Consider the following 57,544-nt stretch of genomic DNA (forward strand, 5'->3'; position numbering starts at 1 on the left):
TGGGTCATCTCCTGGGTCATCTCCCGGGTCGTCTCCTGGGTCATCTCCTGGGTCATCTCCTGGGTCATCTCCCGGGTCGTCTCCTGGGTCATCTCCTGGGTCATCTCCTGGGTCATCTCCCGGGTCGTCTCCTGGGTCATCGTTTCCAGAACCGCCAGCAGCTGCGATATTAAACCGGAAGGAAGTGCTCAATGCTTGATAGGAATTGTCCACCTCAGCAGGTAGTTCTAAGGTAAAATCAAACGTCTTATTTCCTCCAGGTCTAATCGCCCCAAGATCAAAGTTCTTTAAATTACCGAGGCTCCCACTGTAAACAGTTGTTCCTTGATCTATAATATTTAACTTTAAAATTTGATAAAGTTCATCGTCCCCGCTGCTTAACTCAGAGGAAATTACACATTGTAAATCTGATGTTCCCGTGTTTTTGATTTTGAGTGGTCTCCTTGATTCCGCTGGGGGTTGCCCGGGATACAGATTTCCTATATTAAAAAGCTCAGCTTGATCAATCGTTATTCCCGATTGAGTTGTACTGAGTTCAATTGCATAAGTAAGCCCTGTATAGGCGTTAAAAACAAAATAGAGAGTTAGGATAAACAATGCTAATCCAACCGTTCTTTGTAAAAGCTTCTTCTTTCTTTCACTTCTCATTATTACCACACTCCCGAATTAACTTTAAAACTTTACCTACCTATCCCCTTCTATTATATTTTTAGAATACTGACCTTAAATCCATAAAAGGTATTATCTTTTAGTACCCTAAAGTCTATTAGGTTCTGGTACCTGGATTAATATGGAAATATAAAGGGAAGAACCAAATCATTTCTTGATTGGTTCTTCCCTTTATTACTGCACCTAATCTGCTCTAAGACCCCCGCATTAAAAGGCGGCGGGTGTGGGCGCTTTATTACCATCTCCAACTTTATCTCTAGAGGCTGACACCCTCACCTTTTCCTTTAAGGAAAGGCCTGACTCGATAACCTCTTTCACATCATATACATAATATCGTTGATCATCGATAACCCAAAATCGCGAACTCTCTTTGGGATTATCACTGTACTTATAGATAATCGGTTTGCCTAACTCATCGCTAATCCTCACCAAATCCTCTATGGAACGGACTCGATTCTGCTGACCGCTTGTGGCAGTGACTTCTGATTCCAAAGCAACCAAGCGAGTTCCATGCTTCTTAAAGATCTTCTTAATTTCTTTTGCATAAGGATCGCTTTCCGCTTTCTTAGTTCCAAAAAGAAGAACTAACAAAGCTATCAGTAATAATCCGATCCCGATACCATAGCCGATCAGAAGATTTTGGTTTAGGGGCAATTGAACAGATTCAATCCCTTCGATAGCTTCTGGTTTACTTTCACTTTGGACCTTGGTTATTTTAAAGTATCCTGTATTGAGAGGGGCCTCTAGTGATGGACTAGCTTTTTTTTCGATAATCCCTTTATCTGTCTTAGCGGTTAATTCAACATTCATGATGGCCGTTACTTTGGCCTGAGCATTAACTTTAGATTCTTCACTGATCTTCTCAGCGAACGCATTGTAATCACCGATTTTGAGCGGAATATTCCTTGATAGGGAGAAACTCTTATCCTTTGCCTCGAAACTAGTCTTAGGGACAAGGGGGAACTCCTTCTTCCAAAGACTTATGAACGTCTCTCCTTCGCCGGTATATCCTTCGACTATTGCGACTATTTCATAATTTCCATTAATCTCAGCTTCTCGCTCGCCGACGAACTCATAAGTAAAAACTGTAGCAACATAATTAGCGAAGTTCGTCAAGTAAGTTTGTCCCTCACTCAAACTTTTCGTATCATATAACGAGTTGGGTTTAAGGACAACCTCATAATTGATCTCTTCTTTAGCCGTATAGCCATAAAGAGGTACCTTCGTTTCTTCAACGCCAGGGTACTTATACTCGTAGAAACAAAGTGCTCCAAGGATGACTACGAGCACAATGCATATTAACCCAATAGCTAATCTGAGATTCTTTTGAATTTGGATTTTCTTCAATTAGCAGCACTCCCAAAATTTTCTTTATATGGTTAATTCTATACATACCCATTTAATTCCTTTTGACATATATAATTTTCTCCATAAATAAAGAGCACCCAATTAGGTGCTCTTTGACAATATTCTTCTGTGAAATACCCAATTATCTTATGATCGGATCATAGGTTAGACGTACTTCGTACTGATCATCATTAAGTGGCAACTCTTTGAAGCTTCCTCCAACAAAAGGTAAAAACAGTTGTTTGACATCTGCCGACATGTCATTGTAAAATACCTGCCCATAAAAAGTTTTGGGGGTTTCAGGAGTAATTACAAGAGCTGGGATTTTGACTAACATCGGTAGAATTGTAGCAGATCCACCATTTTTCACACTTACCACGCCAGGAACAGTGAAGGCAACAGGATTATCAAATCCCGGGTGCTTGCGGGTTACTTTTAAGATATAGTCACCAGGCAGAGAGGTCACTGTGGCACTCCCATTCCCCCAAGCAGACGCTGCGACAACTGCATTGGACTCAGGATTAAGTAGTTCTGCTTTAATTTGGAACAAACCTGGGGCTTTTACAGTATAAACTGCATTGCCAGGAGTATTAGTTCCCTCCGTGAATACGATGTTTGCATTTGAATTCTCTGCTCTGTACTTGAGCTGTACTTGATACTTTCCACTATTGAGCGGAAGCACTTTTATTGCTCCTCCGGTAGTGGTACTAACGGTTATCGGCGCATTTATAACTTGATTATTAAACATTACTTCTGCAGCGACTTCGGCTGGGATTCCAGGTGCATTTTTGAAAGGAGGCACAACGATATTTACCGGGTTAATTGTATACTCCCCACCATTTGTCACATTTACAGGTACAGGTGTGGTATAGGAGATCGGAACATTAAAAGCAGGATTATTGTGAGTTACTCTAATCTTAAACAAACCGGTAACATCTTTAATCATAACACTCTCGCTTCCCCAATCAGAAGACGCGACAACCGCATTGGTTTGTGGATTAAGCAACTCTGCACGAATCCCAGCTAAGCCAGGAACATTAATTTTAAATCCAGTTTGTGCCCCGGCATTAATATTAAAGGAAACACTCTCGGTAACGGAGTTACCGGCATAATCAACTGCGGAGAAATTCACCACATATGCGCCAACCGCAGCGAAGTCTACAGTAGCCGCGCCTCCATCAGCCTTGACTTCTGGAGCGCCGTTGATAGAATAAGCAAGACTTCTCAATCCTGAAGTAGCATCCGTAGCACTAACTTGCAAACTTACCGGATCCACATAGGTTTGACCCCCTGCGATACCCGAGTAGGAAATACTCGGAGCAATTAGATCATTGGGGGTAAGGCCAATATTTAAGTCGGTTACCTCTGGTGGAACATCGACTGGATTACTGGTCATGCTATCAAAACCAACGCGGTTGACAACCACTCGATATTGTCCAGCCGCTACATCCCACGCATACCTACCATCCTCACCTGTTAACTGTGGATTATTGATCGGAGACATTCTTCCGCTATAAGCATCTTCACTCATATTAACCCAAGCTTGAAGTGCTGGGTCAAAATACTGAAGACGAACTGTAGCATCGGGTAATCTCCACCCTTCACCTTGTGTAGCATTAAATACATAACCGCTTGGATCGATTAGGATTACATTAAACGTTAGTGGTGCCCCGTTACCTCCAGCATAAAGGGGAATCATTTGGATACTCATTGGCGACTCCCATAGTCCTACACTGCTTGGGGTAAACTTATGGGTCCAATGAATTCCATCAGCAGAAGTCATTTGTTGTTCATAGCGATCTCCATTAGCATCAGTCGCGATTAGAGTAACCCCCAGTGCCGGAGGATTAGCAAATTCAGCGTTAATGGTGAGGGGGCTCATTCTTCCCGCTATCGGGGTACCATCAGGGGCAATCCCACTATTTCCCACTAGGGAAACATTCGGAGGAACAACCGGTTCAAGAGCTTCAATTCCATACTGAGCTGTGGCAAAAGGTATAGGATTTCCTTCCTGATAAGCATTAACTGTCAGATTGTGTATCCCCGCTTGATTCGGCTGTATACTCCAAGTTGTCTGGGTCGTATCCCCAATCATGACTTGACCAATTGCATGGGAAGCATCGTGATTAACCAGATTGATCCCAGGCCCTGGAATGATTTCCAACCGTGCACCATTTAACATAGACCCCGTATTGTTATGAAGGTAAGCAATAATATTAAAGGGGGTCGTTGACCACTCTTCATAAGGGATACGTTGTCTACCACTTAAAACCAGAGTATCATTACCGCCTACTCCTGGGCGTCCGTAATATGTAATAATTGTTTTAGTTTCTCCCGGGGCTATCGTCACTGGATTCCACCACATACCAACTGCACTGTCTCCAGTGTATGAACCTGGATTGATGTTGTAATCCCACATAGTATTATCAATATTTCCCCAACGGGCAATACTAAAGCGATCTGGTGGGGTGGCATTACGTCCACGCATGGTATATTGGGCACTGATGTCAGGATTATCAAAGGTCTGGAAGACCTGCCAAAAGGCCGGGACTTGATCCCCTAAGTAATCCTTTTCGTAGTTTATAGATTCCATACCTGTTTCGCTAGGCACTCGGAAAGGTGCACTATCATTGCCATTAACCATTGTATCAAACATTATCCGGAGTCCAACCTCATGATTGTTTGCTCCCGTATTCGTCAAGACATATTTGATTTGAATAGCATCGTCAATACCCGTTGCCGGATTTAATCCTGCTTGGACAACCTGCTTTACAGAAACATCCCCCGTTTTCCATATCGCTTCATTGGTAAAGTCATTCATGTTGCGAGGAATCTGAACGAATTGACCATCATTCGTATTGCCAAACACTTTATCTATTCCGTCAACCTTTAAGGAAGTGAAAGAGCTCCAGGGATCAGATGGCCAGGCATAGATCATATTGAACCAATTATCTCGCCCTAACTCCTTAAGCCCTGCATTAAATCTCCCATCGCTGCCGATCTTTGCCTGCACATTATCATTACCGATGGTTCCATTTTGAAGCGCAAGCAAGGAACGAGTAGCCGGTGCTGGTGAAGGGAAAGGTTTTTCTCCTTTGACTTCTTCTGAAGCACTATCGGCAGCAAATACAGCACCTTGCCCGAATGAAAATAGCATCATAATCGTGAGGGCTAAAACTACCATAAGCTTATTCTTTTTAAAACGATTCAATAACATAACGATCCTCCTTCGCATTAAGACTGTTGCTTTTCAGTCTCAAAAGAGGCTGTCCAATTATGGAACCAGCCTCCCTATTTTTTTACTGTGCGTTATGCTGTTTCCAATTGATAGTGATAGCGAATTCTGCTGTCTTGTCTTCAGCATTGTCATCATTTTCAACCGTGGTTGGCATTATGAAGTGTAAGGAATGTCCTTCTTTCGGTTCCCATCCGGGCGCAAACTCCTTAATCTTTGCGTAGCCTTCTTCGGGAACGTCAAGCATAATATAATCACCCGGTTCTAGCCTTAAACCTGAAAACAGAGTGGTTAGTTGAGCCTGTAGTTCGTCAAGACTTTGCGCCACGGCCAAATTTGCTCCTTTAATCTGATCATCTTTGTCGTATAACTCGTACCCCGCTACAGTCCAGATATCATCCTTTAATTCTTGATCAGTATTTGCTCCGAAGCTGACCACTGCATTATCGAAGACAGCTGGGATCGTGCCTTTGTTCTCTATGACAGCAAAGTAACTCCCCACAACTCCCGGATACATATTTGATAAGGTAATCGTCGTCGTTTTCGCATCGGTTTGATCTATTTCCGACGCCACATAGGCAAATTCACCTGCGTTGTCATAAGCGATTCCAAAGGGGAAACCCGTTTGCCCCTTATCAATAAACTCCACCTTCATTTCACCTGTGGAAACGGTATTATTGATTGCCAAGGAATCTGTCCAATAGGCGTATCCGGCACCAGTCAGCATGACCGAGGCAGCAAGAGTTAACGCCAATATCCCTTTTTTCATGAGCTAATATCCTCCTTATTGCCGATTCTTCTATAATAGCTGAAATAACTCTTTCTTTATTTTTAGGGTTTATTGAGCATTATGTTGCTTCCAATTGATAGTCATACTGATGCCTAATTCTTGATTTTCAATATCATTATCTGCAGCAGTATTCAAAGTGTAAGTAATGCAATGCATTTCATCATTATATGGGTAACCAATGGATTCCATAGCCGCTTTAGCATCTTCTACAGTCGGAAAATCTAAGGATAACTTTTGACCTGGCTCCATCCTAACATTAGCTAGTAAAATATTTAACTTAGATTCTAAATCAGCGATATTCCCCGAGGCATAATATCTCCCATCACCGGAATTGGGATTCGGTAAAATCTTATTTCCTTGGGCATCGGTAATCACATACCCGAAGGCAAATTTGAGATTGTCTTTTAGTTCTTGTTCAGCAGGGGTTAGAGTAGTGGCTCCATCTTTGCCCGTAAAGCTTACAGTAGCACTTGCAAAGACTGCAGGGATAGTTCCGTCATTGGCGATAGTTCCGTAGTACTGAGCATAAGCTCCTGGGTACATATTGGTGACCTTTGTTGTAACCGTTTTCTTATCTGGCGATACTACGGTTGCAGGCCCATTTAAACGACCCTCATGTTTAACGTAAGCACCCCAATAAGGATTAGCGCCATTATCGCCGCCACGTGTTGTATTCTGATCTACGAAGCTAACATTGAATTCACCAGTCGATACAGCATTATTTATTGTTACTTGATCCGTCCAGTACGCATATCCAGCGCCAGTCAGCATTACTGAGGCAGCAAGAGTAAGGGCAATTAGCTTTTTCTTCATTTTTTTACACTCTCCTTATTATTAAATTATCAAGTGATTCTTAGTTTCAGGTGAAGTTTGCCTAAGATGAATACTTACTCCATCTGAAGCTTAGAAGAACTTATCCAGGGACGTAGCAGCCGTTATCTCCCACTTATAGAAGATGGGAGGCTTACGGCTGGTAGTCATCGGATAAAAACCCTTATTATTGAGCATTATGTTGTTTCCAATTGATTGTCATATTAATGTAAGCTTCGGCCTTTTCAAATTGATCAGGATTCGCTGCATTTCCTACCGTACCCGGTAATTTAATTTCCACACATTGGCCTTCAGCTCCATCTGGATTCTGAGCTAAGTATTCTTCCATATACTCATCGGGGACATCAAAGGTAACAAACTCGCCTGGCTCAAGTCGAAGTCCAGCCATTATGGTATTTAAGTTAGTCTGTAAAGCAGATGCTGGTTTCCATCCCAAAGACGCTCCAGCCCAGTAGCCATTCTCCCCTTGAACGTATGCTGTACCGTCTGCATGATACTTCTTAACAAAAACCTGTGTTAAAAGTGCATCGGTAAAACCTTGTTGGTTCTCCGTCACAGTTACCACCGCATTATCAAAAAGTGCTGGTATCGATCCGTCGTTTCTGATTTTAAGTTCATAGCGAACTGTTGACCCTGGATACAAATTACTAATCGCTACTGTGCTGGTATTTTCGTCATTCTGAACAACGCTCTTTGTAATATAGGCCTCACCCGTAGCTCCAAAGATCTTCGGATAGAATTGATCATCCACGAAATTTACATCAAATTCGCCTGTGCTTACAGAATTATTGATCGTTACCTGATCCGTCCAATATGCATATCCAGCGCCAGTCAGCATGACCGAGGCAGCAAGAGTAAGGGCAATTAACTTTTTTTTCATGATTTATTCGCTCCTCTATTAAATTCTTTACTAAGCCAGATAAACTGCCGGCTGATTTGTTTATCTGGCTTATATTGTCATTATAAGAGGTTGTGACTTTGACCAATTCACTCATCAGTATGCATTTTAACTAGACGAATAAGTAGTATTTTGTGGATATTTTGGCTATTTCGCTTGCTACTTTGGTACCATATGTACTGCTCATCGCTCAACAAGTTCACGCCGACCCAGATCGTAGGGGCAGAGCTCTGCTCTGCCCGCTTAAGGATACATTTTCCGTGCGGATGGGGCAGGGGCCCCACCCCGACCAGCAGAGGAAACACTCCCCCAAAAAACAAAGCAGAGCAAGTTCTAAGACCTACTCTGCTCCGATTATTAGTTATCTAACTTTATTAGCATCTGGTGTAAGTGGTGCGTTATGTTGTTTCCAGTTAATTTTCATAGTGAAATCGACTGATTTGCCTTCTACATTGTCGTCATTATCTACAGTAGTTGGTAAACGGAACGTAAAGGTGTTTCCTAATTGGTCGCCTTCATCGCCAATTGTAAGTGTTTGATCTGGCTCAAGTGTAATTCCGGCAAGTAGAGCATTCAAATTAGCCTCATAAGTATTTAGATCTGTATAGTATTCACGTTTCTCTAAATCTGCTGTACTTGGATCTTGATCAGTGATTTTATAATACAACCAGTAAACCATTTTACTCTTAAGGTTATCATCACCTGCAATGTCAACAGTTGCGTAATCAAACACCGCTGGAATCGTCCCATCGTTTACGACTTGAACGGAAAGATTCGCCGAGGAACCTGGGAATAGATTCCCAAGTTTTGCCGTTACTGTCTTATCCGTAAAGGTAGATTTAATAAGGTCTTTTTCAGCATCGGATAGATTAGGGTGGTTACCGACATAAGCATCAGAATATACATATTTCCCCCATTCTGTACCATTGATACCAGTATAAGCATCAGTGCGGCCACCAGTGGAAGCAGAAATAACCTTAACATCAAATTCTCCAGTTGAAACCGTATTATCAATAGTTACCTTATCCGTCCAATACGCATATCCGGCGCCAGTCAGCATAACCGAAGCAGCAAGAGTAAGGGCAATTATCTTTTTCTTCATTATAAATCCGCTCCTTTATTACCTTTTTTGTTAAACCAGATAAATTTGCCGGCCACTATGTTTTATCTGGCTTACATTTTCATTATAAGAGGTTGTGCCTTTTATGAATTCACTCATCAGTAGGCATTTTAACTAGACGAACAAGTAGTATTTTATGGGTATTTCGGCTATTTCGCTTACTCCATTAGTACCATTTCTGTTCAGCAGATGAAGCACTCTACCTCAAATAACAGAGCAGAGCAAGTTCTATGACCTGCTCTGCTCTAATTAATAGGCATCAAATTTTCTCATTGTCTGTTCATTTCCCACTAAAACACTATATCATCCATAGGAATATCTTTGTCACTCTTAATCAATAATGTAGGCCATCCTATATTTGGAACCACCTTAATTATTGAACCTTTAATATTCTCTGGTTTAACTAACTCTCGATCTGGGCCGCTATTATTATCCCCCTGAGTCTTATAACTTTTTATTCCATCCTTTTCAATCACCTCAATAATTCGGTGGGATATCAGAATATCATCCCTCCGAAATTGGATCACATCTCCCGTAGCTAATCTCATTACATCAATCTTTTTATCCACTAGAATAACATCACCAGGCTGAATCATCGGAATCATGCTTCCAGTTGCAATAACTGAAGGATATATTGGGAATACCCCTACAGAAAACCAAACGATTCCTATCGAAATGAGTGTAGTAATAATCCAGCTCAAAGGATTTTCCTCTTGCTCCTTATCCCGTCGACGTTTTCGCGTCTCATCCTCATAAATAATCTGCACGTAACTTAATAAAAATACTGGGGTGAGAATGCCGACCAGGGCAGCAGTAATCCACTTTAAATCTGGAAGAATCGGTGAAAGCCAATGAAAGGCCTCAAGCGTTCCGATAAAGATAATAGATGCCAGTGGTCCACCATAAAACACCAGTACTGTAGCTAATAAATTCTTCGTAAATTCCGGCACTAAAAATTGAGCAAGAAATTTTGCAATTTCTTCATAACTTATTAAGCCACTATATTTTGTAATCGGAAAACTAATTATCGTCATCAGAATTGTTACAGCTAAGAAAACTCGATAATTCTCCTCACGAGTTATGCTATTCACTAAATAATGCCTAGCTAATTCACGTCCAACCAATACCGATCCGACGATTAATACATTACTAATTAACCCGAAGGCTGAATGATCATAGGGGCTTTTTCCTAATCCGTCAACTAGTCCCGCCAGCACTTGGACAACAATCATAATAAATGCAAAGCAAAAGGACCAGAAATGCAAGGATCCCCGCGTTTTAAGCTTACCCGTTGGTCGTACTGCCGGAAAAAACCATACTAATGCTCCAATGCTAAGCCACAGTAATGGTTGTTGGACAGTATTAACAAAGAACATATTTCCAATCATCCTTTTAATAATGGGGCTGTCCATGCAATATCCAAAAAGAATAAGCCCTACTAAGAGGGCATATCTGGATTTTGAAAATCTAGTGGGTTGCATTATTCTCATCCCTCACGTTCTCTTGAGGTTGATTAGTGGGACTCGGTTCGTTTATTTGCTCGATTGTATCTACCGGTTGGCTCAGCTGAGTCTGGTTAGGCTGGGTTTGTGCTTGTTGTGGCTGTTCAATTTGCACTGGTTCTTCGACATGTGCTATTGGATTTTCTTCACCTTTTTGACGATCTTGCTGATCCTGCTGCCCTGGATTCTGTGTATCTGCCCCGCTATATACCGGCACATTAGGCAGTTGTTCTTCCACAATCGGTGGGATATTTGAATCTACAGGTGGATGTTCTCCCACAATTGGTTGGCTATTAGGAGCTAATGGCAGTTGTTCTCCCACAAAGGGCGGACTATTTGGTACTAATGGCGGTTGTTCTCCCACAAATAGCGGACTATTTGGAGCTAATGGCGGCTGTTCTCCCACAAATAGCGGACTATTTGGAGCTAATGGCGGCTGTTCTCCCACAAATAGCGGACTATTTGGAGCTAATGGCAGTTGCTGCCCTAACAACGGCATCACCATGACTGGTACCGGCCTAACTAACGTGATATCCCCTTTGATCTTTATTTCTTTCTGCCAGTAGCTATAGCCTCCTGAGACAAATACTGTGGCTGTCGCTAAACTGATTAAGATGATTACCACATTACTCTTAATCTTCATCCCCATACCCCCCTGAGGACTGATCCTCGGTCCATTGTTTAAAGGGCAAGCCGATTTCAAAGGAGTACGTTCCTAGTTCAACATGAGTTTGCCCAGTCTCTGCAAGTTGTTCACTCTTCTTAGCATTCCCTTTGCTCTCCAGCTGATTGGGTATCTGGATTTCTAATTTGTGATTGACATTACCATTATTTGTGAGCGACTTTTCCTGGGGTTCCAGAACCTTAGCTTGTTGTTGAACTTTAACCTTAAAGTTATCACCCATCATGAGTTTTTTAACTTGATCGTCACTTCCCTTATCTATGGCATATTTTATCGGAATTGTGCCGTCGTTGACCACAGCATAATGAATAAATGCTTTATACCCATCTTCCAGTGTCCCAGTGATGTTCATGGTTTGTCTCTTTTCATCAAAACTGATGTCTAAATTGCTTAGCGCACTTTCATTAATCCCCTTTTCACTGTCATCCCAACTGGGCTGATTCCCCTGCTCACTCCCGTTCCTGACAATATTGATCCAGTAGTTTTCCCCGCAAAAAGCTGGATCCATATTCCCTGTCTGTAAGCTTGTTTGGATTTTTAACTGATTATCCCAATGCGCATATGTCATTCCCATTGTGTTCAAGGCAATAATAGCAGCGACAATGATAACGTATTTCCCATTATGCCTCTTTCTTTTGTTTTTTGACATTCTATTCTATCTCCCTTCGCTGGGAATATTACTCACGCACCATGAGCTCTATACTTGTATATTGAGAATTTCCACAAGCTAGAACAGTTCCCATAACACTGTGATTAAATCTTTCCTATGCTGTAATCTTTCTTATGCTGTTATCTTCTTCTCCCGCGCATAGAGTGCAGCCTGTGTACGATCTGCTAATTCTAACTTTGCCAGAACCTGACTGACATGTTTCTTTACAGTGTATTCCGTGATAAATAACTTTTTCCCAATATCCTTATTGCATAACCCTTCACCTAAAGCTACCAACACTTCCATTTCGCGAGGTGTTAACTGTTCCACATGTCCTTCACTTTCATCTTTACTCATCATGCAATCGATCATAGCAGGATCATAGTATTTTCGGCCCCTATAAACCAAACGAATGGCCGTTACAACTTCCTCTGGAAAAGCCTCTTTAAGTACATAACCATCTACACCAAGCTCACGAGCCCTTTGGAAATCCTCTCTAGCTACAGAGGAGGTTAGGATGATGTATTTACACACAGGAGCATTTTCCTTGCACTTCTCAATAATTTCGAGTCCGGAGATTTCTGACAGTCTGAGATCGATTAGGGCAACATCTGGATTAACCTTGGCAACAAGGCGGACTGCTTCTTCTCCTGTGGACGCTTCTCCGACTAAATTCATATCTCCTTCGACAGTAATTACAGCTGTCAATCCCTGACGAACTAACGGATGATCATCGACAATGACAATATTCATGCTGCACCTCCACGCCGCTTTATCGAATACTCAGTTTCACAGCCTAAGGGAAACTTTATTTGAAGTGTTGTTCCAACTCCCTCGCTGCTTGATAGTTCAAATAGCCCGCTAAAGGTTTGAGTAAGGACCTGCATATTCTTGAGGCCCAACCCTCGGCCTTCTTCATCCTGAAGAATCAGGGCTGTGTTAAACCCACTCCCGTTATCCGTGACTGTAAGTTCTAAAGATGCCTCATTAATCCATAGTCGGATATCTAGCTTGCTGCAGTGTCCATGTCTTACTGCATTCCCCGCCGCCTCTCGAATAATTCGGTATAGTGCTTGTTTTAATGATGAAGAGATGCGTTCTTCGGCAACCCTATAATCAAAATTAACTTCAATGGTGTTTAAACTAGCAAAATCATTTAGATAAATCTCTAAATTATCCTTAAATGGCTTTACTCCATTTTTAGTCGTGCTAAGCTGATAAATCGAGGATCTCAGTTCTTTGCTGGTTTCTTTTGTGGACTGCTCGATTAGGTCCAACTGTTGATTAATGGTTACTTCGTCTAAACTATCCCAAGAAACATGCAAGGTGTGGACACCACAGAGTATACTAAATAAACGCTGTGAAACACTGTCGTGTATCTCATTACCTATGCGGTTCTGTTCTTCGAGGATGAGAAGCTTGGAGGATAATTTCTCAAGTTCATGTCTCTCGAGAATTATGGCCACCAAATCCCCAAGAAAATTAAGTAGTTTAAGCTCATTATTCCATTGACTTTCTTTTCGGCTTGTTTTGAACTGAACCGATACACCCTCTATTCCAATATATCCATAAAAGCGCGCGGAGGACTTTATCGGTACAATTCGATAGCTTGAGTCCTTAAAATGGATAGCACTCCGTTTTTTGCGTTTTTCTTCCTCTTCTTTTGTTAACTTATCTAGATAGTTACTTAGTGTATCCATTTGCCAGGAGGTGAGTCCTTGACCTAATATACTCATCGGTTTAGCCTGATGGGAACTAATCCAGATAAAGGAGGCCCTACTCTCCAATATTTGGGCTGTAGAGTGAACCATTTGTTCGAGGATGGAATGTGTCTCCTCTCTTGAAGAGAAGGTTTCAAGGATATGGTAGAGAGACATGATATGACCCAAGGAACGATTAGCAAGGGAATTTGCTTCGTGGAGTTCTTCGTTTATACTGCAAAGAGCTTGCTTTTGCCTTTGTAACTCTGCGGCTTGCTGATCCAGTTGCTTCACTAGAGAAGCCAATAATCTCATTGCCACAGTCACGAGGATATAGACCAAGATGATATAAGACTTTTCTCTGATGAGCTCAAGAACGGTCATCCCTTCACTACTAAAAAGCTCTAAGCTTATAACGACTGAAGCAATAAGGTAGAAAGCCAGATTGATTATGCAGTATACTCCTCTGAGATAGAATAAGGCAATTAACACGGGGTTTAGAGCGTACCATATGAAGGGACTATCAAGCCCACCTGTAGGGACCAAAAGTAGCGTTAAGCCCAGTGTCTCAATGGCAGCTACAAAACGTATTGAACTAATCTCTTTGCTACTGATGTAATAGTCTAAGATTATTGTGCTAAAAACAAATAGAGCAATAACAACGACTAATTTATACATATAGCTGTTACGGGGAGGACCCATCATATAAAATAGGGAGGTAATGAACCAGGAAATATAACGATAGGCCGTTAGCACTTTTTGTTTCGCATCCAAATCCCTCGGCGGATTTAGAAAGAATACGCCCTGCCTTATTAAATAACGCAGACTCGCAGACATTCATATACACCTCTTCTTTAGCCGTTATATCCCACTTATCGAGGATGGAAGCTTTACGACTTGTAGTCACCAGATACATTTGCATACAAAAAAACACACCTAAGTTCAGGGTGTGCCGGTTTCACCACTAGCTGCCGCAACTGCTGGTGACCAAGATCAAGTTGCGGGTCATCGCATCACACGTTCATGCATATTATACTTTCGAACCACATCAATGTTCAACCATATATTTCCATCTAAATTCGCCAGTCTTCTTAGTTATTTACACTTTAGACACTCTTTGGAGGACTTTTTTTTACATTCTCCCCATCCATGATGAGTTCAATGGACAAGATTTGACCTTTACAATTGCATATTCACTTTAATTCACGTGTGAGTATATGCTTCATGAACTCGATTTATGCTCATACTTCATAAAATAAAAAAAGCCAGGCTGTCTTTGACAACCTGGCCTCACTTCTTAGTATAGACCAAGAATGCGTTACGAACGTGTGTAATTAAACGAGTTCAATAAGAACCATTTCTGCTGCGTCTCCGCGGCGATACCCGACCTTCATGATCCGGGTATATCCACCTTGGCGATCAGCATACTTTGGAGCGATGGTTTCAAATAATTTGGTGACCACATCTTCTTCCATCAGATAACTCATAGCGTGACGACGTGCTGCGAGATCGCCTTGTTTGCCGAGAGTAATCATCTTCTCAGCAATAGCATTTACCTCTTTAGCACGGGCTTCTGTGGTTTCAATGCGCTCGTGTTTTAAAAGGGAGGTTGCTAGGTTGCGAAGCATTGCGCCTCTATGACCCATGTTTCTTCCCAATTTACGGTAAGCCAATGTTGTTCCCCTCCTTTTGCACCGAATTAGTCCTCAGCTTTGCGGAACCCCAAGCCGAGGTCTTTCAACTTAGACTCCACTTCTTCCAAGGACTTGCGACCGAGGTTACGCACCTTGATCATGTCCTCTTCCGTCTTTTGGGTCAGTTCCTCTACGGAGTTAATACCGGCCCGTTTCAGACAATTGTAAGAGCGGACTGATAGGTCAAGATCTTCAATCGTCATCTCCAGGATTTTGTCCTTCGCTTCTTCTTCTTTCTCGACCATGATCTCAACATGGTTGAGCTTATCGGTGAGTCCGATGAAGAGGCGTAGATGCTCGCTAAGAATCTTCGCAGCCAAACTGGTCGCTTCTTCCGGTGTGATACTGCCGTTGGACCAGACTTCAAGGGTTAGCTTGTCATAGTCTGTGACCATACCGACGCGAGTATCTTCAACCGTGTAATTGACCTTATAGATGGGTGCAAAGATGGAGTCAATGGGAATGATTCCGATGGCTTGGTCTGGCTTCTTGTTTTTATCAGCCGGAACATAGCCCCGTCCTCTTTCGGCAGTCATCTCCATGAAGAGGCGACCGTCCTTATCCAAAGTTGCAATCTTCAAGTCCGGATTGAGAATTTCAATGTCAGCGTCGGTGATGATATCACCGGCCTTGATGACTCCTTCTCCTTCGGCTTCAAGACGGAGAACTTTGATTTCATCCGTATGCCCTTTTAAAGCAAGGCTCTTGAGATTCAGAATAATGTCTGTGACATCCTCTAAAACCCCCGGTACAGTAGAAAACTCGTGGAGTACCCCTTCGATCTTTACAGATGTGACTGCAGTCCCCGGAAGAGAGGATAGGAGAATTCTTCTCAAGGAGTTGCCTAGAGTAATCCCATACCCTCTTTCGAGAGGCTCAACGACAAATTTAGCATATGAATTATCGTCAGTTCGTTCGACACATTCAATCTTGGGCTTCTCGATTTCTAACATCGGAATGCACCTTCTTTCTCGGGAACTTGATATCAACAAGCCATCCTAAGCTCATGATTAGCGGGAGTATTTCTCAACAATAAGATGTTCTTGGATGGGCATTTGAATATCGTCTCGAGCAGGTAGTTCAATGATTGTTCCTGTAGCAGCTGTAGCATCCAAGCTCATCCATTTCGGTGGAGTCCGGTCCAAATTGGACAGGATTTCCTTCAAACGCGGTGAAGATTTGCTGGCCTCTTTGACGCCAACTACATCCCCTACACGAACAAGGAAGGAAGGAATATCAACACGGCTGCCATTCACCGTAAAGTGACCATGGCGAACCAGTTGGCGAGCTTCCGGACGAGACGTTGCAAAGCCAAGTTGGAATACAACGTTGTCAAGACGACGCTCTAAGAGACGAAGGAGGTTTTCCCCGACGATCCCTTTTTGGCGATTAGCCTTATCATAGTAGCTGCGGAATTGTTTTTCCATAACGCCATAAATACGACGTACTTTTTGTTTTTCACGCAACTGAATGCCGTATTCAGTTGGCTTTTTGCCACGGCTTTGACCGTGTTGGCCAGGAGCATAAGCACGACGATCAATCGCGCATTTGCCTGTATAACAACGATCTCCTTTAAGGAAGAGCTTCATACCCTCCCGACGACATAAACGACAAACAGGGCCTGTATATCTTGCCATGATGACACCTCCTTATACTCTTCTACGTTTCGGAGGCCGACAACCGTTATGCGGAATCGGCGTCACGTCTTTAATCATATTAACCTCTAAACCAGCGGCTTGGAGGGCACGGATAGCAGCCTCACGGCCAGCTCCCGGTCCTTTGACGAAGCACTCTACTTCTTTCAAGCCATGTTCCATAGCAGCTTTAGCAGCGGTCTCAGCAGCCATTTGGGCAGCATAAGGAGTGCTCTTACGAGATCCTTTGAAGCCAAGTGCGCCTGCACTGGACCAGGAGATCACATTACCATTTGTATCGGCAATCGTGACCATGCTATTGTTAAACGTTGACTTAATATGGGCAACGCCTGTAGCAATGTTTTTGCGCTCACGGCGTTTTGTGCGTACAACTTTACGCGCCATCTCGTTAATCCCCCCTTACTACTTTTTGCGTTTTGCTCCAACAGTTTTGATCGGACCTTTACGGGTACGAGCATTCGTCTTCGTACGTTGTCCACGTACAGGAAGCCCACGACGATGACGTAATCCACGATAGCAACCGATTTCCATCAGACGCTTAATATTAAGGGATACTTCCCGACGCAAGTCACCTTCAACTTTAATTTCTTTATCGATAACTTCCCGGAGGCTATTCACTTCCTCTTCGGACAAGTCACGAATACGAGTATCCGGGTTGACGCCGGTTTGGGCAAGGATTTTGTGTGCGGTGGGAAGACCTATGCCATAGATATAGGTGAGACCCACTTCAACACGTTTTTCCCGCGGTAAATCTACTCCAGCGATACGTGCCATCTAAACTTTACACCCCCATAAGCTGTTACACCGATAGGGCTCATGCCCCACGGTTGACAATATTACTAAACAAACCATCCGCAACAAACTCTAGTTAAGCAAGTAGACAGCTCCCGCTACATTGGATCTAGCTCTAGTTCCAACCAGCCGCGCAACGGTGAGTCTCCTTTGTCTTATCCTTGCCTTTGTTTGTGTTTCGGGTTTTCACAAATCACCATGACTTTGCCATGGCGCTTAATGACCTTGCATTTTTCACAGATCTTTTTCACAGAAGGCCTTACTTTCACCGTAATCCCCTCCCTTTGGTCGTTACTTAAACCGATATACGATCCGCCCGCGAGACAAGTCATAGGGAGATAGCTCCACAGTAACTCGGTCTCCCGGCAGAATACGTATAAAATTCATCCGGATCTTCCCAGATACATGCGCCAAAACCTGGTGTCCATTAGCTAATTCCACTAAAAACATGGCATTCGGCAGCGGTTCCAGGACCTTTCCTTCAACTTCAATAACGTCTTCTTTTGACATGTTCAGCCCTCCTCCGGCACTCCATCGGGTGTATTTAACTCCGAGTTAATATCTCAGGGCCATTTTCTGTAATGGCTACTGTGTGTTCGAAATGGGCAGATGCTTTACCGTCCTTCGTCACGACAGTCCAATGGTCACTTAAGACTTTCACTTCGTAAGCTCCCAAGTTAACCATAGGTTCGATAGCCAAAACCATCCCGATTTCGAGTCGTGGCCCTCGGCCTGGCTTACCGTAGTTGGGAATTTGCGGATCCTCATGCATCGCCCGGCCAATTCCATGGCCGACATAGTCTCGTACAACGGATAAGCCATGGGCTTCCACATGGGTTTGAATGGCATGCGATATATCTTGGAGGCGGTTGCCTTTGATTGCTTGGGGTATCCCCAGCATCAAGGATTCTTCAGTAACTCGCAATAGCATCTGCAGTTCTTCAGAAATTTCACCAACCGGCAAGGTAATCGCTGCATCTCCCACATATCCATCAAAAACCGCACCACAGTCAATACTGATAATATCTCCAGATTCCAAGGTCCTTAAACCGGGGAACCCGTGAACCACTTGCTCATTGACAGAAGTACATAAAGAGGATGGGAATCCATTATACCCTTTGAAGGCAGGAACCGCACCGCATTTTCGGATATACTCCTCGGCGATTCGATCCAACTCCCCTGTGGTGACTCCTGGTCGCACACTTTCGCGCATCAACTGAAGGGTGTCAGCCACAATCTTTCCTGCTTTTTTCATCCGTACAATTTGAGAAGGATTTTTCAACTCAATCATGAGCATGCTCCAAGGCTTTTACAATGTCTTGCAAAACCTTTGCAATATCTTGGTCCCCGTTTATCTCCTTCAGCAATCCTTTTTCTCGATAATAATCGATGAGGGGCTGAGTTTGATCATTATAGACCTGTAATCGGTTCTTGGCGGTTTCCAAAGTATCATCGTTTCTTTGATAAAGTTCTCCACCGCATTTGTCACAAGCTTCAGAAGCTGGTGGATTGAATACCATATGATAGGTTGCTCCACATTGCCGGCAAATCCGGCGTCCCGTCAGACGCTCAAGGAGCTTAGTTTCGGGAACTTCGATATTGATAACGCCATCGAGGTTCATCTTCAGATCACTGATGATCTTATCTAAGGCATCCGCTTGAGCGACTGTCCGTGGAAAACCATCTAACAAAAAACCTTTGCTACAATCGGGCTCGGCTAATCGCTCAGCGACGATCCCGATGGTTACCTCGTCAGGCACGAGGGAACCGGCATCCATATACTCTTTTGCTTTGATGCCTAGGGCAGTCCCTGCTTTAATTGCAGCTCGGAACATATCCCCGGTAGAAATATGAGGAATTTGATACCTCGTAATTAAATCGGCAGCTTGTGTTCCTTTTCCGGCCCCAGGTGGTCCCATGAGGATTGCTCTCATAGTTTACCTCCTTATTTCATGAAACCTTGGTAGTGCCGCTGCATAAGCATGGACTCCAATTGTTTCATGGTCTCAAGTGCTACGCTCACGACAATCAAGAGTGAGGTACCACCTAATGAAATGTTTTGAATTCCAGTCAGTCCGATAATTAAACTCGGAAGAACTGCAATCAAGGCGAGAAAGGTTCCGCCAGCCAGAGTGAGGCGGCTTAAAATCTTGGAAAGATAATCGGCCGTAGCACGACCGGGGCGAAGTCCAGGTATAAACCCGCCATACTTCTTCAGATTATCTGCCACATCCACGGGATTAAAGGATACCGCGGTGTAGAAGTAGGTGAAGAAGATGATCAATATCGCATACATGAACAGATAGGGAATCGAAGTCAGCGAGCCATTCATGACCATCCACTTGTTCACGAACTGAACATAACCTGAGGTTGCCGGCATCCAGGTTGCAATCGTACTCGGGAATGCGAGCAAGGAGATTGCAAAGATGATGGGGATAACCCCGGCTTGGTTGACCTTCATAGGAATATGTGAGGTTTGACCTCCATATGTCCGACGGCCGACCACACGTTTAGCGTATTGAACTTGGATTCTCCGTTGTCCTTCTTGGATGAAAACAACTCCAGCGATAATCGCTGCGCCGATAACAACCAGTCCGAGAACGGAAAGGGCATTGATTTCACCAACCTTGAGGAGTCCGGCAATGTACTTAATCGCATCAGGCACTCCAGCCACAATCCCAGCGAAGATGATCAAGGATATCCCGTTACCGATCCCATTCTCCGTAATCCGTTCTCCTAACCACATTAGGAAGGCTGTTCCAGCGGTAAGGATTAGAGCTACGAGGAGATAGATAGCCCATTCCATTCCTGGTTGAGGAATGAGAAGAGCTCCCCGGAGACCGAAGGTCATACCGAAACCTTGGATAAAGCCAAGAATAACGGTTCCATAACGAGTATACTGAGTGATTTTCTTCCGCCCGTATTCCCCTTCTTTAGCTAAACGCTCCAGATAAGGAATGACAATCGTCAAGAGCTGAAGAATAATCGAGGCTGTGATATAGGGTGTAATGCTTAGAGCGAAGACCGAGAACCTTCTAAACGATCCACCAGAAAAAGTATCTAAGAAATCATATAATGTGCCCGATCCCAACATCTGTGACAGAACATCATGGTTGATGAAGGGAATCGGAATATGAGCACCAATCCGGAAAACAAGGAACATCAATAAGGTGAATCCGATTTTTTTCCTGAGTTCTGGCACATTCCAGGCATTTTTCAGGGAATCGACGATCATCTTATTCCACCTCGACTTTTCCACCGGCAGCGACAATCTTCTCCGCTGCGGATGGGCTGACTTTGTCAACTTGTACAGTCAGGGCTTTGGTCAGTTCTCCTGTTCCCAGTATCTTTACGCCATCTTTGACTGTCTTGATGAGGCCCACTTCGAAAAGGCTCTCATAGTTCACGACTGCGCCATTTTCAAAGCGCTCCAAGTCGCGGACATTCAATACTACAAATTCTTTTTTGAAGATATTTGTGAAGCCACGTTTTGGCATCCGGCGGGCCAGAGGTTGTTGGCCGCCCTCGAATCCAGGACGTACACCGCCACCAGAACGGGCTTTTTGACCTTTATGACCTTTACCAGAGGTTTTACCCGTTCCAGAACCGATTCCGCGGCCTAGACGCTTAGGAGCTTTAGTTGAACCTTCTGCAGGCTTAAGTTCATGCAATTTCATGCTCGTCAACACCTCCTTCTATTCTGCGACGTTTTCCACCGCAACCAAGTGTGCGCATTTGCGAACCATCCCTTGGATACTGGGTGTATCGTCATGAACTACACTTGAACCCAGCTTCCCTAAGCCGAGGGCTTTGAGGACTTTGTGTTGGTTCTCTGAATACCCAATCGGGCTTTTTACGAGTGTTACTATTATTTTCACTGCTAACCCTCCCTAACCCAGAATTTCTTCTACGGTTTTTCCGCGGAGTTTAGCAACATCTTCCGCCCGCTTCAGAGATTTTAAGGCAGTCATTGTAGCATTCACCATGTTGTGAGGATTTGCGGATCCTAAAGACTTGGTGAGAATGTCCTTTACGCCAGCTGCTTCAAGTACAGCACGAACTGCACCGCCAGCGATAACGCCGGTACCTTTGTGAGCCGGTTTCAGAAGTACTGAACCTGCTCCATAGTTGCCGACGATTGGATGAGGAATTGTGGTGCTAATCATTGGTACCGAAACCATATTCTTTTTGGCATCTTCAATGCCTTTGCGAATGGCTTCAGGTACCTCTCCGGCTTTACCGAGTCCAGCTCCGACATTGCCGTGGCCATCGCCGACGACGACGAGTGCGCTGAAGCTGAAACGGCGTCCCCCTTTGACAACTTTTGCCACGCGGGCAATATGAACGACTTTTTCAGTCAACTCTTTACTTGCATCGATATTCGCCAATGAATTTCCCTCCTTTACCGTGTCTTAGAAGTCTAGACCGGCCTCACGAGCTGCTTGTGCGACAGCCGCAATCCGTCCGTGGTAGATGTTTCCGCCACGGTCAAAAACCACTTTGGAAACTCCCTTTTCTAGTGCTCGTTTACCAACCAATTCGCCAACTTTTTGTGCTCCCTCAATGTTGCCTCCTGCAAGATTTGCAGCTTTAAACTCTGGGTCTAAAGAAGAAGCAGCCACTAAAGTCACTCCTAGCTCGTCGTTGATAACTTGAGCGTAAATATGGTTGAGGCTTCGGAATACGGCCAAACGCGGACGTGACGCTGTGCCGAATACGCTTTTCCGAACGCGCTTATGCTTGTTCTTGCGAATTGCTTTACGGTCAATTTGTGTGATCAAAGGAAACTCACTCCTTTCATTGTTGCAAGAGTTTTTGCCCTTGCTTTAGATCTTACTTCTTAGCGCCCTTTTTAGCGCCGGCTTTACCAGCTTTACGACGGACGATTTCGTTTGAATACTTGATTCCTTTACCTTTGTAAGGCTCAGGAGGACGTTCTTTACGGATCTCAGCGGCAAAATCACCGACAAGCTCTTTATCCATACCCATAACAATAATCTTGTTCTGAGCAGGAACTTCGAAATCGATTCCATCAAAAGGAATCAGCTCAACAGGATGAGATTTACCAACCGAGAGAACTAATTTGTTACCTTGCTTTGCAGCACGGTAGCCAACTCCAACCATATCCAAGCTCTTGGTAAAACCATTCGTAACTCCTTCAACCATATTAGCGATTAGAGTACGTGTTAAACCATGCAGGGAGCGGCTGAGAGGCTCATCGTCAGGACGTGTCACGACGATTTGTTGATCTTCTAGAGCAATGTTGATATGCGAATGCATTTCTTTAGTTAAAGTTCCCTTAGGTCCTTTAACGGTGACAACACTGCCTTCTATTTTGACGTCGACGCCACTAGGAATACCAATGGGCCGCTTGCCAATTCTAGACATTCTCTGCACCTCCGTAGTATGTGATTACCAAATGTAGCAGAGCACTTCTCCGCCAAGACCTTCTTGACGAGCCCGCTTGTCGGTCATGAGACCTTTGGATGTGGAGATAATTGCCACACCTAAGCCTCCCAAAACCTTCGGTACGTCATCTTTTTTCGCATAAACGCGCAGTCCGGGACGGCTAATCCGTTTCAGCCCGGTGATAACGCGCTCACGATTCTGGCCGTATTTCAGATAACAACGGATTACTCCTTGTTTATTATCGGAAATGTATTCAAAATCTTTGATGAAACCCTCTTCTTTTAGGATTTCAGCAATCGCTTTCTTGACATTGGAAGCAGGTACTTCAACTTTATCATGATAAACTGTGCCTGCATTACGAATGCGGGTCAAGAAATCTGCAATTGGATCTGACATTGCCACTTGAGTCTTCCCCCTTCCTTACGCCTTACCAACTGGCCTTCTTCACGCCAGGAAGCTCGCCTTTGTACGCTAACTCCCTGAAGCAAATCCTGCATATTCCGAACTTGCGGATATATGCGTGGGGACGGCCACAGAGTTTGCAACGGTTATGGTAGCGAACTGCATATTTTTGTTCACGTGCATTACGCACGATCATTGACTTTTTAGCCACGCTCTAGGACCCTCCTTTTTCTACTTACGGAATGGCATTCCGAGCATTCCGAGTAATTCACGAGCTTCCTCATCGGTTCCCGCCGTTGTGACGAAAATGATATCCATACCACGGAGCTTATCGATCTTATCATACTCGATTTCCGGGAAGATAAGCTGCTCTTTAACTCCGAGTGTATAGTTACCGCGTCCGTCGAAGGCTTTATCGGATACACCGTGGAAGTCACGAACACGAGGTAACGCAACATTCATTAAACGATCAACAAACTCATACATACGGTCGCCGCGTAAGGTTACTTTCGTTCCGATTGGCATTCCTGCACGGAGTTTGAAAGCAGCGATGGACTTTTTCGCCTTGGTTACAACAGGCTTTTGTCCGGTGATTTTCATCAGATCACCGACGGCAGCATCGATTGCTTTAGAGTTTTGGATGGCTTCACCCACGCCCACATTGATAACTACTTTTTCGAGTTTAGGAATTTCCATCACATTCTTATAGTTGAACTTCTGCTGTAAAGCAGGAGCTATTTCACTGGTGAACTTATCTTTTAGACGAGCCAACTAGGGTCCCTCCCTTCTCGATTACTTTTTGTCGGGCAGGTTCACGCCGCATTTCTTACAAACGCGGACTTTTCCAGCCTCAGTTTCCTTCACGCTGACCCGAGTTACGCTATTGCACTCGGTGCAGTACAGCATGACATTTGAGCTGGCGATCGGTGCTTCTTTCTCAAAGATTCCGCCTTGGGGCATGCTTTGAGTGGGTTTAGTGTGGCGCTTTACGATATTAACCTTCTCCACAACCACGCGACCCTTTTTCGGTAAAACTTCCAGGACTTTGCCTTTGGTTCCGGCATCTTTCCCTGTGATCACCATAACCATATCGCCTTTTTTAACGTGTATCTTTTGCTTTACAGCAGCCACTTCATTCACCTCCACTGGTATGGGGTCTTAGATTACTTCCGGTGCGAGAGAAATGATTTTCATGAAATCTTTATCGCGCAATTCCCGGGCTACGGGTCCGAAAATACGAGTTCCCCGCGGGCTTCTATCATCTTTAATAACTACCGCAGCGTTTTCACTGAAACGAATATAGCTGCCGTCTTTGCGTTTGATCTCTTTTTTTGTGCGAACCACAACCGCTTTGACGACATCTCCTTTTTTGACAACGCCGCCTGGTGTTGCTTCTTTAACTGAAGCAACAATGATATCTCCAATCGATGCATAACGGCGCATTGAGCCACCGAGCACCTTGATGCACATCAGTTCTTTTGCTCCTGAATTGTCTCCAACTCTGAGGCGAGTTTGAACTTGGATCATCTGTTGACCCTCCTTCCGAATTAAAAGTCAGTTCTTAGAGAGCGACAGCTCTTTGTGTAATCTCAACTACACGCCAGCGTTTGTCCTTGCTAAGAGGGCGAGTCTCCATGATGACAACGGTATCGCCAGTCTTGGCTTCGTTGTTTTCATCATGAGCTTTGAATTTTTTAGTTTGAGTAATCGTTCTATGGTATAGCGGATGGCGAACTTTCATTTCGACAGCAACTACGACTGTTTTTTCCATCTTATCGCTGACAACTTTACCGGTTCTAACTTTACGTTGGGCTCTTTCCATGTTAAAAAGTCTCCTTTCCAACCTTAAGCACGGTTAATTTTTAATTCGCGCTCACGGAGAATGGTCTTGCCACGGGCAATCCCTTTCCTAACTTCCCGGATTCTGGCAGGATTGTCCAGTTGTCCGGTAGCTAGTTGGAAACGCAAATTGAACAGTTCCGTTTTGAAGCCATCAATCTCCTTAAGGAGCTCTTCATCGGTCATATCACGGAAATTCTTAGTTTTCATTTGCGTCACCTCCTTCTACTTCTTCGCGACGAACAATCTTACACCGAATCGGAAGCTTATGCATAGCGAGTCGAAGTGCTTCTTTGGCGATATCTTCAGGCACACCAGCCAATTCAAACATTACACGACCGGGTTTAACGACGGCAACCCAGTATTCCGGGGAACCTTTACCACTACCCATACGGGTTTCAGCAGGCTTCGCCGTAATCGGCTTATCCGGGAAAATCTTAATCCAAACCTGACCACCACGTTTGATGTAACGTGTCATCGCGATACGGGCAGCTTCAATTTGGCGATTTGTAATCCATGCTGGCTCCAAAGCCACTAATCCATACTCGCCGAAAGTAATTGTATTACCGCGAGTTGCTTTTCCATGCATCCGGCCACGGTGTTGTTTCCGGTGCTTTACTCGTGTTGGGACTAGCATTTATTTTCCTCCTTCCACCTGAGCGACCTTCTTGGCGGGAAGAACCTCTCCTTTATATATCCAAACTTTTACGCCAATCTTTCCATAGGTGGTATTTGCTTCAGCAAATCCATAATCAATGTCAGCACGAAGAGTATGGAGGGGAACTTTCCCTTCACTATACCACTCAGTCCGTGCAATTTCAGCACCGCCTAAACGTCCGCCACAGGAAATTTTGATTCCTTGAGCACCTTGACGCATAGAACGTTGAACAGTTTGTTTCATAGCTCGACGGAAGGATACCCGTTTTTCCAGCTGTTGAGCGATACTCTCAGCAACGAGTTGGGCATCTTGTTCAGGCTTCTTCACTTCAACAATGTTGACAGCCACTTGCTTTCCGGTCATAGCTTCTAACTGTTTGCGGAGATTTTCTACTTCGGTACCACCACGGCCGATGACGATTCCCGGCTTAGCCGCATGAATCGAAACCTTGACACGGTTAGCAGCCCGTTCAATCTCTACTTTAGGGACACCTGCTTGGTGTAATTTGTTCTTCACAAATTTACGGACCTTCAAATCTTCATGAAGGAGTTCCGAGTAGTTTTTATCTGCAAACCAACGGCCTTCCCAGTCACGAATGACTCCAACTCGGAGACCTTTAGGATTTACCTTTTGACCCACGTTTTAACCCTCCTTCTTTTCTCCAACAACCACGGTAATGTGACTGGTCCGTTTATGGATCTGATCAGCACGTCCCATAGCCCGAGGTTTAATGCGCTTCAAGGTCGGTCCTTCATCCACATAGACTTCTTTGACAAATAAAGCATCTGTATCCATTTCATAGTTATGCTCTGCGTTAGCAACTGCAGACTTCAGAACTTTGGTTACAGGCTCAGTAGAACCCTTGGGGGTGAATTGAAGAATCGCGAGAGCATCTTTAACGGCTTTACCGCGAATAAGATCGACTACTTGGCGCACCTTACGAGGAGAGATCCGCACGTATCTTGCGATCGCTTTGGCTTGTTGCATTTTTTCAACTCCTCCTTTTAGCGTAGGCCGCTGGATTTTTCACTACCAGCATGCCCTTTGTAGGTGCGTGTAGGAGCAAACTCACCGAGCTTATGTCCTACCATGTCTTCCGTAATATAGACGGGAACATGTTTCCGTCCATCATGAACCGCGATGGTATGTCCAACCATTTGCGGAAATATTGTTGAGCTTCTGGACCAAGTTTTCAGGACCCGCTTCTCACCGGAGGCATTCATTCCTTCCACACGAGCGAACAAGCGTCCTTCTACATAAGGCCCTTTTTTCAGAGATCTACTCATTTAATTGGCCTCCTTTCGATTACTTCTTGCCGCGTCGTTTTACGATGAAGCGATTAGAAGGATGTTTCTTCTTTCGGGTCTTCGCTCCAAGGGCTGGTTTACCCCAAGGTGTAACAGGGTTCCGTCCGATCGGGTTCCGTCCTTCACCACCACCGTGTGGGTGATCATTCGGGTTCATTACGGCACCACGTACGGTAGGACGAATTCCTAACCAGCGTGTACGACCAGCTTTACCGATGTTAATGTTCTCATGTTCAAGATTGCCGACTTGACCGATCGTAGCTCGGCAGTCGATATGAACCATCCGCATTTCACCGGAAGGAAGTCTCAAGGTTGCATACTTACCTTCTTTAGCCATGAGCTGAGCCGAACCACCCGCTGAACGGACAAGTTGAGCTCCTTTGCCTGGCTTCATTTCGATATTGTGGAGCAAGGTGCCCACAGGAATGTTTTTGATGGGCAGTGCATTCCCTACTTTAATATCGGAATCCGGTCCGGAGACGATCATTTGACCAACTTTTAGGCCATTGGGAGCTAAGATATAAGCTTTATGACCATCCAAGTAATGGAGCAAGGCAATATTTGCCGAACGATTTGGATCATATTCAATAGCTGCTATTTTAGCCGGCACGTTATCCTTATTGCGTTTGAAGTCGATCAAACGATATTTACGTTTGTGACCTCCGCCTTGGTGACGTACAGTCAATTTACCTTGATTGTTACGTCCAGCGTTGCTCTTCAACGGTGCGACCAAAGAGCGCTCTGGTGTAGTTTTTGTGATTTCTTCAAAAGTCGATACCGTCATTTGACGACGACCAGGAGAATACGGTTTAAATCCTTTTACTGGCATGGGTTTCCCTCCTTTGCATCAAACTTACAGGCCAGCAAATCCTTCAATGCGATCTCCAGCTTTAAGCGTAACAATCGCCTTTTTACGGTCTGCTGTTTTACCTACGTATTTGCCAACACGTTTCTTTTTACCATCAACGTTGAGTGTCCGAACGTCAAGGACTTTCACCTTAAACATCTTTTCTACAGCTGCTTTGATTTCAATCTTGTTGGCAGCTTTGTCCACCCAGAAGGAGTACTTGTTTTCCTCAATAAGTCCAACAGACTTTTCGGAAACTACTGGACGCTTGAGTACATCACGAGCATCGCGCATTACGCTAACACCTCCTCCGTTTTCGTTACCGCTGCCTTCGTCATCACGATGACATCGGCATTGAGAAGATCGTATACATTCATACCCTCAACCGCAGTGGCTTTGACGCCTTCGATATTGCGGGCAGAACGATCGACTGCTTCAATAAATTCGTCAGTGACAAGTAAAGCCTTTTTGCTAACATTCAAAGCTTTAAGAACTTTAACCATTTCACGAGTTTTTGCTTCGTTCAAGCTCAAATCTTCCAATACGATCAGTTGCTGTTCGTTTACCTTGGAAGAAAGGGCTGACCGCAAAGCCAAGCGGCGAACCTTCTTAGGAAGGCTAAAACCATATTTGCGCGGTTTAGGTCCGAAGAGGACTGCACCACCTCTCCATAGTGGAGAACGAATGCTACCGGCACGGGCGCGGCCTGTGCCTTTTTGACGCCACGGTTTACGACCGCCTCCGCGTACTTCACCACGGAGTAATGTAGAGTGGGTACCACGTCTTTGGCTAGCTAGTTGGCCTACAACAGCTTGGTGAAGGACATGGACATTGGGCTCAATCCCAAATACATATTCATTCAGCTCGAGCTCTCCAACAGGAGAACCTTGCATATTAACTACTTGAACCTTTGGCATTGCTTATTCCTCCTTTCTTACAAGTTACTTCGCCTTAACAGAAGGCTTCAGAATGAGCAATGACTTTTTAGCACCGGGTACGGCACCTTTAACAAGAATCATATTCTTATCCGCATCCACCCGAACAATCTTCAGGTTTTGAACAGTGACCCGTTCTCCGCCCATACGTCCTGGCAGGTTGCGGCCCTTAAATACACGAGCCGGGCCTTTCGCGCCGAGGGAACCGGTACGGCGATGATACTTAGAACCATGCTTCATAGGTCCGCGACTTGCGCCGTGACGTTTGATCATCCCTGCGAAGCCTTTACCTTTAGATATCCCGACAACATCTACTGCATCTCCTGCAGCAAACACGTCTGCTGTGATTTCTTGACCGATTTCGTAGGCATCCACATTGTCCACGCGGAACTCACGAATCCAGCGCATCGGCTTCACAGAAGCTTTTGCAACATGTCCTTTTTGCGGCTTGTTTGCGAGTCTTTCCCGCAAAGCGCCAAATCCAACTTGAATTGCGTTGTAACCATCTGTTGCAACGGTTTTCTTTTGGACGACAAAGCAAGGACCTGCTTCGACCACAGTTACGGGAATTAGATGTCCATCTTCCTCAAATACCTGGGTCATTCCGACTTTTTTACCCAAAATTCCTTTCGACACGATTGCCACCTCCTGAACACTTTGAAGTGCGCCAGCCCTAAGCCGGAGCACGAGAGTGTCCCAAATTTAATTGTTTATTTTGAAGCTTGAACCCCCGGGTTTTTGGTCCACACCGCCGGGTGTTTCGCGCTACAAACAAAAAGTATTATATCATAAACTCCAAGCGAACGCTAGTTTTTTCGGATGTCTGAATCTTTAAACTTTCAAAACTTCCTACTCAACCAGCGTTTCTTATGAAGAGCTTATGACAAAACAAGATTGTTTCGACTGAAATCAGGTTTTAATCTCGATATCAACGCCTGCAGGTAGATCAAGACGCATTAAAGCATCAACAGTCTTAGCAGTGGGTTCGAGAATATCAATCAGACGCTTATGAGTCCGCATTTCAAACTGCTCACGAGAATCCTTATTGACGTGGGGAGAACGAAGAATGGTATAAATGCTTTTATCAGTAGGAAGGGGAATAGGGCCACTGACGCGGGCACCGGTTCTCTTAGCCGTTTCAACAATCTTCTCAGCAGATTGATCTAAGATTTTGTGGTCGAACGCTTTAAGACGGATACGAATTTTTTGACTGCTCATTAAAAAACCTCCTAAATTTTGTCCCGTTGCACGGGTTATTAGGTCTTGAAATTCCCCGATGATCAGCGGAGTACCTCTCAACGGCAACCTTCAAGATCAGAGGTCGGAGGTCAGATGCCAGAAGTCAGAGACCTCTTGCAACTATGACCTTAACCTCAATCCAGCATGGATGAGTTTAGACCTTAAGGCAAAAGTCAGGATGCCACAGTAGGACTGTGGCATCCTTCTCCTTTAGACTTCAAGTCTCTGCCTACACTATCTAACTATTCTTATGCAATGATGCTTACTACAACGCCAGCACCTACGGTACGGCCACCTTCGCGGATAGCGAAACGAAGTCCTTCTTCCATAGCGATGGGAGTGATGAGTTCGCAAGAGATGGTGACACGGTCGCCAGGCATAACCATTTCTGTTCCTTCAGGAAGGGTTACTACACCGGTAACGTCGGTTGTACGGAAGTAGAACTGTGGGCGATAGTTGTTGAAGAATGGAGTATGACGTCCACCTTCTTCTTTACTGAGGATAAAAACCTCACCAGTGAATTTGGTGTGAGGTTTGATAGAACCGGGTTTAGCCAATACTTGTCCGCGTTCGATATCTTTACGATCTACACCACGAAGAAGAGCTCCGATGTTGTCCCCCGCTTGAGCTTGGTCAAGAAGCTTGCGGAACATTTCAACACCAGTACATACGCTTTTACGAGGAGCTTCAGTCAGACCAACGATTTCAACTTCGTCGCCGACTTTAACAACACCACGCTCTACACGACCGGTAGCAACAGTTCCACGACCAGTGATCGTGAACACGTCCTCTACAGGCATGAGGAAAGGCTTGTCAGTAGCACGTTCTGGGTTAGGAATATAGGAATCAACTGCATCCATGAGGTTCCAGATCTTACCGCACCATTCGCAATCACGGGATCCGCAAGCGCATTGGAGGGCTTTAAGGCCTGAACCGGGAACGATGGGGATATCATCGCCAGGGAATTCATACTCATTGAGGAGTTCACGAATTTCCATCTCTACGAGTTCCATAAGTTCCGGATCATCAACCATGTCAGCTTTGTTGAGCCATACGACGATGTAAGGAACACCTACTTGGCGAGCAAGCAGGATGTGCTCACGAGTTTGTGGCATAGGGCCATCAGCAGCAGATACAACGAGGATTGCTCCGTCCATTTGCGCAGCACCGGTGATCATGTTTTTAACATAGTCGGCGTGGCCTGGGCAGTCAACGTGAGCATAGTGGCGAGCAGCAGTTTCATACTCAACGTGGGAAGTAGAGATGGTGATTCCACGTTCTCTTTCTTCAGGTGCCTTGTCGATTTGATCGAAGGCTTGTGCTACTGCACCACCAGCTTTGGAAAGAACAGCGGTGATAGCAGCTGTAGAGGTTGTTTTACCATGGTCAACGTGACCGATGGTTCCAACGTTAACGTGGGGTTTTGTACGTTCGAATTTTTGCTTTGCCATTTTAAATTTTCACTCCTTCTAAATAATAAGTAGGAATAGAAGTTCCTTTTTATTTCGGCGAGGCTCTCCTCCAAAGGTATCTCTGTATTTGAGCCTCGCATTGAGAACAATCGTCTCACGAACTTTGAATCTCTAACCTCAAATTTTGATTAAGCGCCAGCGCGTTTAGCAACAATGCCTTCCGCGATATTCTTGGGCACTTCTTCGTAGTGGTCGAACATCATGACGTAAACTCCACGGCCTTGAGTCTTGGAACGAAGGTCGGTTGCATAGCCAAACATCTCTGAAAGCGGTACGTATCCACGTACGATTTGAGCGTTTCCTGTAGCTTCCATTCCTTCAATCCGTCCGCGGCGAGAGTTAATATCGCCGATGACATCACCCATATACTCTTCTGGTACCGTGACTTCAACCTTCATGACAGGTTCGATAATTGCAGGATCTGCTTTGGCTGCTCCAGCTTTGAAGGCCATCGATCCGGCAATCTTAAACGCCATTTCGGAGGAGTCCACATCATGGTAGGAACCGTCATAGACTGTAGCCCGAATATCCATAACAGGGTAGCCCGCTTGGATACCGTTTTGCAGAGCTTCTTCGATCCCTTGTCCGATAGGGGCAATGTATTCCTTCGGAATTACGCCACCCACAATCTTGTTGACGAATTCGAAGCCGGTGCCTTGCTCCATAGGCTCGAACTCAACCCAGCAGTGTCCGTATTGTCCGCGGCCACCGGATTGACGTACGAATTTACCTTCGGCTTTAACAGCACGGCGAATCGTTTCTTTATATGCAACTTGAGGACGTCCAACATTGCACTCAACCTTGAATTCACGTTGCAAACGGTCCACGATGATCTCAAGGTGAAGCTCACCCATTCCTTCGATGATCGTTTGTCCGCTATCTTGGTCAGTATGCATTCTAAAGGTAGGATCCTCTTCAGCCAAACGAGCTAGAGCTGTACCCATCTTCTCCTGGTCTTGTTTCGTCTTTGGCTCAATGGCCACGTTGATAACAGGATCAGGGAAAGTCATAGACTCGAGAATAATCGGAGCTTTATCATCACAGAGGGTATCCCCTGTGCTGGTATCTTTTAAGCCGACTGCTGCCGCAATATCTCCCGCATAAACCTCGGAAATTTCTTCCCGGTGATTCGCATGCATTTGGAGAATCCGACCGATTCTCTCTCTTTTACCCTTGGTTGAATTATAAACATAGGATCCTGAACCCAGGACTCCCGAGTATACCCGGAAAAATGCCAATTTGCCCACGTAAGGGTCAGCCATAATCTTAAAGGCCAAGGCTGAGAATGGTTCTGCATCACTGGAGTGACGCTCATCAGGCTCGCCAGTCTCTGGATGTACCCCTTTAATAGCAGCTACATCAAGAGGGGATGGCATATAGTCTACAACCGCATCAAGCAGTGGTTGTACCCCTTTGTTCTTGAATGAAGACCCACAGACCACAGGGATGAACTTAAGTCCGATAGTTCCACTACGGATTCCAGTCCGAACCTCTTGTTCAGTCAGTTCTTCACCTTCGAGATATTTCATCATGAGCTCTTCATCCGTATCAGCAACTGCTTCAAGGAGTTTCTCACGATATTCGTTGGCTTTGTCGACTAAGTCTCCGGGGATATCGGCAACGTCACTGGTGGTGCCTAAATCGTCCGTGTAAATCATAGCCTTCATGGTTACGAGATCAATGATTCCTTTGAATTTATCCTCGGCACCAATCGGAATTTGAATCGGAACTGGGTTAGCACCTAACCGGTCAGCAATCATTTTTACTCCCCGGAAGAAATCTGCACCCATACGGTCCATTTTGTTGATATACGCTATACGGGGTACTCCGTACTTATCCGCTTGGCGCCAAACCGTTTCAGATTGAGGCTCAACACCGCCGACAGAACAGAATACTGCCACAGCACCGTCGAGTACACGCAGCGAACGTTCCACCTCTACTGTGAAGTCCACGTGCCCTGGTGTATCAATGATGTTAATGCGATGATTTTTCCAATGAGCTGTGGTTGCCGCAGAAGTAATGGTAATACCACGCTCCTGTTCTTGAACCATCCAGTCCATGGTTGCTGCGCCATCATGAACTTCCCCAATCTTATGCACACGTCCTGTGTAGAACAATATGCGTTCAGTCGTGGTTGTTTTGCCCGCGTCAATATGGGCCATAATCCCGATATTCCGGGTTTTTTCTAATGGTACTTGCCTTGCCACTGATAATCCCCCTTTCTGCCATAGTCATTCCCAGATGTGATGATTTTAAGCATACGCTTTGATCATCCTACCAACGGAAATGCGCAAAAGCCTTATTGGCTTCGGCCATCTTATGAGTGTCTTCTTTTTTCTTAATAGAACCGCCAGTATTATTGGCAGCATCCATCAGTTCACCGGCAATCTTCTCTTCCATAGTCTTTTCACTGCGTTTGCGGGCATAAGCCACAAGCCAGCGTAGTCCTAAGGTTTGACGACGATCAGCGCGAACTTCGATGGGCACTTGGTAGTTAGCACCACCGACCCGGCGTGCTTTTACTTCCAAGACAGGCATAACATTCTTGAGAGCGGTTTCGAACACTTCAATCGGATCTTTACCGGTCTTCTCTTGAATGATGTCAAATGCATTATAGCAAATGGATTCTGCTGTGCCTTTTTTGCCATCCAACATAATTTGGTTAACAAATTTGGTCAGCGTCCGGTTCTTATAAATCGGATCAGGCAGAATCTCACGTTTAGCGATATATCCTTTACGTGGCAAATCATTTCCCTCCTTTACTACGCGATTCGTATTTCCCTCGGTTCAGACGGCTTACTTCCCTTTTTTAGGACGTTTAGCGCCGTACTTAGAACGAGCTTGCATCCGTTTTTGAACACCTTGTGTATCAAGGGCTCCACGAACGATATGGTAACGAACACCCGGAAGGTCTTTCACACGACCACCACGAACAAGGACAACACTATGCTCTTGCAGGTTGTGTCCAATACCTGGGATGTATGAAGATACTTCAATCGCATTGGTTAAACGTACACGGGCAACTTTACGAAGAGCAGAGTTCGGCTTCTTCGGAGTTGTGGTGTAAACCCTAGTACATACCCCACGTTTTTGCGGAGATCCTCCAGATGCGAATTGCTTACGTTGTAAAGAGTTATAGCCCCATTGCATAGCAGGAGCTGTTGATTTCTTCGCTAACTTGGAACGACCATGACGAATCAATTGATTAATCGTCGGCATAACTACACCTCCTTCCTAACATGAGAACATATCAAAGGAATTGCTTGCTTCAGCATAAAGCAAGCAATCCCCAAAACTAACATAAGATTTCGGAGCTGCCTCGTCTATTCTGTGAGCAGTGCTGCCACTGCAGCACCCACTTCAATCCCACAGGCCTTACCTAAGTCAACCATAGTCTGGACATCTTGCACGTCAATGCCATGATTCCGACATTGGTCGAGGATGGGACGAACCACATGACCCTCAGCATCCTTAGCCACATAAACGCGAAGTGCGCTCCCTTTTTCCAGAGCCCGTAGAGTTTGCTTGACCCCCACGGTTCTTCGGTTGGGCTTTTTTAAGGCTTCATCAAGCATGAAAATGCTTTCCTCCTTATGTTTAACGATAGTTCAGCAGAAAAATATCTACTTTCCCACAAATCGTTAAATCACACACAGTATTTTATCATTAGGTGTTTACAGTGTCAAGATTTTCAATCTCTTTCTCATCCATGTCCAAAACTTTTACATTTCGGTAACGAGACATGCCTGTGCCCGCCGGAATGAGCTTACCGATAATGACGTTTTCTTTGAGCCCCAAGAGCGGGTCTACCTTACCTTTAATAGCTGCCTCGGTAAGCACACGGGTAGTTTCCTGGAAGGATGCTGCAGAGAGGAAGGAATCGGTGGCCAAGGAGGCCTTGGTGATTCCGAGAAGTACCGGACGTGCTACGGCAGGTTCGCCGCCAGCTTCTATCACTTTCGTATTCTCTTCTTCAAAGTCAAAGACGTCAATAAGACCGCCGGGTAAGAGTGATGTATCCCCAGCCTCCTCGACTTTAACCTTGCGGAGCATTTGCCTAACCATGACCTCAATGTGTTTATCGTTAATATCCACCCCTTGGAGGCGGTATACCCGTTGAACTTCTCCTAACAGGTAGACTTGAACCCCACGGATTCCTTTAACTTTAAGCATATCATGAGGATTGATGCTTCCTTCAGTTAGCTCATCTCCAGCCTCGATGCGATCGCCTTCGCGAACTTTTAACCGAGAACCATAGGGGATAGTGTAAGACATGCGCTCTTCATTGTCACTCAAAACTTCCACTTCACGACGTCCTTTGACTTCGCGAATAGTCACTACCCCTTCATTTTCAGAGATAATAGCTTGGCCCTTTGGTTTGCGAGCTTCGAAGAGTTCCTCAACACGCGGCAAACCTTGAGTAATATCATCCCCAGCCACACCACCTGTATGGAAGGTACGCATGGTCAACTGTGTTCCCGGCTCACCGATGGATTGAGCAGCAATGATACCAACGGCTTCTCCCATCTCCACGTGATGTCCGGTTGCCAGGTTGCGTCCATAGCACTTGCGGCAGACGCCATAACGTGTCTTACAGGTGAGCACGGAGCGAATGATGACTTTATCGTATACTTCAGCAATGGCATGGGCTTGTTCTTCGGTAATCTCTTCGTCAGCCGTGGCCAAGATTTCTCCTGTCTCCGGATGCTTCATATCTTCGAGTAAGAAGCGGCCCACTAATCGTTCTTCCAATTTTTCGATGATCTCTGGACCGTCTTTAACATCGTCCACCATAATACCTACGGTGGTGCCGCAGTCTTCATCCCGAACGATCACATCTTGAGATACGTCGACGAGACGACGGGTTAGATAACCTGAGTCAGCAGTCCGCAGTGCAGTATCAGCCAAACCCTTCCGAGCTCCGTGGGAGGAGATGAAGTATTCTAAAACGGTCAGGCCCTCACGGAAGTTTGCTTTAATGGGCAATTCGATGGTCCGTCCGGAAGGATCAGCCATAAGTCCACGCATACCTGCCAACTGGCGGAGCTGTTGGATGTTGCCCCGAGCACCGGAGGTAGCCATCATGTAGACAGGATTAAATTTATCCAGAGTGTTCATCAGGGCTTTCGTTACGGTGTCGGTGGCTTTCGTCCAAATCTCAATGACTTTTTCGTAGCGTTCTTCATCCGTAATCAGACCACGACGGAATTGCTGCTCCGTCTTATTGACCAGACCGTCCGCATCCGCGAGAATCTGTCTCTTCTCATCCGGAACGGTAATATCGGCAAGACCAACGGTCATTCCGGCCCGTGTGGAGTATTTAAAGCCTAAGGCTTTAATACCATCGAGCAAGTCAGCAGTTGCCTTATAGCCACCGACACGGTAGCATTTGGCAACGATATTGTTCAGAGTCTTTTTCCCAGCCACTTCATTGATGTAGCCTACTTCAGAAGGGATAACCGAGTTAAAGATCAAGCGACCAATGGTGGTTTCCAAAAGCTCACCGTTGGGCTGACGTACTTTTATCTGTGCCTGGAGATTGACTTCTTTCATTTCATAAGCCAGCACAGCTTCATCCCGATCCTTGAAGATCTTTCCTTCACCAAGAGCACCGGGACGTTCCATGGTCAAGTAGTAAGAACCTAAGACCATATCCTGAGTTGGCGAAGCAACCGGACGACCATCCTTTGGATTCAAAATATTGTGAGCAGAAAGCATTAAGAGTCGTGCTTCTGCTTGTGCCTCAGCAGATAAGGGAACGTGTACAGCCATTTGGTCACCATCAAAGTCCGCGTTGTAGGCGGTACAAACGAGAGGGTGAATTTGCAAGGCACGTCCTTCTACAAGTACAGGCTCGAAGGCTTGAATACCCAAACGATGAAGGGTCGGAGCCCGGTTGAGGAGAACAGGATGTTCTGTGATGACTTCTTCCAAGACATCCCAAACCTCAGGGCGTACTCTTTCCACCATGCGTTTCGCGCTTTTGATATTATGTGCATGGCCTTCTTTAACCAGCTTCTTCATCACAAAGGGCTTAAAAAGCTCCAAGGCCATTTCTTTGGGCAGACCACATTGATGAAGTCTCAAATTCGGCCCGACCACAATAACGGAACGACCGGAGTAGTCAACCCGTTTTCCTAAGAGGTTCTGGCGAAAGCGTCCTTGCTTTCCTTTTAGCATATCGCTTAAGGATTTCAAAGGGCGATTGCCCGGTCCGGTCACAGGGCGACCCCGACGACCATTATCAATCAAGGCATCTACGGCTTCTTGAAGCATCCGTTTCTCATTGCGAACAATGATATCCGGTGCTCCCAGATCTAGGAGACGCTTAAGGCGATTATTCCGGTTGATGACCCGGCGATAAAGGTCATTGAGATCAGAGGTGGCAAAACGTCCACCGTCAAGCTGAACCATTGGACGAAGCTCCGGAGGAATGACCGGGACAACATCCATAATCATCCAACTAGGCTGATTCCCTGATTCCTTGAAGGCTTCTACCACTTCCAAACGACGAATGGCACGAATTTTCCGTTGGCCCGAGACTTCCTTCAGTTCGGTTCTCAATTCCTCATTGAGCTTGTCTAAGTCCATCTCGACAAGAAGTGATTTGATAGCCTCTGCACCCATGCCCGCTTTGAACTCATCACCGTATTTGTCACGGTACTCCCGATATTCAGTCTCCGTGAGGAGTTGTTTTTTCATTAAGGAAGTGTTGCCCGCATCTGTAACGATATAGGAAACAAAATAGAGAACCTTTTCCAGGGAGCGGGGAGACATATCCAAGAGAAGCCCCATCCGGCTGGGGATGCCTTTGAAATACCAGATGTGGGAGACGGGAGCTGCTAACTTAATATGGCCCATCCGTTCTCTCCGCACCTTGGAACGAGTGACTTCTACGCCGCAGCGGTCACAGACAATTCCTTTATAGCGAACACGTTTGTATTTTCCGCAATGGCACTCCCAGTCACGGGTAGGTCCAAATATTTTTTCGCAAAAAAGTCCTTCGCGTTCCGGTTTTAGGGTACGATAATTGATTGTTTCAGGTTTCTTAACTTCACCATGAGACCACTCTTCGATCATCTCCGGTGAAGCCAGACCAATACGCATCCGGTCAAAGTTGTTGACGTCTAGCACGGTTCTCGCTCCTTTCACCCGGGTTATCACTGATCTAACCCGCCCTTAGACCCCCCGCCTCTATGGGCGGAGGCCCAAGGGCGGTTAAGTCCAGTATGGACTCGACTAACCTTCAGTAGGGGAAATTCTCACTGAAGGAAGTCTCGTTCAATCCAAGTCGTCTTCGTCGTCATCAAAGCTTAGAGCTTCGTCTTCGACCACTTCATCCTCTTCTTCAGAGTATTCCTCTTCCTCTCCTTCACGAGCACTATGAGCTGCGGGAGCTGGGAGGTCTTCGTGAAGATCAATGCCTAGCTCTTTCGCTGTCTCGGTAACATCTTCTTCGATCTCGCGAATCTCGATCTCTTCATCATCTTCAGAGAGGACACGAACATCCAAGCATAAGCTTTGCAATTCTTTAATGAGAACCTTGAAGGATTCTGGAACACCCGGTTCAGGGATATTTTCACCTTTAACGATGGCTTCATAGGTCTTAACCCGGCCAACCACGTCATCGGACTTGACAGTAAGAATTTCTTGTAGGGTGTAGGCCGCTCCATAAGCTTCCAGAGCCCAAACCTCCATCTCCCCGAAACGCTGACCACCGAATTGAGCTTTACCGCCCAAAGGCTGCTGCGTAACTAAGCTGTAAGGTCCGGTGGAACGAGCATGGATCTTATCGTCAACCAAATGGTGTAGCTTCAAGAAGTACATATAGCCGACGGTAATCTTATTGTCGAAGGGCTCCCCAGTCCTACCGTCATAAAGAACGGATTTACCATCTTCGGGCAGTCCGGCTTTTTTCAAAGTCTCAAAGACGTCGGCTTCCGTAGCCCCGTCAAAGACCGGGGTAGCAACACGAAGTCCGAGAGCTTTAGCCGCCCGACCTAAGTGAGTCTCCATAACCTGACCGATGTTCATCCGCGAAGGAACGCCTAACGGGTTCAGGACGATTTCTACCGGAGTGCCATCTGGCAAGAAGGGCATATCCTCTTGCTTCATGATGCGAGAGATAACCCCTTTGTTTCCGTGACGTCCGGCCATTTTATCCCCCACGGAGATTTTCCGCTTTTGAGCGATATAAACACGAACCAATTCGTTGACCCCGGGGGCCAGTTCATCGCCGTTCTCACGGGTAAAGACTTTAACATCGACAATCTTACCGGCCTCGCCGTGAGGTACCCGGAGAGAAGTATCCCGCACTTCACGGGCTTTTTCACCGAAGATCGCTCTCAGGAGGCGCTCCTCGGCAGTCAACTCAGTTTCACCCTTCGGGGTAACCTTACCGACTAAGATATCCCCAGGACGAACCTCCGCACCGATGCGAATAATACCACGCTCATCCAGGTCTTTCAGAACGTCTTCACCGACGTTAGGAATATCCCGAGTGATTTCCTCAGGTCCTAGCTTGGTATCCCGAGCATCAGCTTCATATTCTTCTATATGAATGGAAGTATAATAATCTTCCTTAACCAGCTTCTCGCTGATCAAGATAGCATCCTCGTAGTTATAGCCTTCCCAGGTCATAAAGGCGATCAGCACATTACGGCCGAGAGCCAGTTCACCATGATCCGTGGAAGGTCCATCGGCGATGATTTGGCCAGCTTCTACCCGCTCACCCTTGAGAACGATAGGACGTTGATTAATACAGGTTCCTTGGTTGGAGCGCAGGTATTTTAACAGTTTATGCTTTTCTAAGGTTCCACCATCGTGACGAATGATGATTTCCTCGGCAGTGGCGCGCTCAATAGTACCATCCTTAGTGGCTATGACACAGACTCCGGAATCCTTAGCTGCCTTGTACTCCATACCTGTTCCCACGTAAGGAGAGTCGGTGCGCAAAAGAGGTACGGCCTGCCGCTGCATGTTGGCACCCATCAAGGCACGGTTAGCATCATCATGCTCTAAGAAGGGAATCAACGCGGTCCCGATAGAAACCATTTGCTTCGGAGATACATCCATGTAGTCAATTCGATCGGGTGGTACGAGGACGAAATCAGGACCATGACGACCATCAATCTTTTCTTCAATAAAGGTGCCATCCTCAGTTAAGGGTGAATTGGCCTGAGCCACAACAAATTTTTCTTCCTCATCAGCTGTCAAATAGTCAATCTGATCGGTGACCCGACTATTGATAACCTTGCGATAAGGTGCTTCGACAAAGCCGTATGGGTTAATCCGCCCATAGGTACTCAATGAACCAATCAAGCCGATGTTGGGACCTTCAGGGGTCTCAATCGGACACATCCGACCATAGTGGGAGAAGTGAACGTCACGAACTTCGAAGCCGGCACGTTCACGGCTCAAACCTCCAGGTCCCAAGGCACTGAGACGGCGTTTATGTGTCAATTCAGCCAATGGGTTGGTCTGATCCATAAACTGAGACAGCTGGCTACTACCAAAGAATTCTTTAATCGCAGCAACAACTGGGCGTATGTTGATAAGAACTTGAGGCGTGATGACATCCACATCTTGAATCGTCATCCGTTCCCGAACCACCCGCTCCATCCGGGATAAGCCAATACGAAACTGGTTTTGGAGTAGCTCCCCGACCGAGCGTAGTCGACGATTACCGAGATGATCGATATCATCCTTATGACCTTCTCCAGCCATCAGATTCAGCATGCGACGCAAGGAAGCGATAATATCTTCCTTAGTCAAATGATGGACCTCTTTAGGAATGTCTAGATCTAATTTCTTATTTAACTTATAGCGACCAACCTTCGCCAGGTCATATCGTTTAGCATCAAAGAATAAAGCTTCTAAGAGAGAGCGCGCACTATCCACAGTCGGAGGCTCGCCGGGGCGCAGACGCTTGTAAATCTCGACTAGCGCTTCCTCGGTAGATTCCGTATTATCCCGTTCTAGAGTAATGCGGATATGCTCGTTATCATCAAATAGCTCAGTGATCTGACCATTGGTAGCATAGCCCAAGGCCCGAATCAGGACGGTAGCCGGAAGCTTACGAGTTCTGTCCACACGTACAAAGATATTATCATTGACGTCGGTCTCAAATTCTAACCAAGCCCCGCGGTTGGGAATGACAGTGGCACCATAGAGCTTCTTACCGCTGGGATCGATACTTTCAGCATAATAAACTCCAGGAGAACGAACCAGCTGGCTAACGATAACCCGCTCAGCTCCATTAATGATGAAGGTTCCTTTAGTGGTCATCAAGGGAAAATCTCCCATGAAGACCTCTTGTTCCTTCACTTCTCCTGTCTCTTTATTAATGAGACGAACTTTAACACGCAGTGGCGCAGCATAGGTTACGTCGCGTTCCTTACACTCTTCCACCTCGTATTTAGGCTCTCCCAAGCTGTAGTCAATAAATTCTAATACGAGATTCCCCGTGAAATCTTGAATCGGAGAAATGTCTCGAAACATCTCCCTCAAACCCTCATCAAGAAACCACTGGTAAGAGTTTTGTTGAATTTCGATTAGATTTGGCATGTCGAGAACTTCTCGAATTCTGGAATAGCTCCAGCGTTCCCGCGTCCCTACCTTAACAGGATAGAACATGTACGCTTCACCCCTCAAGTGTGATGTCCTCGCCCGAGGATATAAGAAACTTACTGCTGATGGAGTAGTATGACTCCATCAGACAATATTGTGACATAAACAGCCAAAAGCAAGGCCTCATTTGCAAAACCTCGCTTCACTGTCTATGGAGATCCCTTTTGCGTGAAAGTATCAATCAAATGACAATCTCCCCATCGTCACCTTTATTTACTATCCAATGGAAGTTTGCCCATCGGAACGTTACTGTCTGGAAGTGAATGGATAAATAGGCCATTTTATGTACAGTAACAATTATTAAGGATACCAATATTATTCCTCAATGTCAAGGGGAATTCATTCATTTATTGCTATATCTTGGTCCGTGTTCCGAATTTTTTCTTTAATTATACCTTTATCTATTGACTAATTCAATATAACAGCCTGCTCCACTCACTCATCAGGCTTCCCTGGCGCGAAGATTTTTATCTAGCAACACTCTTCAGGCAATGCTTTTCGCGGCAAGAGTTTTACAAGGGCAATACACATTTACTAAAAAAAGAAGCCCTCCACAGAGGAGGACTCCTTTTTGTCTATAGCTAAATTATTTAACTTCGACAGTAGCACCAGCTTCAACAAGCTTAGCTTTGACAGCTTCAGCATCGTCTTTGCTGACTTTTTCTTTAACAGGCTTTGGAGCGCCGTCAACGAGTTCTTTAGCTTCTTTCAAGCCAAGACCAGTGATTTCACGAACAACTTTGATGACGTTGATTTTACCAGCGCCAGCATTCATGAGGATAACATCGAATTCGGTTTGCTCTTCAGCAGCAGGAGCAGCAGCAGCACCAGGAGCAGCAGCTACAGCAACAGGAGCAGCAGCACTTACACCAAATTCTTCTTCGAAAGCTTTGACGAGCTCAGCAAGCTCGAGTACAGTTAAGCCTTTTACGGCTTCGAGAATTTCAGCAGTTTTAGACATTGAAATTTTCCTCCCTAATATCACTTCAAATTATTTTTTGTTTTTGAATCATTATAGAATCCATTATTATTCAGCTACGATGCCGCTTGGGCATTGCCCGACATCCTAACCAGAACATCGTACATCAAAATTCGCACATCGAAGGTCGAACTTCGATCCTCGTACTTGAAGCCTCGCTTACGCTTGGGCTTCTTTAAGCTTACGCACTTCTTCCAAGGCATAACCCATTTTGCGGATCGGTCCTTGAAGTACATTGGCCATGCCAACGAGGGGTGCTTGCATTCCACGTAGGACTTGGGCAAGCAGAACTTCGCGAGAAGGCAGTTCAGCTAAAGCTTTCACACCTGCTTCGTCAACGACTTTTCCTTCGACTACACCTGCTTTAATAGTAAAGGTCTTAACCTTTGTAGCCTTAATGAAATCAGCTAATATTTTAGCGGGAGCTACCGGATCAGCACTGAACGCAACGGCTGTAGGTCCTTCAAGATATCCATCCAAACCTTCAATACCGACTTCATGAGCTGCACGACGCACCATGGTGTTTTTCAAGACGCGATAGTCTACTCCAGCTTCACGCAATTGAGCACGTAATTGGGTAACTTGGGCAACGGTCAAACCGCGATAATCGGCAAGAACGACTCCCGAGGAGCTTTGGAGCTTTTCCTTAATCTCAGCAACCACCAGTGCTTTTTCTTCGATATTTGGCATCTAAGTCCACCTCCTTCCGAACGATACGACTCTCACTCATTAAAAAACCTCCGCTTGACTGCAGAGGTTAAGAAGGCCCAATAATTAAAGGCTATCTCTTCAACCTCGGCAGGATATTAAGCTACTAGAGCCCCTGCTGTCTACAGTGGAAGGCTATTCAATTCTAATAGAGTATATCTCATCTATACAAACCTGTCAAGAAACTTTCCCGACATTATGTGAGATTCAGATTAAAATGCTTTGACCGGGTTAATCCGAACTCCAGGCCCCATGGTAGAGGACACTGTAGCACTGCGGACATATTGACCCTTAGCAGCAGCAGGCTTTGCTTTAAGCAAAGTCTCTGTCAGAACTTTATAGTTCTCGAAAAGTTGCTCTTCGCTAAAGGATACTTTGCCGATTGGAGCATGAATGATACCGGCTTTATCAGCACGATATTCAATCTTACCAGCTTTGATTTCTTTGACGGCTTTTTCGACATCAAAGGTTACAGTACCGGTCTTAGGGTTTGGCATAAGTCCCTTAGGACCAAGCACACGACCCAGCTTACCGACCATACCCATCATATCGGGTGTTGCCACAACGACATCAAAATCAAACCAACCTTGCTCAATTTTGGCGATCATATCTTCAGCACCAACAAAATCTGCACCAGCAGCCTCTGCTTCTTTAGCCTTTTCGCCTTTAGCGAAAACTAAGACGCTACGAGTTTTACCAGTTCCATTCGGAAGCACAATAGCTCCACGGATTTGTTGATCGGCATGACGTGTATCAATACCGAGCTTGAATGCTACTTCGACAGTTTCGTCAAACTTTGCTTTAGCAACCTTTTTAACGATAGCTATCGCTTCTGCTGGCTCATGAAGAGCAGCGCGGTCAAAAGCTTTAACTGCTTCTTGATAGTTTTTTCCTACTTTGGCCATTCTTTAACCTCCTAGTGGTTCTTCGGGACTAGCCCTCCCACGTAATAATTAACCTTCGACGATAGTGATTCCCATGCTGCGCGCAGTGCCTTCAATCATGCTCATAGCTGCTTCAACACTTGCTGCATTGAGATCCTTCATCTTGGTTTCGGCGATTTCGCGAACCTTGGTCTTGCTGACTTGAGCTACCTTTTTGCGGTTAGGCTCAGCAGAACCCGACTCAATGTTGGCTGCCTTCTTTAATAAAATAGATGCAGGGGGAGTTTTGGTAATAAAGGTAAAGGATCGGTCTTCATAAACGGTAATCTCAACCGGAATAATCAGTCCCGCTTGATCCTTTGTGCGCTCGTTGTATTCTTTGCAGAAGGCCATAATGTTGACCCCGTGCTGTCCAAGAGCCGGACCAACCGGAGGTGCCGGATTTGCTTTACCTGCGTTGATAGCTAGTTTTACCAAACCAACGACTTTCTTTGCCATAGTTACACCTCCTTAATAGGGTAATTACTACTTAGCTTAGTCGACTTTCTCGACTTGTGCAAAATCAAGTTCTACCGGTGTCTCACGTCCAAACATTGAGACGGAAACCCGGAGCTTTCCTTTATCTCCAAGGATTTCACCAACAATAGCGACAAAATCCTTAAAAGGACCTGAGGTAACACGTACGCTTTGACCTACAGAATAATCCACTCGCGTACGAATTTCTTCCACACCCATTTGACGTAAGATGGCTTGAACTTCATGATCTAATAAAGGTATTGGCTTGGCACCGGTTCCGACAAAGCCGGTCACGCCCGGAGTATTGCGCACCACATACCATGAATCGTCCGTCATATCCATTTCCACCAGAACATAGCCTGGGAAAACCTTACGCTTGGCGACTTTCTTCTTCCCATTTTTGATTTCGATCTCATCTTCCATAGGAACAAGAACGCGGAAGATTTTATCTTCCATATTCATAGACTCTACGCGTTTTTCAAGATTAGTCTTCACCTTATTCTCGTAGCCAGAGTAAGTGTGAATAACATACCAGTTCTTTGTCATATTTCGAACAGGAACCTCCAATACAAGGCCCCAAAACAACTTGCCAAAAGCATTTGGGCAACCTGTTTGAGTACCTATCCGAGAATCTTGGTCACTAAAATACTAAATCCACTGTCTACAACCCATAGCAAGACAGCTACGAAAGCAACAGCGACGAGAACCACTCCAGTATAAGTCAAAAGCTGTTTACGGTCTGGCCAGTGTACTTTCTTAAGTTCACTCCATACTCCTCTGAAGTACTCTGATGACTTCTCTTTTCCAGGAGCATTCGTTTGCTTTTTAACTGCGCCCATCCAATCACTTCCTTACAACTCTGAGTCACCAATACTGACAACGCAGCCCGGCGTACAGACATTTGGCAGATACGATAAACAAAACTTGGCGGCTGCCTTAGTTGCGTTATACTATCAATCGATGTAGAAACCTTCTTACTTGGTTTCTTTGTGAGATGTGTGGGACTTGCAAAACTTACAATACTTTTTAACTTCTAAACGATCCGGGTTGTTTTTCTTATTCTTTATAGAAGCATAATTTCGGTTTTTACATTCGGTACAAGCTAAAGTAATGCCAACACGCATTTACGAACACCTCCCTGGGCACGACTAAAAAATCCGCATTCAATCCATGCTCATAATACATTATCATATGAAAATTAGCATGTCAAGATTTTATTCCCAGATCCCTTTTCGCTGACTTTGAGCTTCTTTCTGTAGCGCCATAAAATCTTCAACATATTTCACATTGGGTGGATAGGTGGTTACCGTCGCATGTCCCTCGCGAAGAAGGACTTTGTTAACCATTTCTCCATTCAGATAAACATAAGCGAGAAGCCTATCATACTGATCCCGTTCTTCCACATCCAGTTCAATCTCTACCTCTTTACCTTCCAGTAAGCCCCGAGTAAACTCTGCTGACACTTTCCCATAGGGCACAACACGATCTGGGTTGTTAGGAACGGATTCAGGGGTATTGATACCGATAAGCCTTACCCTTTCTCTTTGCCCATCCATTCTCAGTATGATTGTATCCCCGTCAACCACCCGTTCTACAGTATAGGGCCCTCTAATCAGGGCCTCCGAAATCGTTTCCGAAAGTGTTGTTTCCGCATCTTTTTCTGGAATCCAATCAATATCTGCTATTGCCGCCAACAGTGCGAGCAAGAAAACAAATCCAACAGACATTATTTTTCTTCTTTTCATATCAACTCACCACGATCCATTGTTTCCTCTAAACAGGCTTTGAGATATGTCCGCCATCTAAAAACGGCTTCCGGAATTCTCCGAAAGCCCTTAGTCTACTTGGTTGCGGGAGCCGGATTTGAACCGACGACCTTCGGGTTATGAGCCCGACGAGCTACCGCTGCTCCATCCCGCGATGTTTATCGATATTCGTAGCATGAATATCACTCTCAAATAATGGTGGGCAGGGATGGATTCGAACCACCGTACCTTTCGGAACAGATTTACAGTCTGCCGCCTTTAACCACTCGGCCACCTACCCTAAATAGAAGCACTTACTTATTATATACTATTTGCCTTAAAAAATACACCTTTTATCTTATAAAACAAAAACCGACTCGATCAGTCGGTTGCGCGATTACCTTTAGCCATCTCGACGTTCTAAATAGCGTTCAAGTTTCCTTTTAACCCTTTGGAGCGCATTATCAATTGATTTCACGTGTCTATGTAGATCTACGGCAATTTCTTGATATGATTTTCCTTCCAGGTAAGCCATAAGAACTTTCCACTCTAAAGAACTGAGAATCTCACCCATCTTTTCTTCAATATCATCGAATTCCTCTTGGCTAATAATCAATTCCTCAGGATCGGTTATTCTCGTGCCTGATATTACATCCAGCAAGGTTCTATCCGAATCTTCGTCATAAATTGGCTTATTTAAGGACACGTAAGAATTCAAAGGAATATGCTTCTGTCTAGTTGCTGTCTTAATCGCTGTAATAATCTGGCGAGTTATACACAGCTCTGCAAAAGCCCGAAAAGAGGAGAGCTTGTCACCACGGAAATCTCGAATAGCTTTGTAGAGCCCAATCATTCCCTCTTGGATAATATCTTCACGATCTGCTCCAATAAGGAAGTATGATCTTGCTTTGGCTCTGACAAAGTTTTTGTACTTATTGATTAAGTATTCCTGTGCTAAACAATCACCGTTTTTGGCCAGCTCTACGACTTCTTCATCCACTATGACTTCAATCGTGTCGCATTCTACCAACACTTCAAGTTGGGCGTTTACAGTCAAAGCGTTCCCTCCCGTATCATGGTGATGAAGATATTGCATTTAATATCACTATTGCTCTTGTCCGCATGAACATAACCATTATACCTTGGAAAATTCAAAAGCGTCAAGGCGAAGTTTTAGATGTTCTGTCGTCTCTTGCACTCTGGAAGCTGACTTTTGGTTAATTGGACAAGGACTGACTCATTATAGGACCCAGTTTACCCTATCGGGTAGGTGCGCTAACCCATCTATCTACAGAAAGGTTTTCTTGCCAATCCTTTTCAAGAATTTAGAAATTATTAGCATCTCCCCTATGGTATAATGAATTTAACCGCAATAAGGGTGAATTGACCAAAACGATAATAACGCAAACGGAGGGATAACAGTGTTCAAGCCTTTATCGGCGCTTTGTACCCTTGCCTTTGTCTCATTCTGTTGCTCCACCCAGTGAAATTCCTAGCGAGTTTAAGTTAATCAACGAGGCTGACTTCGTTAAAGAAGACACTGTCACCTTAGCCAGATTCGAGAAAAGAATGCGCAAGGAGATGGAGAAATTACAAAAAACACCACAAACTCAAACTACAAGGGATGTTAGAACGATTTCCTTGGCACCAATGTTTAAATATATTTTAGACCCTATTTTTTTAAGCGAACAACAATCCCACAATAAATTAGGTGAATCTTCAAACTCTGACGTAATCATAGTTAGGTTCCCAGTTCATGCCTTACCTGCGCAGATCGAATCCAGCTACAATCAGCCATAAAACCCCGGGTTCAAACCCGGGGTTTTTCTCTGTCTACCCTGACCTATAATCTCTATCTTCCGCTCCGCTGACGGACAACTTCATATAATAAGATGGATCCGGCGACACTGGCATTTAAAGAATTAATCTTCCCCCTCATGGGAAGGCTTACTATTTCATCACAGGTTTCCTTGACCAGTCGGCTCAATCCCTTCCCTTCACTGCCTACAACGATCACCCTAGATCCTGTAAGATCCGAATGATAAACCTCCGTCCCACCCGCTTCGGCCCCAGAGACCCAACAACCGGCCTTTTGGAGGTCCTTCAGGGTCTGGACCAAGTTCCCTACCCGAGCGACTAAGACATGCTCTATGGCACCTGCTGAGGTCTTTGCTACGGTAGAGGTGAGGGACACGCTACGGCGCTTCGGTATAATCACACCATGGACTCCAGCTGCATCGGCAGTCCGGATGAGAGCACCTAGATTATGAGGGTCTTCCACCTCATCGAGAACAAGAATAAAAGGATCCTCTCCTTTATCTTTGGCCAGAGCCAAGATATCCTCGACTTCTGCATATTCACGGGGGGAGACATAAGCTAAAACGCCTTGATGCTTGGCTTTCTCTGTCAAGCGATCTAGGGCGACTTTGTCGACAAATTGGAAGGGAATTTGGTGTCCTCGGGCATGGCTCACCATGTCTTGGAAGCGACCGCCAGTGCCTTCTGATTGGAAGAGCAGTTTGTTGACGGGCTTGCCTGATTGGAGGAGTTCCCAGACCGCGTTACGGCCGTAAATGACTTCGTCGTTCATGAGTTGGGGTCAGTCCTTTCGTTTGCCTTTGTTTAAGGCGGCTAGGTATATGCACATTTGTAGTAATTCTCCAGGATTTTGTTTTAGCCCGTTCACTCCGTAAGCTGCGCGCACCCGTTCTAATCGCTTAATCTATCCACTACGTCTGGTCCCACGCTAAATCGCCTTCCTTGGCTCTCTAGCGTGTTGGAAACGTCCTGTTTCCAACCAGACTCCGTGGCTAGATTTTCGTGAAGAACGGTTAGCTGCTCGCTTAAAGTCGTTCTCTCCGCTAAAACAAAATCCTTGGGTTTACTCACACGGTATAGAACTTGCGACGAACAATCTTTAGAAGTTAGCCATAAGCTTTAAGGCTGCGAAGGCCGCGTAGTAACGAAAAGGTCACTCAAAACACTACAGATAGACAAAGAGCCAAAGGGGATTTTAGTACCCGGGCTGCCAAGGAACTTGTCCTTCAGAGACAACCCAAGGATTTTGATTTACAAGAGTGAGCGACTTCTAAGCGAGCGGAAACAAAACTTCGCGAAAAGCATGCAGCGGAGACATGTTGGAAACAGGACGTTTCCAACCGGCTAGAGAGTCAGGAGACGATTTAGCCGGGAACATGTCGTAGCGGTAGGCTTGAGTGATTAGTTTTGTCCACGCAGCTTACTCAGCGAACGGTGTAAAACAAAATCCTGGAGACACTCAAGAAGCAAGCTTACCGCTTCAGCACCTTAATCCGCCCACAACTCATAGCCCCTTCGTGACAAACCCCTTGAGTAACGCAGGTGGGTCCAGCTTGCCCAAAGACATTGGGAGCAACTTCCCGAACGAGCTCGAGCATTCTTTCGGCGAGGATGCGAATCTCCCATTGGGCGCGCATGCAGGTTCTATGTTCGAAGAAGTTCATTAAGGAGCGGGCGTTAAAGGTTGCCATTAAAGAGGTGGTGCAGGCGTTGGGCAGGATATAGCGAGCATCTTCTGCCGGAGCTGCCTCCAGTAAGGCCTGGTATTCTTCTTGGAGAGTGTTCATGATTCTTTCAAAACGCTCTAAGGCTTGGGGATTTTTGCGGATGCTTGGGGGGGTGACAAATTCAAAGCCACTTTCTTTAACATACCTCTGGGAGCGTTGTGAATAGCTAGCAATCCGGTGGCGAACCAATTGATGAGACAAAGCCCGGGATACACCATCGATGGAGAACTGAAAGCTAATGTGTTCAAAGGGCGAAAGATGGCCCATGGAGCGTAATTTTTGGACAAAATCGGCCACCTTTTCATCATCCAATCGTTCCAGCAACTCGGGTACAGGATCAGGGGAATAACATAAACGAGCAGCCGCTGCAATGACCTTCTCTGGGTCCGGCGTGTATTGAATCAGTTCAACGTTCAATTCTCTTTCCTCCTATTCCGTACCAATCTAACAATCCATCTCATTCTGCTCATGACTTTGGACTAGTTCATCGCTTGTAGCATCGTCTTCTTTGAGGATATTAGCTTTTGACTTTTCCCCATCGCCTTCCAGAATGAGCTCGTCCACCTGTTCAAAAGCCCAAAGCATTCGTTCTGTTTTGTCTGTGAGCTGCCAGTAGCCTACTAGGGCTTCAAAGGCAGTGGCATGGCGGTAGGTCACCACATCTGTGCTTTTCGGATGACCTCCTTTAGCATTTCTCCCGCGATGGACTATGGATGTTTCCTGCTCGTCCAAATCAGGAAGTATCTGATGAAGGAGCTTAGCTTGCGTTGCTGCACGAACATATTTTGTAGCATAGCGATGGAGATCATTTACCTTTTCATAACCACAGTCGAGGAGATGAGTCCTAACCCAAAGTTCGTAGACAGCATCCCCCAGATAAGCCAGGGTAAGGGCATTCATTTCCTGCCAGGATCTTGGCATGGGCTCGGGCAGAACGCCCTCCCCTCCTTTCCATACTCACTAGCGATTTTTCTAGATTTTTCTTCAATTATATATCTATCCACTTCTAACAATCAGGATACTTATCCATATTACTTGATTGTCCAGCGGGCGCCTTGGGGCGTATCTTCAAGTACAATCCCTAAATCTTTCAGGCGATCTCGGATGAGGTCGGACATCTCCCAGTCTTTCTTCTTTCGTGCGATAGCCCGTACCTCTAAGAGCAGATCCATGACCTGATCCAACTTTTCATTTCCAGCTTCCGCATTGTTGGCAGGATGAGCTAGGTCAATGCCCAGAACATCTGCTAGTTCCCAAAGAGCAGTTCGAGCTTTTTGGAGGCCGACCGAGTTGTATGGATAAGCTTGAACATGGGCGTTAATGACTTTGCCAAGCTCAAAAAGACTCGCATAAGCTAAAGCGGAATTAAAGTCGTCGTCCATAGCACTCTCAAACTCGCGCTGAGCTTCTTCTGCCGCAACAATTAGCTTCTGATCCTCCGCATTATCGACGGGTTTTTCAACCTGGCGTCCGAGAGCTTCATCAGCTAAGCGGATGCTGGTTTGTAGGCGCTCCAGACCTTTTTGAGCCATGCGCAGGTTCTCATCATCAAAGTCTAGCGGACTACGATAATGGGTTCCCAAAAGATAGAAACGGATAACTTCACCAGGGAAATGCTCAAGGATTTCTCGGACGGTGAAGAAATTTCCTAAGGATTTGGACATTTTCTGCTGATTGACAGTTAAGAAGGCATTATGCATCCAGTAGCGAGCGAAAGTCTCACCATGAAGATAGCCTTCCGATTGTGCGATTTCATTCTCATGATGAGGAAACACCAGATCCCCGCCACCACCATGGATATCAAAGCCCGCTCCCAGATATTTGAGGGACATAGCGGTGCACTCAATATGCCAGCCCGGACGGCCTTTTCCCCAAGGGCTTTCCCAATAGGGCTCCCCGGGTTTCGCACTCTTCCACAGGGCAAAATCCATCGGATTATGCTTGCGCTCTTCTACTTCCACCCGAGCTCCCGCTTGCATATCCTCAAGGGTGCGACCGGAGAGCTTTCCATAAGTAGGAAGCTTATCGACAGCGAAATAAACATCGCCCTCCACAGCATAGGCTAAGCCGGATTCCTCCAGACCCTTGATGATTTCTATCATCTCCGGTATATGATCCGTCGCCTTAGGATGAATGGATGCGGTCATTAAATTCAGAGCCTTCGCATCCTTAAAGTATTCTTCAATATATTTTTCAGCCAACTTTAGAGGGTCCATACCCTCTTCGTTACCACGGTTAATAATTTTATCATCAATATCCGTAAAGTTCTGGACAAAAGTGACATCATAGCCCTTATAAAGCAGATAACGACGAATCATATCAAAGACAACGAGCATTCGTCCATTTCCGACATGAAAGTAGTTGTATACCGTTGGGCCACAGGTGTACATGGCCACCTTGCCTTCTTCCCGGGGTATAAACTCTTCTTTCTGGTGGCTCATTGTATTAAATAGTCTCAGCGACATGAACTCAACTCTCCTTTTCCGCTAATTTTTTCTCCAACATCTCCACACGTCGTAGTAAATAGAGAAGGGTTTCTTGATCGGGATCCGGCATCTCTTCGACCCGAATCTCTTTGTTGCAGATGTTTTTCGTGCGCAATTGCAGTTCTTTCATGGGAACCCCATGCTGGACGACGACCTTCCCTGGCACACCAACTACTGTCGTGTTACCGGGTACGGGCTTTGTGACCACCGAACCGGCACCGATTTTAACATTATCACCAATTTTGACGGATCCTAATATTTTTGCTCCAGATCCTATAAAGACATTATTCCCAATGGTGGGGTGTCTTTTGCCCTTTTCTTTACCCGTTCCACCTAGAGTTACCCCTTGGTAGATAGTCACATTATCCCCGACCTCTGCCGTCTCGCCAATGACCACACCCATACCGTGATCGATGAAAAGTCCTTGTCCGATTTTGGCACCGGGATGTATTTCAATCCCAGTGAATAATCGCGACGTTTGAGAAATTAAACGCGGCAACAAGACCATTTTCTTTTTGTATAAATAATGGGCAAGTCGGTGGGCGATCAAGGCATGTAGGCCGGGATAGCAAAAAATAATCTCCACGATGCTTTTAGCCGCCGGATCTCGTTCTTTTATCACTTGGATATCCCGCTTCACTTGGCGAAACACTACTCATCACCTTCAATCAAAAAACTCTAACTCTTTGATACGTACAAAAAAGAAACCCTTCGTCCAGAGACGAAAGGTTTCCGCGGTTCCACTCTGATTGAACAGTTTCCCGTTCCACTCATGGCCTTAACGCAGCCTTACGGAGAATGGCCCCATCCATTCATCTGACGCTCCGGAATGCACTTCAAAAGATCCTTTGGGATGGTTTCCACCTTCTCCATCCTCTCTTGAGCAAAGAAATCTTCTTACTCTTTTCCATCATCACGCTATCTACATATGATCATTGCCCAAAATGCAAGTTCGCTGTTTTCGTAATTAATATATGTTGCATTATATGCAATGAGGTTCCTGTTGTAAGTATAGAGAATCCAAAGAATGGTGTCAATATCCCAATAGTTTCTTCGATCCTTCTAACCGGCTCATTACGTTGTCCAGCCCCAAGAGGGGTACGATATCGTAGAGCTCGGGGCCGTGCATTTGCCCGGTCAAAGCAATTCGAATCGGCATAAAGACTTGCTTCCCACCCAGCTTCAGCTCTTTAGTCACCTGTTTGAACAAAGGCTTGACCGTATCCACCGTGATTTCGTCCAAGCTCTTTAGTTTTTCAACAAAAAGGTCTAGGACAGCGGTCACTTGTTCGCCTTGAAGAATTTCTAAGGCTTCACCTTCCGGAGCAGGAGCCTCACCGCCTCGAACATAGTGGATATAATCCTTGACTTGAGCCAGATAATCCAGATGATTAATGATGGCTTGAATATAGCGAGTCGCCCAAGCTCGGTCCGCTGTGGAGACGTTTTCTTGAGGGATGACTCCCACTTCTTGTAGATACGGTAGGGCGAGATCCGTTAAGCGCTCTGGATCAGCCTTTTTAATGTAATGAGCGTTAATATAATTTAATTTATTGAGATCAAAGACAGCCGGGCTCTTGGAGACTCGATTTAGGGAGAAGGCTTGAATCATTTCTTCAAGGGTAAAGAACTCTTCCTCTCCAGCAGGAGACCATCCCATTAAAGCAATAAAGTTCGCGACCGCTTCCGGTAAGTATCCTTTTCTCTGATAGTCAATAACAGCTGTATCCCCATCCCGCTTGCTCATTTTTCTCCCTTCCGTGTTGAGGATCAAGGAGACATGAGCGAATTCCGGTGGGGTAATCCCTAAGGCCTGGTAGATCAAAATTTGACGAGGAGTATTGGAAAGATGCTCTTCACCGCGAATGACATGGGTCACATTCATGGTCGTATCGTCAATGACCACCGCAAAATTATAGGTTGGAATGCCATCGGATTTAACAATAACATAATCCCCGATTCCGTCACTTTCGAAAATGACCTCGCCCCGGACCCGATCGTTGATAACGATCTGTTGTCCTTCAGGCACCCGGAAACGAACCACCGGCTTACGGCCTGCTACTTCGTGTTTCTGACGATCTTCCTCTGTAAGGTGCCGGCATTTCCCTAGATATCGAGGGGTATCCCCCTTAGCAATCAATTCCTGACGCTCTTGCTCCAGCTCTTCTTCCGAACAATAGCAATAATAGGCATCGCCATTGGCTATGAGCTTATCTGTGTATTCTTGATAAAGGGCGAGACGCTCGGTTTGGCGATAAGGTCCATTATCGCCGCCCACTTCGAGCCCTTCATTCCATTGGATATTTAACCAGCGTAAGGCTTCGAGAATATTATGCTCCGATTCACGACTGGAACGCTCCAGGTCTGTATCTTCACTGCGCACGATAAATACCCCGTTTTCCTTACGGGACAACAAATAGTTGAAAAGCGCGGAACGTGCACCGCCGATATGTAAGGGCCCCGTTGGGCTGGGAGCAAAACGAACTTTAAGCATAGGTATTCTTCCTCCTTAGTAATCTGTCGAGTCTCCAGGATTTTGCTTTACATCATTCGCTAAGTAAGCTGTGCGGTACCAAACTAATCGCTCAAGCTCTCCGCTCCGTCGGGGCTCCGGCTAAATCGTCTCCTGACTCTCTAGCCGGTTGGAAACGTCCTGTTTCCAACCCGACTCTGCTGCGTGCTTTTCACGAAGTTTGGTATCCTGCTCGCTTAAAAGTCGCTCACTATTGTAAATCAAAATCCTTGGGTTGTTTATCGGCTTTATAAGCTTGAAATATTAGCATAACTTGTATAATCCTGAGGCGCCTACCCAAGGGTTTGCTTCTACAGAAGGGAACGCCTTCTAAGCGAGCAGCTAGCCGTTCTTCGCGAAAAGTTCTCAACGGAGAAAGGTTGGAAACAGGACGTTTCCAACCAGCTATGAGGCATGGAGCCGATTTAGCCGGGGACCTTTCGGAGTTGAAAGCTTGAGCGTTAGAACGGATGCGCGCAGCTTACTGAGTGACCGGTGTAAAGCAAAACCCTGGAGACAGCACTTTCTTAGACATTCTTAATCAGAAGCACTATCGCCTGCGAACTGATTCCTTCTTCTCGGCCTTCGAAGCCCAAACGTTCTGTGGTAGTTGCTTTTACTGAGACATTTTCAACCTCGGTACGTAGAGCACGGGCTAGATTCTCGCGCATTTGTGCTATATGGGGAGCGAGCTTAGGGCGTTGGGCCGCGATGATGCAGTCGATATTGCCGATTTTATAGCCGCGTTCCAACAATAGTCCCATGACGAGTTCGAGCAGCTTCATACTGGAGATCCCCCGATATTGCTCGTCGGTATCTGGGAAGTGTTTCCCCAGATCTCCTAAAGCCAAGGCTCCAAGAAGTGCGTCCATGATGGCATGAGTGAGGACATCTGCATCAGAATGACCCAGCAACCCCTTTTCATGGGGAATCTCGATTCCACCCAATATCAGCGGACGACCTTCCACCAGCGCATGAACATCGTAACCAATCCCTACTCTAAGCATTCATCAGACTCCTTAACCTCTTAAAATTGATTTAATCTAATTATCAATTCCTAAATGATGGTGACCCAGATAAAAATCTTTCATTCAACAGCGGTGCACCACGTTATTTACTTTCGCGTTTGGCTAGGATGCTTTCTGCTAAGTCCAAATCCTCCGGGGTCGTGATCTTGATATTCTCTAACGATCCCATAAGGGTTTGGACGGGGTGACCCTGCCATTCTACTAAAGCAGCATCATCCGTTGCCAGATATCCTGACTCGACGGCTCTTTGATGGGCCTCTTCGAGAAGATGCCGATCAAAAACTTGTGGGGTCTGGACAGCTCTGAGGGTGTCCCGAGGAGGAGTTTCGAGGACCTTGCCTTGGGAATCCACCTTCTTAATCGTATCCTTGACCGGGATCGCCATAATCGCTGCCCTAAATTCTTCCGCCTCTGTAAAAAAACGGTTTAATTCTTGACAAGTCAAAAGGGGGCGTGCCCCATCATGGACCGCCACCCTTTGGATTAACGGGCTGAGAGCCTTTAGCCCCGCAAATACTGATTCTTGACGTTCTTTACCGCCGACGACAATGGAAGAAACCTTTTGCAATCCCTCGGACTCAACCAACTCACCGATACTTTGCCGATCCTCTCGGGAGGCGACAATAACTATCTCGCTGATTAGCTCAGATTGTTCAAAGAGAGCTAGAGTGTGTGCGAGAAGCGGTCGCCCCCGCAAAGGAATGAATTGTTTATTGATCGACACTCCCATGCGTTTTCCTTGACCTGCAGCAGGTATCACAACACCCAGCTTAACCAAGGGCATCCACCTCATTCGTCGCTGACAGGCCAATCGACTTTTTTTCATGGAGGGCTTTCGGT

At 45.6% G+C, this 57,544-nt stretch carries 70 protein-coding genes, 2 tRNA genes and 2 other annotated features (1 of these 74 cut by a window edge); all 72 genes read right to left on the reverse strand.

The annotated features are described in order from the left end of the window. A partial coding sequence (locus AAC978_RS09120) for a hypothetical protein (RefSeq protein ID WP_341547733.1) occupies positions 1-648 on the reverse strand: 648 nt, incomplete at its 3' end. Between the two features lie 228 nt (positions 649-876). Further along, on the reverse strand, positions 877-2,016 hold the full coding sequence (locus AAC978_RS09125; protein ID WP_341547734.1) for a DUF5305 family protein: 1,140 nt from the start codon (positions 2,014-2,016) through the stop codon (positions 877-879). 142 nt (positions 2,017-2,158) lie between these two features. Continuing rightward, positions 2,159-5,233: a carboxypeptidase-like regulatory domain-containing protein gene (locus AAC978_RS09130; protein WP_341547735.1), complete on the reverse strand. Its 3,075-nt coding sequence runs from the start codon at positions 5,231-5,233 to the stop codon at positions 2,159-2,161. 82 nt (positions 5,234-5,315) lie between these two features. Next, positions 5,316-6,020: a SipW-dependent-type signal peptide-containing protein gene (locus AAC978_RS09135; RefSeq protein ID WP_341547736.1), complete on the reverse strand. Its 705-nt coding sequence runs from the start codon at positions 6,018-6,020 to the stop codon at positions 5,316-5,318. Between the two features lie 69 nt (positions 6,021-6,089). Then, complete coding sequence (locus AAC978_RS09140; RefSeq protein WP_341547737.1) at positions 6,090-6,854, reverse strand: SipW-dependent-type signal peptide-containing protein; 765 nt, start codon at positions 6,852-6,854, stop codon at positions 6,090-6,092. A 184-nt stretch (positions 6,855-7,038) separates the two neighbouring features. Next, positions 7,039-7,752 carry a SipW-dependent-type signal peptide-containing protein gene (locus AAC978_RS09145; RefSeq protein ID WP_341547738.1) on the reverse strand — a complete coding sequence of 238 codons (714 nt, stop codon included), beginning with the start codon at positions 7,750-7,752 and terminating at the stop codon, positions 7,039-7,041. Between the two features lie 107 nt (positions 7,753-7,859). After that, entirely contained in the window at positions 7,860-8,090 is a 231-nt protein-coding gene (locus AAC978_RS09150; RefSeq protein WP_341547739.1) for a hypothetical protein, read from the reverse strand. Positions 8,091-8,131: 41 nt separating this feature from the next. Then, complete coding sequence (locus AAC978_RS09155) at positions 8,132-8,872, reverse strand: SipW-dependent-type signal peptide-containing protein (RefSeq protein WP_341547740.1); 741 nt, start codon at positions 8,870-8,872, stop codon at positions 8,132-8,134. A 308-nt stretch (positions 8,873-9,180) separates the two neighbouring features. Further along, a complete protein-coding gene (locus AAC978_RS09160; RefSeq protein WP_341547741.1) occupies positions 9,181-10,266 on the reverse strand; it encodes a signal peptidase I in 1,086 nt (361 codons plus the stop codon). Positions 10,267-10,357: 91 nt separating this feature from the next. Further along, positions 10,358-11,035 (reverse strand): hypothetical protein, encoded by a 678-nt coding sequence (locus tag AAC978_RS09165; RefSeq protein ID WP_341547742.1) that lies wholly within the window; start codon positions 11,033-11,035, stop codon positions 10,358-10,360. Further along, complete coding sequence (locus AAC978_RS09170) at positions 11,025-11,723, reverse strand: hypothetical protein (protein WP_341547743.1); 699 nt, start codon at positions 11,721-11,723, stop codon at positions 11,025-11,027. The genes AAC978_RS09165 and AAC978_RS09170 overlap by 11 nt, the downstream gene beginning before the upstream one ends. Positions 11,724-11,855: 132 nt before the next feature. Next, positions 11,856-12,476: a response regulator transcription factor gene (locus AAC978_RS09175; protein ID WP_341547744.1), complete on the reverse strand. Its 621-nt coding sequence runs from the start codon at positions 12,474-12,476 to the stop codon at positions 11,856-11,858. Further along, positions 12,473-14,260, reverse strand: a complete 1,788-nt coding sequence (locus tag AAC978_RS09180; protein ID WP_341547745.1) for a sensor histidine kinase — start codon at positions 14,258-14,260, stop codon at positions 12,473-12,475. The genes AAC978_RS09175 and AAC978_RS09180 overlap by 4 nt, the downstream gene beginning before the upstream one ends. A 497-nt stretch (positions 14,261-14,757) precedes the next feature. Next, on the reverse strand, positions 14,758-15,096 hold the full coding sequence (gene rplQ / locus AAC978_RS09185; RefSeq protein ID WP_015261013.1) for a 50S ribosomal protein L17: 339 nt from the start codon (positions 15,094-15,096) through the stop codon (positions 14,758-14,760). Between the two features lie 26 nt (positions 15,097-15,122). Beyond that, entirely contained in the window at positions 15,123-16,070 is a 948-nt protein-coding gene (locus AAC978_RS09190) for a DNA-directed RNA polymerase subunit alpha (RefSeq protein WP_341547746.1), read from the reverse strand. Between the two features lie 57 nt (positions 16,071-16,127). Beyond that, entirely contained in the window at positions 16,128-16,754 is a 627-nt protein-coding gene (gene rpsD, locus AAC978_RS09195) for a 30S ribosomal protein S4 (protein ID WP_341547747.1), read from the reverse strand. 12 nt (positions 16,755-16,766) lie between these two features. After that, entirely contained in the window at positions 16,767-17,156 is a 390-nt protein-coding gene (rpsK, locus tag AAC978_RS09200; RefSeq protein WP_015261010.1) for a 30S ribosomal protein S11, read from the reverse strand. An 18-nt stretch (positions 17,157-17,174) separates the two neighbouring features. Continuing rightward, positions 17,175-17,546 (reverse strand): 30S ribosomal protein S13, encoded by a 372-nt coding sequence (gene rpsM, locus AAC978_RS09205; protein ID WP_341547748.1) that lies wholly within the window; start codon positions 17,544-17,546, stop codon positions 17,175-17,177. A gap of 173 nt (positions 17,547-17,719) precedes the next feature. Next, entirely contained in the window at positions 17,720-17,833 is a 114-nt protein-coding gene (gene rpmJ / locus AAC978_RS09210; protein WP_005810119.1) for a 50S ribosomal protein L36, read from the reverse strand. A 22-nt stretch (positions 17,834-17,855) separates the two neighbouring features. Then, a complete protein-coding gene (gene infA, locus AAC978_RS09215; RefSeq protein ID WP_341547749.1) occupies positions 17,856-18,074 on the reverse strand; it encodes a translation initiation factor IF-1 in 219 nt (72 codons plus the stop codon). Positions 18,075-18,108: 34 nt separating this feature from the next. Next, positions 18,109-18,855, reverse strand: a complete 747-nt coding sequence (gene map, locus AAC978_RS09220) for a type I methionyl aminopeptidase (protein WP_341547750.1) — start codon at positions 18,853-18,855, stop codon at positions 18,109-18,111. After that, on the reverse strand, positions 18,848-19,498 hold the full coding sequence (locus AAC978_RS09225) for an adenylate kinase (RefSeq protein WP_341547751.1): 651 nt from the start codon (positions 19,496-19,498) through the stop codon (positions 18,848-18,850). The genes map and AAC978_RS09225 overlap by 8 nt, the downstream gene beginning before the upstream one ends. An 11-nt stretch (positions 19,499-19,509) precedes the next feature. Continuing rightward, positions 19,510-20,799 carry a preprotein translocase subunit SecY gene (gene secY, locus AAC978_RS09230; protein WP_341547752.1) on the reverse strand — a complete coding sequence of 430 codons (1,290 nt, stop codon included), beginning with the start codon at positions 20,797-20,799 and terminating at the stop codon, positions 19,510-19,512. A gap of 1 nt (position 20,800) precedes the next feature. Beyond that, positions 20,801-21,241: a 50S ribosomal protein L15 gene (gene rplO, locus AAC978_RS09235; protein ID WP_341547753.1), complete on the reverse strand. Its 441-nt coding sequence runs from the start codon at positions 21,239-21,241 to the stop codon at positions 20,801-20,803. 18 nt (positions 21,242-21,259) lie between these two features. Further along, on the reverse strand, positions 21,260-21,442 hold the full coding sequence (gene rpmD / locus AAC978_RS09240; RefSeq protein WP_341547754.1) for a 50S ribosomal protein L30: 183 nt from the start codon (positions 21,440-21,442) through the stop codon (positions 21,260-21,262). Between the two features lie 12 nt (positions 21,443-21,454). Further along, positions 21,455-21,952, reverse strand: coding sequence for a 30S ribosomal protein S5 (gene rpsE, locus AAC978_RS09245; protein WP_341547755.1), 498 nt, complete (start codon positions 21,950-21,952; stop codon positions 21,455-21,457). Positions 21,953-21,976: 24 nt separating this feature from the next. Beyond that, complete coding sequence (rplR, locus tag AAC978_RS09250) at positions 21,977-22,345, reverse strand: 50S ribosomal protein L18 (protein WP_341547756.1); 369 nt, start codon at positions 22,343-22,345, stop codon at positions 21,977-21,979. Positions 22,346-22,397: 52 nt separating this feature from the next. Beyond that, the gene (gene rplF, locus AAC978_RS09255) at positions 22,398-22,952 is read right to left on the reverse strand and encodes a 50S ribosomal protein L6 (RefSeq protein ID WP_341547757.1); all 555 of its coding nucleotides are present in this window, start codon (positions 22,950-22,952) and stop codon (positions 22,398-22,400) included. A 24-nt stretch (positions 22,953-22,976) separates the two neighbouring features. Continuing rightward, positions 22,977-23,375 carry a 30S ribosomal protein S8 gene (rpsH, locus tag AAC978_RS09260; RefSeq protein ID WP_341547758.1) on the reverse strand — a complete coding sequence of 133 codons (399 nt, stop codon included), beginning with the start codon at positions 23,373-23,375 and terminating at the stop codon, positions 22,977-22,979. 25 nt (positions 23,376-23,400) lie between these two features. Continuing rightward, positions 23,401-23,586 (reverse strand): type Z 30S ribosomal protein S14, encoded by a 186-nt coding sequence (locus AAC978_RS09265; protein WP_341547759.1) that lies wholly within the window; start codon positions 23,584-23,586, stop codon positions 23,401-23,403. Positions 23,587-23,606: 20 nt separating this feature from the next. Next, positions 23,607-24,146, reverse strand: a complete 540-nt coding sequence (gene rplE, locus AAC978_RS09270) for a 50S ribosomal protein L5 (RefSeq protein WP_341547760.1) — start codon at positions 24,144-24,146, stop codon at positions 23,607-23,609. A gap of 21 nt (positions 24,147-24,167) precedes the next feature. Further along, positions 24,168-24,506: a 50S ribosomal protein L24 gene (rplX, locus tag AAC978_RS09275; RefSeq protein ID WP_341547761.1), complete on the reverse strand. Its 339-nt coding sequence runs from the start codon at positions 24,504-24,506 to the stop codon at positions 24,168-24,170. A 27-nt stretch (positions 24,507-24,533) separates the two neighbouring features. Then, entirely contained in the window at positions 24,534-24,902 is a 369-nt protein-coding gene (rplN, locus tag AAC978_RS09280; protein ID WP_015260995.1) for a 50S ribosomal protein L14, read from the reverse strand. A gap of 34 nt (positions 24,903-24,936) precedes the next feature. After that, positions 24,937-25,197, reverse strand: coding sequence for a 30S ribosomal protein S17 (gene rpsQ / locus AAC978_RS09285; RefSeq protein ID WP_341547762.1), 261 nt, complete (start codon positions 25,195-25,197; stop codon positions 24,937-24,939). 23 nt (positions 25,198-25,220) lie between these two features. After that, a complete protein-coding gene (gene rpmC / locus AAC978_RS09290; protein WP_015942761.1) occupies positions 25,221-25,424 on the reverse strand; it encodes a 50S ribosomal protein L29 in 204 nt (67 codons plus the stop codon). Beyond that, positions 25,414-25,851 carry a 50S ribosomal protein L16 gene (rplP, locus tag AAC978_RS09295; protein ID WP_341547763.1) on the reverse strand — a complete coding sequence of 146 codons (438 nt, stop codon included), beginning with the start codon at positions 25,849-25,851 and terminating at the stop codon, positions 25,414-25,416. Before rplP ends, rpmC begins: the two co-directional genes overlap by 11 nt. After that, positions 25,852-26,511: a 30S ribosomal protein S3 gene (gene rpsC / locus AAC978_RS09300; RefSeq protein WP_341547764.1), complete on the reverse strand. Its 660-nt coding sequence runs from the start codon at positions 26,509-26,511 to the stop codon at positions 25,852-25,854. It lies immediately after the preceding gene. A 3-nt stretch (positions 26,512-26,514) separates the two neighbouring features. After that, positions 26,515-26,859, reverse strand: coding sequence for a 50S ribosomal protein L22 (rplV, locus tag AAC978_RS09305; protein ID WP_341547765.1), 345 nt, complete (start codon positions 26,857-26,859; stop codon positions 26,515-26,517). 17 nt (positions 26,860-26,876) lie between these two features. Beyond that, on the reverse strand, positions 26,877-27,158 hold the full coding sequence (gene rpsS / locus AAC978_RS09310) for a 30S ribosomal protein S19 (protein WP_015260989.1): 282 nt from the start codon (positions 27,156-27,158) through the stop codon (positions 26,877-26,879). 19 nt (positions 27,159-27,177) lie between these two features. Then, on the reverse strand, positions 27,178-28,008 hold the full coding sequence (gene rplB / locus AAC978_RS09315) for a 50S ribosomal protein L2 (protein WP_341547766.1): 831 nt from the start codon (positions 28,006-28,008) through the stop codon (positions 27,178-27,180). Between the two features lie 24 nt (positions 28,009-28,032). Then, the gene (gene rplW, locus AAC978_RS09320; protein WP_341547767.1) at positions 28,033-28,320 is read right to left on the reverse strand and encodes a 50S ribosomal protein L23; all 288 of its coding nucleotides are present in this window, start codon (positions 28,318-28,320) and stop codon (positions 28,033-28,035) included. Beyond that, positions 28,320-28,943 carry a 50S ribosomal protein L4 gene (gene rplD / locus AAC978_RS09325; RefSeq protein ID WP_341547768.1) on the reverse strand — a complete coding sequence of 208 codons (624 nt, stop codon included), beginning with the start codon at positions 28,941-28,943 and terminating at the stop codon, positions 28,320-28,322. Before rplD ends, rplW begins: the two co-directional genes overlap by 1 nt. 24 nt (positions 28,944-28,967) lie before the next feature. Then, positions 28,968-29,597 carry a 50S ribosomal protein L3 gene (gene rplC, locus AAC978_RS09330; protein ID WP_341547769.1) on the reverse strand — a complete coding sequence of 210 codons (630 nt, stop codon included), beginning with the start codon at positions 29,595-29,597 and terminating at the stop codon, positions 28,968-28,970. A 273-nt stretch (positions 29,598-29,870) separates the two neighbouring features. Further along, on the reverse strand, positions 29,871-30,179 hold the full coding sequence (gene rpsJ, locus AAC978_RS09335) for a 30S ribosomal protein S10 (protein WP_341547770.1): 309 nt from the start codon (positions 30,177-30,179) through the stop codon (positions 29,871-29,873). A 269-nt stretch (positions 30,180-30,448) separates the two neighbouring features. Next, a complete protein-coding gene (tuf, locus tag AAC978_RS09340) occupies positions 30,449-31,651 on the reverse strand; it encodes an elongation factor Tu (RefSeq protein WP_341547771.1) in 1,203 nt (400 codons plus the stop codon). A gap of 149 nt (positions 31,652-31,800) precedes the next feature. Beyond that, positions 31,801-33,879, reverse strand: a complete 2,079-nt coding sequence (gene fusA, locus AAC978_RS09345; protein ID WP_341547772.1) for an elongation factor G — start codon at positions 33,877-33,879, stop codon at positions 31,801-31,803. A 67-nt stretch (positions 33,880-33,946) separates the two neighbouring features. Beyond that, the gene (gene rpsG, locus AAC978_RS09350; RefSeq protein WP_341547773.1) at positions 33,947-34,417 is read right to left on the reverse strand and encodes a 30S ribosomal protein S7; all 471 of its coding nucleotides are present in this window, start codon (positions 34,415-34,417) and stop codon (positions 33,947-33,949) included. Between the two features lie 51 nt (positions 34,418-34,468). After that, entirely contained in the window at positions 34,469-34,891 is a 423-nt protein-coding gene (rpsL, locus tag AAC978_RS09355; RefSeq protein WP_015260980.1) for a 30S ribosomal protein S12, read from the reverse strand. Between the two features lie 104 nt (positions 34,892-34,995). Then, positions 34,996-35,247 (reverse strand): ribosomal L7Ae/L30e/S12e/Gadd45 family protein, encoded by a 252-nt coding sequence (locus AAC978_RS09360; RefSeq protein WP_341547774.1) that lies wholly within the window; start codon positions 35,245-35,247, stop codon positions 34,996-34,998. Positions 35,248-35,338: 91 nt separating this feature from the next. Then, positions 35,339-38,806 (reverse strand): DNA-directed RNA polymerase subunit beta', encoded by a 3,468-nt coding sequence (gene rpoC / locus AAC978_RS09365; protein WP_341547775.1) that lies wholly within the window; start codon positions 38,804-38,806, stop codon positions 35,339-35,341. Between the two features lie 147 nt (positions 38,807-38,953). Further along, entirely contained in the window at positions 38,954-42,307 is a 3,354-nt protein-coding gene (gene rpoB, locus AAC978_RS09370) for a DNA-directed RNA polymerase subunit beta (protein ID WP_341547776.1), read from the reverse strand. Positions 42,308-42,887: 580 nt separating this feature from the next. Further along, entirely contained in the window at positions 42,888-43,262 is a 375-nt protein-coding gene (gene rplL / locus AAC978_RS09375) for a 50S ribosomal protein L7/L12 (RefSeq protein WP_341547777.1), read from the reverse strand. Positions 43,263-43,439: 177 nt separating this feature from the next. Next, positions 43,440-43,970 carry a 50S ribosomal protein L10 gene (gene rplJ, locus AAC978_RS09380; protein ID WP_341547778.1) on the reverse strand — a complete coding sequence of 177 codons (531 nt, stop codon included), beginning with the start codon at positions 43,968-43,970 and terminating at the stop codon, positions 43,440-43,442. A gap of 32 nt (positions 43,971-44,002) precedes the next feature. Continuing rightward, positions 44,003-44,134: a sequence feature (ribosomal protein L10 leader region), on the reverse strand. Positions 44,135-44,200: 66 nt separating this feature from the next. Then, the gene (rplA, locus tag AAC978_RS09385; RefSeq protein WP_341547779.1) at positions 44,201-44,893 is read right to left on the reverse strand and encodes a 50S ribosomal protein L1; all 693 of its coding nucleotides are present in this window, start codon (positions 44,891-44,893) and stop codon (positions 44,201-44,203) included. Positions 44,894-44,941: 48 nt separating this feature from the next. After that, positions 44,942-45,370, reverse strand: a complete 429-nt coding sequence (rplK, locus tag AAC978_RS09390; protein ID WP_015260973.1) for a 50S ribosomal protein L11 — start codon at positions 45,368-45,370, stop codon at positions 44,942-44,944. A gap of 36 nt (positions 45,371-45,406) precedes the next feature. Continuing rightward, positions 45,407-45,934 (reverse strand): transcription termination/antitermination protein NusG, encoded by a 528-nt coding sequence (nusG, locus tag AAC978_RS09395; RefSeq protein ID WP_341547780.1) that lies wholly within the window; start codon positions 45,932-45,934, stop codon positions 45,407-45,409. A gap of 74 nt (positions 45,935-46,008) precedes the next feature. Next, positions 46,009-46,227, reverse strand: a complete 219-nt coding sequence (gene secE / locus AAC978_RS09400) for a preprotein translocase subunit SecE (protein WP_341547781.1) — start codon at positions 46,225-46,227, stop codon at positions 46,009-46,011. A gap of 135 nt (positions 46,228-46,362) precedes the next feature. Then, positions 46,363-46,512, reverse strand: coding sequence for a 50S ribosomal protein L33 (gene rpmG / locus AAC978_RS09405; protein WP_015260970.1), 150 nt, complete (start codon positions 46,510-46,512; stop codon positions 46,363-46,365). 90 nt (positions 46,513-46,602) lie between these two features. Then, complete coding sequence (locus AAC978_RS09410) at positions 46,603-47,133, reverse strand: thermonuclease family protein (protein ID WP_341547782.1); 531 nt, start codon at positions 47,131-47,133, stop codon at positions 46,603-46,605. A gap of 100 nt (positions 47,134-47,233) precedes the next feature. Further along, a tRNA-Met gene (locus tag AAC978_RS09415) sits at positions 47,234-47,308 on the reverse strand. A gap of 42 nt (positions 47,309-47,350) precedes the next feature. Beyond that, positions 47,351-47,434: transfer RNA gene (locus tag AAC978_RS09420), tRNA-Tyr, on the reverse strand. A gap of 102 nt (positions 47,435-47,536) precedes the next feature. After that, positions 47,537-48,190 (reverse strand): RNA polymerase sporulation sigma factor SigH, encoded by a 654-nt coding sequence (gene sigH / locus AAC978_RS09425; RefSeq protein WP_341547783.1) that lies wholly within the window; start codon positions 48,188-48,190, stop codon positions 47,537-47,539. 795 nt (positions 48,191-48,985) lie between these two features. Further along, positions 48,986-49,723 (reverse strand): 23S rRNA (guanosine(2251)-2'-O)-methyltransferase RlmB, encoded by a 738-nt coding sequence (gene rlmB / locus AAC978_RS09430; RefSeq protein ID WP_341547784.1) that lies wholly within the window; start codon positions 49,721-49,723, stop codon positions 48,986-48,988. 119 nt (positions 49,724-49,842) lie between these two features. After that, positions 49,843-50,022: a hypothetical protein gene (locus AAC978_RS09435; protein WP_341547785.1), complete on the reverse strand. Its 180-nt coding sequence runs from the start codon at positions 50,020-50,022 to the stop codon at positions 49,843-49,845. Positions 50,023-50,423: 401 nt separating this feature from the next. Further along, positions 50,424-51,095: an FAD-dependent thymidylate synthase gene (gene thyX, locus AAC978_RS09440; RefSeq protein ID WP_341547786.1), complete on the reverse strand. Its 672-nt coding sequence runs from the start codon at positions 51,093-51,095 to the stop codon at positions 50,424-50,426. 27 nt (positions 51,096-51,122) lie between these two features. Then, entirely contained in the window at positions 51,123-51,599 is a 477-nt protein-coding gene (locus AAC978_RS09445) for a Mini-ribonuclease 3 (RefSeq protein ID WP_341547787.1), read from the reverse strand. A 110-nt stretch (positions 51,600-51,709) separates the two neighbouring features. After that, the gene (cysS, locus tag AAC978_RS09450; RefSeq protein ID WP_341547788.1) at positions 51,710-53,143 is read right to left on the reverse strand and encodes a cysteine--tRNA ligase; all 1,434 of its coding nucleotides are present in this window, start codon (positions 53,141-53,143) and stop codon (positions 51,710-51,712) included. A gap of 4 nt (positions 53,144-53,147) precedes the next feature. Continuing rightward, positions 53,148-53,816, reverse strand: a complete 669-nt coding sequence (gene cysE / locus AAC978_RS09455; protein ID WP_341547789.1) for a serine O-acetyltransferase — start codon at positions 53,814-53,816, stop codon at positions 53,148-53,150. A 62-nt stretch (positions 53,817-53,878) separates the two neighbouring features. Continuing rightward, positions 53,879-54,087, reverse strand: a binding site (T-box leader). 110 nt (positions 54,088-54,197) lie between these two features. Further along, complete coding sequence (gltX, locus tag AAC978_RS09460; RefSeq protein WP_341547790.1) at positions 54,198-55,658, reverse strand: glutamate--tRNA ligase; 1,461 nt, start codon at positions 55,656-55,658, stop codon at positions 54,198-54,200. A gap of 545 nt (positions 55,659-56,203) precedes the next feature. Beyond that, positions 56,204-56,683, reverse strand: coding sequence for a 2-C-methyl-D-erythritol 2,4-cyclodiphosphate synthase (gene ispF / locus AAC978_RS09465; RefSeq protein ID WP_341547791.1), 480 nt, complete (start codon positions 56,681-56,683; stop codon positions 56,204-56,206). A 103-nt stretch (positions 56,684-56,786) separates the two neighbouring features. Continuing rightward, entirely contained in the window at positions 56,787-57,482 is a 696-nt protein-coding gene (gene ispD / locus AAC978_RS09470) for a 2-C-methyl-D-erythritol 4-phosphate cytidylyltransferase (protein ID WP_341547792.1), read from the reverse strand. After that, positions 57,475-57,544: the final stretch of a PIN/TRAM domain-containing protein gene (locus AAC978_RS09475; RefSeq protein WP_341547845.1), read on the reverse strand. The gene runs 1,100 nt beyond the window's last position; 70 of the gene's 1,170 nt are visible here — the last part of the coding sequence; its start codon lies off the right edge, out of view; its stop codon occupies positions 57,475-57,477. The genes ispD and AAC978_RS09475 overlap by 8 nt, the downstream gene beginning before the upstream one ends.

The organism is Desulfitobacterium sp. THU1, assembly GCF_038181555.1.
GTDB lineage: Bacteria > Bacillota > Desulfitobacteriia > Desulfitobacteriales > Desulfitobacteriaceae > Desulfitobacterium.

Bases quoted from the DNA above. Each gene is read 5' to 3' on its own strand.
- AAC978_RS09130 (WP_341547735.1), bottom strand. From the start codon at position 5,233: ATGTTATTGAATCGTTTTAAAAAGAATAAGCTTATGGTAGTTTTAGCC.
- AAC978_RS09135 (WP_341547736.1), bottom strand. From the start codon at position 6,020: ATGAAAAAAGGGATATTGGCGTTAACTCTTGCTGCCTCGGTCATGCTG.
- AAC978_RS09140 (WP_341547737.1), bottom strand. From the start codon at position 6,854: ATGAAGAAAAAGCTAATTGCCCTTACTCTTGCTGCCTCAGTAATGCTG.
- AAC978_RS09145 (WP_341547738.1), bottom strand. From the start codon at position 7,752: ATGAAAAAAAAGTTAATTGCCCTTACTCTTGCTGCCTCGGTCATGCTG.
- AAC978_RS09155 (WP_341547740.1), bottom strand. From the start codon at position 8,872: ATGAAGAAAAAGATAATTGCCCTTACTCTTGCTGCTTCGGTTATGCTG.
- AAC978_RS09160 (WP_341547741.1), bottom strand. From the start codon at position 10,266: ATGTTCTTTGTTAATACTGTCCAACAACCATTACTGTGGCTTAGCATT.
- AAC978_RS09165 (WP_341547742.1), bottom strand. From the start codon at position 11,035: ATGAAGATTAAGAGTAATGTGGTAATCATCTTAATCAGTTTAGCGACA.
- AAC978_RS09170 (WP_341547743.1), bottom strand. From the start codon at position 11,723: ATGTCAAAAAACAAAAGAAAGAGGCATAATGGGAAATACGTTATCATT.
- AAC978_RS09175 (WP_341547744.1), bottom strand. From the start codon at position 12,476: ATGAATATTGTCATTGTCGATGATCATCCGTTAGTTCGTCAGGGATTG.
- AAC978_RS09180 (WP_341547745.1), bottom strand. From the start codon at position 14,260: ATGTCTGCGAGTCTGCGTTATTTAATAAGGCAGGGCGTATTCTTTCTA.
- AAC978_RS09190 (WP_341547746.1), bottom strand. From the start codon at position 16,070: ATGTTAGAAATCGAGAAGCCCAAGATTGAATGTGTCGAACGAACTGAC.
- rpsD (WP_341547747.1), bottom strand. From the start codon at position 16,754: ATGGCAAGATATACAGGCCCTGTTTGTCGTTTATGTCGTCGGGAGGGT.
- rpsK (WP_015261010.1), bottom strand. From the start codon at position 17,156: ATGGCGCGTAAAGTTGTACGCACAAAACGCCGTGAGCGCAAAAACATT.
- rpsM (WP_341547748.1), bottom strand. From the start codon at position 17,546: ATGGCACGTATCGCTGGAGTAGATTTACCGCGGGAAAAACGTGTTGAA.
- infA (WP_341547749.1), bottom strand. From the start codon at position 18,074: ATGTCAAAAGAAGACGTTATTGAAGTTGAAGGAAAGGTCCTGGAACCG.
- map (WP_341547750.1), bottom strand. From the start codon at position 18,855: ATGATTGAGTTGAAAAATCCTTCTCAAATTGTACGGATGAAAAAAGCA.
- AAC978_RS09225 (WP_341547751.1), bottom strand. From the start codon at position 19,498: ATGAGAGCAATCCTCATGGGACCACCTGGGGCCGGAAAAGGAACACAA.
- secY (WP_341547752.1), bottom strand. From the start codon at position 20,799: ATGATCGTCGATTCCCTGAAAAATGCCTGGAATGTGCCAGAACTCAGG.
- rplO (WP_341547753.1), bottom strand. From the start codon at position 21,241: ATGAAATTGCATGAACTTAAGCCTGCAGAAGGTTCAACTAAAGCTCCT.
- rplF (WP_341547757.1), bottom strand. From the start codon at position 22,952: ATGTCTAGAATTGGCAAGCGGCCCATTGGTATTCCTAGTGGCGTCGAC.
- rplN (WP_015260995.1), bottom strand. From the start codon at position 24,902: ATGATCCAAGTTCAAACTCGCCTCAGAGTTGGAGACAATTCAGGAGCA.
- rpsQ (WP_341547762.1), bottom strand. From the start codon at position 25,197: ATGGAAAGAGCCCAACGTAAAGTTAGAACCGGTAAAGTTGTCAGCGAT.
- rpmC (WP_015942761.1), bottom strand. From the start codon at position 25,424: ATGAAAACTAAGAATTTCCGTGATATGACCGATGAAGAGCTCCTTAAG.
- rplP (WP_341547763.1), bottom strand. From the start codon at position 25,851: ATGCTAGTCCCAACACGAGTAAAGCACCGGAAACAACACCGTGGCCGG.
- rplV (WP_341547765.1), bottom strand. From the start codon at position 26,859: ATGCAACAAGCCAAAGCGATCGCAAGATACGTGCGGATCTCTCCTCGT.
- rpsS (WP_015260989.1), bottom strand. From the start codon at position 27,158: ATGAGTAGATCTCTGAAAAAAGGGCCTTATGTAGAAGGACGCTTGTTC.
- rplB (WP_341547766.1), bottom strand. From the start codon at position 28,008: ATGCCAGTAAAAGGATTTAAACCGTATTCTCCTGGTCGTCGTCAAATG.
- rplW (WP_341547767.1), bottom strand. From the start codon at position 28,320: ATGCGCGATGCTCGTGATGTACTCAAGCGTCCAGTAGTTTCCGAAAAG.
- rplD (WP_341547768.1), bottom strand. From the start codon at position 28,943: ATGCCAAAGGTTCAAGTAGTTAATATGCAAGGTTCTCCTGTTGGAGAG.
- rpsJ (WP_341547770.1), bottom strand. From the start codon at position 30,179: ATGAGCAGTCAAAAAATTCGTATCCGTCTTAAAGCGTTCGACCACAAA.
- tuf (WP_341547771.1), bottom strand. From the start codon at position 31,651: ATGGCAAAGCAAAAATTCGAACGTACAAAACCCCACGTTAACGTTGGA.
- rpsL (WP_015260980.1), bottom strand. From the start codon at position 34,891: ATGCCGACGATTAATCAATTGATTCGTCATGGTCGTTCCAAGTTAGCG.
- AAC978_RS09360 (WP_341547774.1), bottom strand. From the start codon at position 35,247: ATGCTTGATGAAGCCTTAAAAAAGCCCAACCGAAGAACCGTGGGGGTC.
- rpoB (WP_341547776.1), bottom strand. From the start codon at position 42,307: ATGTTCTATCCTGTTAAGGTAGGGACGCGGGAACGCTGGAGCTATTCC.
- rplL (WP_341547777.1), bottom strand. From the start codon at position 43,262: ATGTCTAAAACTGCTGAAATTCTCGAAGCCGTAAAAGGCTTAACTGTA.
- rplJ (WP_341547778.1), bottom strand. From the start codon at position 43,970: ATGCCAAATATCGAAGAAAAAGCACTGGTGGTTGCTGAGATTAAGGAA.
- rplA (WP_341547779.1), bottom strand. From the start codon at position 44,893: ATGGCCAAAGTAGGAAAAAACTATCAAGAAGCAGTTAAAGCTTTTGAC.
- rplK (WP_015260973.1), bottom strand. From the start codon at position 45,370: ATGGCAAAGAAAGTCGTTGGTTTGGTAAAACTAGCTATCAACGCAGGT.
- nusG (WP_341547780.1), bottom strand. From the start codon at position 45,934: ATGACAAAGAACTGGTATGTTATTCACACTTACTCTGGCTACGAGAAT.
- secE (WP_341547781.1), bottom strand. From the start codon at position 46,227: ATGGGCGCAGTTAAAAAGCAAACGAATGCTCCTGGAAAAGAGAAGTCA.
- rpmG (WP_015260970.1), bottom strand. From the start codon at position 46,512: ATGCGTGTTGGCATTACTTTAGCTTGTACCGAATGTAAAAACCGAAAT.
- AAC978_RS09410 (WP_341547782.1), bottom strand. From the start codon at position 47,133: ATGAAAAGAAGAAAAATAATGTCTGTTGGATTTGTTTTCTTGCTCGCA.
- rlmB (WP_341547784.1), bottom strand. From the start codon at position 49,723: ATGAACGACGAAGTCATTTACGGCCGTAACGCGGTCTGGGAACTCCTC.
- AAC978_RS09445 (WP_341547787.1), bottom strand. From the start codon at position 51,599: ATGCCAAGATCCTGGCAGGAAATGAATGCCCTTACCCTGGCTTATCTG.
- cysS (WP_341547788.1), bottom strand. From the start codon at position 53,143: ATGTCGCTGAGACTATTTAATACAATGAGCCACCAGAAAGAAGAGTTT.
- gltX (WP_341547790.1), bottom strand. From the start codon at position 55,658: ATGCTTAAAGTTCGTTTTGCTCCCAGCCCAACGGGGCCCTTACATATC.
- ispF (WP_341547791.1), bottom strand. From the start codon at position 56,683: ATGCTTAGAGTAGGGATTGGTTACGATGTTCATGCGCTGGTGGAAGGT.